At 29.3% G+C, this 57,671-nt stretch carries 43 protein-coding genes and 2 pseudogenes (1 of these 45 running past the window's edge); 32 read left to right on the top strand and 13 right to left on the bottom strand.

Translation table 11 applies throughout. The annotated features are described in order from the left end of the window. The first annotated feature begins 105 nt into the window (after nucleotides 1-105). The 6 genes from whiA (at nucleotide 106) to rlmD (ending at nucleotide 9,816) form a co-directional block, all read left to right on the top strand. On the top strand, nucleotides 106-1,053 hold the full coding sequence (gene whiA, locus L3B98_RS10795; RefSeq protein ID WP_238916612.1) for a DNA-binding protein WhiA: 948 nt from the start codon (nucleotides 106-108) through the stop codon (nucleotides 1,051-1,053). 92 nt (nucleotides 1,054-1,145) lie between these two features. Further along, complete coding sequence (locus L3B98_RS10800; protein WP_238916613.1) at nucleotides 1,146-1,436, top strand: Dabb family protein; 291 nt, start codon at nucleotides 1,146-1,148, stop codon at nucleotides 1,434-1,436. Between the two features lie 165 nt (nucleotides 1,437-1,601). Next, nucleotides 1,602-5,180: a DNA polymerase III subunit alpha gene (locus tag L3B98_RS10805; RefSeq protein WP_238916614.1), complete on the top strand. Its 3,579-nt coding sequence runs from the start codon at nucleotides 1,602-1,604 to the stop codon at nucleotides 5,178-5,180. Nucleotides 5,181-5,549: 369 nt separating this feature from the next. Continuing rightward, complete coding sequence (gene pfkA / locus L3B98_RS10810; RefSeq protein ID WP_015395558.1) at nucleotides 5,550-6,506, top strand: 6-phosphofructokinase; 957 nt, start codon at nucleotides 5,550-5,552, stop codon at nucleotides 6,504-6,506. Between the two features lie 65 nt (nucleotides 6,507-6,571). Then, a complete protein-coding gene (gene pyk / locus L3B98_RS10815) occupies nucleotides 6,572-7,993 on the top strand; it encodes a pyruvate kinase (RefSeq protein ID WP_238916615.1) in 1,422 nt (473 codons plus the stop codon). A 458-nt stretch (nucleotides 7,994-8,451) separates the two neighbouring features. Continuing rightward, a complete protein-coding gene (gene rlmD / locus L3B98_RS10820; protein ID WP_238916616.1) occupies nucleotides 8,452-9,816 on the top strand; it encodes a 23S rRNA (uracil(1939)-C(5))-methyltransferase RlmD in 1,365 nt (454 codons plus the stop codon). 94 nt (nucleotides 9,817-9,910) lie between these two features. On the opposite strand, the pseudogene L3B98_RS10825 reads toward rlmD, so the two are convergent. Continuing rightward, nucleotides 9,911-10,072, bottom strand: a pseudogene (locus L3B98_RS10825) (site-specific integrase); the annotation flags it as partial. Between L3B98_RS10825 and L3B98_RS10830 the strand changes: the two are divergent. The 3 genes and pseudogenes from L3B98_RS10830 to L3B98_RS10840 all read left to right on the top strand — a co-directional run. After that, nucleotides 10,045-10,668, top strand: a pseudogene (locus L3B98_RS10830) (recombinase family protein); the annotation flags it as partial. The pseudogenes L3B98_RS10825 and L3B98_RS10830 overlap by 28 nt on opposite strands. Before the next feature lie 284 nt (nucleotides 10,669-10,952). Continuing rightward, nucleotides 10,953-14,153: a thioester reductase domain-containing protein gene (locus L3B98_RS10835; RefSeq protein WP_238916617.1), complete on the top strand. Its 3,201-nt coding sequence runs from the start codon at nucleotides 10,953-10,955 to the stop codon at nucleotides 14,151-14,153. A 326-nt stretch (nucleotides 14,154-14,479) separates the two neighbouring features. Beyond that, the gene (locus L3B98_RS10840; protein WP_238916618.1) at nucleotides 14,480-14,902 is read left to right on the top strand and encodes a hypothetical protein; all 423 of its coding nucleotides are present in this window, start codon (nucleotides 14,480-14,482) and stop codon (nucleotides 14,900-14,902) included. A gap of 1,172 nt (nucleotides 14,903-16,074) precedes the next feature. Here the strand turns inward: L3B98_RS10840 and L3B98_RS10845 are convergent. Both L3B98_RS10845 and L3B98_RS10850 read right to left on the bottom strand, forming a co-directional pair. Next, a complete protein-coding gene (locus tag L3B98_RS10845; RefSeq protein WP_015395553.1) occupies nucleotides 16,075-18,327 on the bottom strand; it encodes a peptidase domain-containing ABC transporter in 2,253 nt (750 codons plus the stop codon). A 170-nt stretch (nucleotides 18,328-18,497) separates the two neighbouring features. Beyond that, nucleotides 18,498-18,674, bottom strand: a complete 177-nt coding sequence (locus L3B98_RS10850; RefSeq protein WP_015395552.1) for a hypothetical protein — start codon at nucleotides 18,672-18,674, stop codon at nucleotides 18,498-18,500. A 475-nt stretch (nucleotides 18,675-19,149) separates the two neighbouring features. Between L3B98_RS10850 and L3B98_RS10855 the strand changes: the two genes are divergently transcribed. Then, nucleotides 19,150-20,238, top strand: coding sequence for a phage tail tip lysozyme (locus L3B98_RS10855; protein ID WP_238916619.1), 1,089 nt, complete (start codon nucleotides 19,150-19,152; stop codon nucleotides 20,236-20,238). Nucleotides 20,239-20,368: 130 nt separating this feature from the next. Here L3B98_RS10855 and L3B98_RS10860 read toward each other — a convergent pair whose 3' ends face one another. Further along, nucleotides 20,369-21,016, bottom strand: a complete 648-nt coding sequence (locus L3B98_RS10860; protein WP_238916620.1) for a hypothetical protein — start codon at nucleotides 21,014-21,016, stop codon at nucleotides 20,369-20,371. 643 nt (nucleotides 21,017-21,659) lie between these two features. Here L3B98_RS10860 and L3B98_RS10865 point away from each other — a divergent pair. Further along, complete coding sequence (locus tag L3B98_RS10865; RefSeq protein WP_015395549.1) at nucleotides 21,660-22,430, top strand: LytTR family DNA-binding domain-containing protein; 771 nt, start codon at nucleotides 21,660-21,662, stop codon at nucleotides 22,428-22,430. A 587-nt stretch (nucleotides 22,431-23,017) separates the two neighbouring features. Further along, on the top strand, nucleotides 23,018-23,209 hold the full coding sequence (locus tag L3B98_RS10870; RefSeq protein WP_238916621.1) for a hypothetical protein: 192 nt from the start codon (nucleotides 23,018-23,020) through the stop codon (nucleotides 23,207-23,209). 311 nt (nucleotides 23,210-23,520) lie between these two features. Here the strand turns inward: L3B98_RS10870 and L3B98_RS10875 are convergent, their stop codons facing one another. Continuing rightward, on the bottom strand, nucleotides 23,521-24,051 hold the full coding sequence (locus tag L3B98_RS10875) for a sigma-70 family RNA polymerase sigma factor (RefSeq protein ID WP_238916622.1): 531 nt from the start codon (nucleotides 24,049-24,051) through the stop codon (nucleotides 23,521-23,523). A gap of 1,056 nt (nucleotides 24,052-25,107) precedes the next feature. On the opposite strand from L3B98_RS10875, the gene rbr reads away from it, so the two are divergent. Next, entirely contained in the window at nucleotides 25,108-25,641 is a 534-nt protein-coding gene (gene rbr / locus L3B98_RS10880) for a rubrerythrin (RefSeq protein WP_238916623.1), read from the top strand. 118 nt (nucleotides 25,642-25,759) lie between these two features. On the opposite strand, the gene L3B98_RS10885 is transcribed toward rbr, so the two are convergent. Beyond that, a complete protein-coding gene (locus L3B98_RS10885) occupies nucleotides 25,760-25,948 on the bottom strand; it encodes a hypothetical protein (RefSeq protein WP_238916624.1) in 189 nt (62 codons plus the stop codon). Between the two features lie 464 nt (nucleotides 25,949-26,412). Here L3B98_RS10885 and L3B98_RS10890 point away from each other — a divergent pair, with 464 nt between their 5' ends. After that, complete coding sequence (locus L3B98_RS10890; protein WP_238916625.1) at nucleotides 26,413-27,855, top strand: glycoside hydrolase family 1 protein; 1,443 nt, start codon at nucleotides 26,413-26,415, stop codon at nucleotides 27,853-27,855. A gap of 73 nt (nucleotides 27,856-27,928) precedes the next feature. Here the strand turns inward: L3B98_RS10890 and L3B98_RS10895 are convergent, their stop codons facing one another. Then, nucleotides 27,929-28,294: a DUF4363 family protein gene (locus L3B98_RS10895; protein WP_077366502.1), complete on the bottom strand. Its 366-nt coding sequence runs from the start codon at nucleotides 28,292-28,294 to the stop codon at nucleotides 27,929-27,931. 17 nt (nucleotides 28,295-28,311) lie between these two features. Further along, nucleotides 28,312-29,040: a DUF421 domain-containing protein gene (locus L3B98_RS10900; protein WP_077366501.1), complete on the bottom strand. Its 729-nt coding sequence runs from the start codon at nucleotides 29,038-29,040 to the stop codon at nucleotides 28,312-28,314. A gap of 271 nt (nucleotides 29,041-29,311) precedes the next feature. Here L3B98_RS10900 and motA point away from each other — a divergent pair, with 271 nt between their 5' ends. From motA to L3B98_RS10925, 5 genes are all read left to right on the top strand, one after another. Next, on the top strand, nucleotides 29,312-30,097 hold the full coding sequence (motA, locus tag L3B98_RS10905; protein ID WP_015395541.1) for a flagellar motor stator protein MotA: 786 nt from the start codon (nucleotides 29,312-29,314) through the stop codon (nucleotides 30,095-30,097). A gap of 17 nt (nucleotides 30,098-30,114) precedes the next feature. Next, nucleotides 30,115-30,861 (top strand): flagellar motor protein MotB, encoded by a 747-nt coding sequence (locus L3B98_RS10910; RefSeq protein WP_238916626.1) that lies wholly within the window; start codon nucleotides 30,115-30,117, stop codon nucleotides 30,859-30,861. 318 nt (nucleotides 30,862-31,179) lie between these two features. Next, complete coding sequence (locus L3B98_RS10915; protein ID WP_238916627.1) at nucleotides 31,180-32,880, top strand: methyl-accepting chemotaxis protein; 1,701 nt, start codon at nucleotides 31,180-31,182, stop codon at nucleotides 32,878-32,880. 13 nt (nucleotides 32,881-32,893) lie between these two features. Next, nucleotides 32,894-33,712 carry a protein-glutamate O-methyltransferase CheR gene (locus tag L3B98_RS10920; RefSeq protein ID WP_015395538.1) on the top strand — a complete coding sequence of 273 codons (819 nt, stop codon included), beginning with the start codon at nucleotides 32,894-32,896 and terminating at the stop codon, nucleotides 33,710-33,712. Nucleotides 33,713-33,811: 99 nt separating this feature from the next. After that, entirely contained in the window at nucleotides 33,812-34,840 is a 1,029-nt protein-coding gene (locus L3B98_RS10925) for a chemotaxis response regulator protein-glutamate methylesterase (RefSeq protein ID WP_238916628.1), read from the top strand. A 101-nt stretch (nucleotides 34,841-34,941) separates the two neighbouring features. Here the strand turns inward: L3B98_RS10925 and L3B98_RS10930 are convergent, their stop codons facing one another. Next, a complete protein-coding gene (locus L3B98_RS10930) occupies nucleotides 34,942-35,598 on the bottom strand; it encodes a response regulator transcription factor (RefSeq protein WP_015395536.1) in 657 nt (218 codons plus the stop codon). Nucleotides 35,599-35,989: 391 nt separating this feature from the next. On the opposite strand from L3B98_RS10930, the gene L3B98_RS10935 reads away from it, so the two are divergent. From L3B98_RS10935 to L3B98_RS10945, 3 genes are read left to right on the top strand one after another with little or no spacing between them, the layout of a single operon-like run. After that, nucleotides 35,990-38,614 carry a methyl-accepting chemotaxis protein gene (locus L3B98_RS10935; protein WP_238916629.1) on the top strand — a complete coding sequence of 875 codons (2,625 nt, stop codon included), beginning with the start codon at nucleotides 35,990-35,992 and terminating at the stop codon, nucleotides 38,612-38,614. Between the two features lie 39 nt (nucleotides 38,615-38,653). Further along, complete coding sequence (locus L3B98_RS10940) at nucleotides 38,654-39,148, top strand: chemotaxis protein CheW (protein WP_015395534.1); 495 nt, start codon at nucleotides 38,654-38,656, stop codon at nucleotides 39,146-39,148. An 18-nt stretch (nucleotides 39,149-39,166) separates the two neighbouring features. Then, nucleotides 39,167-40,717 carry a methyl-accepting chemotaxis protein gene (locus tag L3B98_RS10945; RefSeq protein ID WP_015395532.1) on the top strand — a complete coding sequence of 517 codons (1,551 nt, stop codon included), beginning with the start codon at nucleotides 39,167-39,169 and terminating at the stop codon, nucleotides 40,715-40,717. On the opposite strand, the gene L3B98_RS10950 is transcribed toward L3B98_RS10945, so the two are convergent. The 3 genes from L3B98_RS10950 to L3B98_RS10960 all read right to left on the bottom strand — a co-directional run bounded on the left by L3B98_RS10950 (nucleotide 40,701) and on the right by L3B98_RS10960 (nucleotide 43,610). Continuing rightward, nucleotides 40,701-41,072 (bottom strand): Hpt domain-containing protein, encoded by a 372-nt coding sequence (locus L3B98_RS10950; RefSeq protein WP_077366494.1) that lies wholly within the window; start codon nucleotides 41,070-41,072, stop codon nucleotides 40,701-40,703. The genes L3B98_RS10945 and L3B98_RS10950 overlap by 17 nt on opposite strands. A gap of 85 nt (nucleotides 41,073-41,157) precedes the next feature. Next, complete coding sequence (locus L3B98_RS10955) at nucleotides 41,158-43,197, bottom strand: ATP-binding protein (RefSeq protein WP_238916630.1); 2,040 nt, start codon at nucleotides 43,195-43,197, stop codon at nucleotides 41,158-41,160. Nucleotides 43,198-43,226: 29 nt separating this feature from the next. Beyond that, nucleotides 43,227-43,610, bottom strand: coding sequence for a response regulator (locus tag L3B98_RS10960; RefSeq protein WP_077366492.1), 384 nt, complete (start codon nucleotides 43,608-43,610; stop codon nucleotides 43,227-43,229). Nucleotides 43,611-44,001: 391 nt separating this feature from the next. On the opposite strand from L3B98_RS10960, the gene L3B98_RS10965 reads away from it, so the two are divergent. The 9 genes from L3B98_RS10965 to L3B98_RS11005 all read left to right on the top strand — a co-directional run bounded on the left by L3B98_RS10965 (nucleotide 44,002) and on the right by L3B98_RS11005 (nucleotide 55,387). Further along, nucleotides 44,002-45,999 (top strand): methyl-accepting chemotaxis protein, encoded by a 1,998-nt coding sequence (locus L3B98_RS10965; RefSeq protein ID WP_077366490.1) that lies wholly within the window; start codon nucleotides 44,002-44,004, stop codon nucleotides 45,997-45,999. Nucleotides 46,000-46,140: 141 nt separating this feature from the next. After that, a complete protein-coding gene (locus L3B98_RS10970; RefSeq protein ID WP_077366489.1) occupies nucleotides 46,141-46,485 on the top strand; it encodes a phenylpyruvate tautomerase MIF-related protein in 345 nt (114 codons plus the stop codon). Nucleotides 46,486-46,514: 29 nt separating this feature from the next. Further along, nucleotides 46,515-47,294 (top strand): nitrilase-related carbon-nitrogen hydrolase, encoded by a 780-nt coding sequence (locus tag L3B98_RS10975; protein ID WP_077366488.1) that lies wholly within the window; start codon nucleotides 46,515-46,517, stop codon nucleotides 47,292-47,294. A gap of 77 nt (nucleotides 47,295-47,371) precedes the next feature. Continuing rightward, complete coding sequence (locus tag L3B98_RS10980) at nucleotides 47,372-48,400, top strand: CPBP family intramembrane glutamic endopeptidase (RefSeq protein WP_238916631.1); 1,029 nt, start codon at nucleotides 47,372-47,374, stop codon at nucleotides 48,398-48,400. A 17-nt stretch (nucleotides 48,401-48,417) separates the two neighbouring features. Continuing rightward, entirely contained in the window at nucleotides 48,418-49,608 is a 1,191-nt protein-coding gene (locus L3B98_RS10985) for an amidohydrolase (protein WP_077366486.1), read from the top strand. Between the two features lie 158 nt (nucleotides 49,609-49,766). Continuing rightward, nucleotides 49,767-51,548, top strand: coding sequence for an HD domain-containing phosphohydrolase (locus tag L3B98_RS10990; RefSeq protein WP_238916632.1), 1,782 nt, complete (start codon nucleotides 49,767-49,769; stop codon nucleotides 51,546-51,548). 511 nt (nucleotides 51,549-52,059) lie between these two features. After that, a complete protein-coding gene (locus tag L3B98_RS10995) occupies nucleotides 52,060-52,326 on the top strand; it encodes a metal-sensing transcriptional repressor (RefSeq protein ID WP_015395523.1) in 267 nt (88 codons plus the stop codon). A gap of 220 nt (nucleotides 52,327-52,546) precedes the next feature. Further along, complete coding sequence (locus L3B98_RS11000) at nucleotides 52,547-54,982, top strand: heavy metal translocating P-type ATPase (RefSeq protein ID WP_238916633.1); 2,436 nt, start codon at nucleotides 52,547-52,549, stop codon at nucleotides 54,980-54,982. A gap of 198 nt (nucleotides 54,983-55,180) precedes the next feature. Further along, nucleotides 55,181-55,387: a heavy-metal-associated domain-containing protein gene (locus tag L3B98_RS11005; RefSeq protein WP_015395521.1), complete on the top strand. Its 207-nt coding sequence runs from the start codon at nucleotides 55,181-55,183 to the stop codon at nucleotides 55,385-55,387. Between the two features lie 512 nt (nucleotides 55,388-55,899). Here L3B98_RS11005 and L3B98_RS11010 read toward each other — a convergent pair. Further along, nucleotides 55,900-57,099 (bottom strand): DHHA1 domain-containing protein, encoded by a 1,200-nt coding sequence (locus L3B98_RS11010; RefSeq protein WP_238916634.1) that lies wholly within the window; start codon nucleotides 57,097-57,099, stop codon nucleotides 55,900-55,902. 362 nt (nucleotides 57,100-57,461) lie between these two features. Between L3B98_RS11010 and L3B98_RS11015 the strand changes: the two genes are divergently transcribed. Further along, nucleotides 57,462-57,671, top strand: partial view of a putative ABC transporter permease gene (locus L3B98_RS11015; protein WP_238916635.1) — the 5' end (the start) only. 324 nt of this gene lie beyond the right edge of the window; only the first 210 of its 534 coding nucleotides appear in the window; it begins with the start codon at nucleotides 57,462-57,464; its stop codon lies off the right edge, out of view.

Genomic DNA, 57,671 nt, shown 5'->3' on the forward strand with positions numbered 1-57,671 from the left:
AATTGATAATTGATAATTGATAATTGATAATTGATAATTGATAATTGATAATTGATAATTGATAATTGATAATTGATAATTTGTATAGATAAGGAAGGAAATAAAATGTCATTTTCATCTAAAGTTAAAGGAGAAATATGCAGATATATAGATATTTCAAGGGAAGAAGCATTGGCAGAAATATCAGCTATAATGAAAGTAAGTGGTACATTAGCTTTTAGTGGAAGTGGACTTAGCTTTAAAATGACCACAGAAAATCCAGCAAGTGCAAGATTAATATTTACACTTTTAAAGGACCACTGTGATATTCATTCAAAATTAATGGTTAAAAAAAGTAATTCTTTAAAAAAGAATAATATCTACATGGTTGTAATATCAGAAGAAATGGGCGTTAGAGGTCTGCTAAATGAAACTGGTATACTTAAAGAAATTGATGGTATAATGAGTTTAGATTACAGAATAGAAGATAATGTTTTTAAGAAAGAAAGTGCTAAAAAGGCATATATAAGAGGCGCTTTTATTGGTGGAGGAAGTATTAGTAATCCAGAAAAAACCTATCACTTGGAATTTGTAACTCATAGTGAGGAATACGCTAAAGATTTATCTAATCTTATTAATACATTTAAGTTGAACTCTAAAGTGATACAAAGAAAAAACAGCTTTATAGTGTATATTAAGGAAGGTGAGCAAATTGTAGATTTGCTTAATATAATTGGAGCTCATTCATCTTTGTTAGAAATTGAAAATATAAGGATAATGAAGGAAATGAGGAATAATGTAAATAGACTTGTTAATTGTGAAACAGCTAATCTTTCAAAAACTGTAAATGCAGCAGTAAGACAAGTTGAAAGCATAAAATTAATTCAATCACAGATTGGACTTCAAAGACTTCCAGAGAACCTAAGAGAAATTGCAGAATTAAGATTAAATTATCCAGATGAATCTTTAAAGGAATTAGGAGAAATGCTTGATCCTCCAGTAGGAAAATCAGGTATTAATCATAGATTAAGAAAAATTGAGAAAATAGCAGAAGAATTAAGAACAAACAACTAGGCAGTGCACAGTTTAGAATTTACAGTTGTAGAATAAGCCAACTGTCAACTGTTTACTTCTAACTGTAAACTGATAACTGAAGGAGTGGTGTTATGTTTACGCATATTGTACTTTTTAAATTAAAGGAACCAACAACAGATAACTTGAAATTTGTAGAAAATACTTTATTATCTATGAATGGGGAAATTAAAGAATTAAAGAAATTAGAAGTTGGAGTAGACACCATTAGAAGTGACAGAAGTTATGATATAGGAATCATAACAAGATTTGATAATGAAGAAGATTATTTGGCTTATGATGTGAATGAGTTCCACGCTGAAAAAGTCAAAAAGGTTATAGGTCCTTATATGGAAGGAAGTAAAACTTTAGATTTTCAATTGTAAAGGATAACCAAAATTTCAATCAATAATGATTTGAATTGAGATTTTGGTTATTTGCGATTTTTGAGATAAAGTTATATAAAAAATAGTCTTAGATTGCTATAATTAAAAAGCAGACAATTTCAAATGACTTATGGATATAATTATCATAAGGAGAGGAGGAGTTACATGGAGAAGGAAAAGCAATTTTGTCATTTACATTTACATACAGAATATAGTTTGTTAGATGGTTCTGGCAAAATAAAAAAGCTTATGAAAGCTGCTAAAGAAAAAGGTATGGACAGCATAGCGATAACAGACCACGGGGTCATGTATGGACTTGTGGATTTTTTTAAGGCTGCTCAAGAAAATGATATAAAAGCAATTTTAGGGTGTGAAATATATGTAGTACCTAAATCAATGCATATTAAGCAGCCTGATAAAGAAAATTCAACTTATCATTTAGTTTTATTAGTAAAAAATGAAATTGGATATCAAAACTTAATGAAGATTGCATCAATAGCTTCGATTGAAGGGTTTTATTATAAGCCTAGAGTTGATTGTGATTATTTACGAGAGCACAGTGAAGGTTTAATTGCTTTAAGTGCGTGTTTAGGTGGAGAAGTTCAGTCAAATTTGCTTAAGGGAAATTATGAAAAGGCTAAAGAAGTCGCATTAAAATATAAAGATATCTTTAACGGAGATTTTTATCTAGAATTACAAGATCATGGTATGGAAGAGCAGAAGAAGGTTAATGAGGATAATATGAAATTATCTAAAGAAACTGGAATACCATTGATTGTTACAAATGATGTTCACTATATAAATAAAGAAGATTCAAAATCCCATGACGTGTTAATGTGTATACAAACAGCTAAAACCATAGATGATCCTAATAGGAGAAGATATCCGTCAGATCAGTTTTATTTGAAATCACCTGAGGAAATGTATGATATGTTTTCATATGTACCAGAGGCCTTAGAAAATACAATGAAAATTGCAGAACAGTGTAATTACGAGTATAAGTTTCATGAATCAAAGCTTCCAAAGTTTCCTTTAGAAGAAGGGCAGGATCCTTATGAGTATTTAAAAGATACTTGCTATAAAGGTTTGATTGAAAGATATGATGTATTTGAAGAATTAAGAAATAAAGAGCTAAATTACACAGAAGTTAATAAAATTGTGGAAAACTCTGAAAAAGCTAAAGAATATGTGGATAGATTAGAATATGAACTTGGAGTAATCAAACAAATGGGATATATAGATTATTTCTTAATTGTTTGGGATTTCATTAAGTTTTCATATGATCATGGAATACCTACAGGTCCAGGAAGAGGATCAGCAGCTGGATCTATTGTTGCATTTACTTTAGGAATTACTAAGATAGATCCTATAAAGTACAGTTTGATCTTTGAACGTTTCCTAAATCCAGAAAGAGTATCCATGCCGGATATAGATAGTGACTTCTGCTACGAAAGACGTCAAGAAGTGATAGATTATGTTGTTGAGAAATATGGTGCAGATAATGTATCTCAAATAATAACTTTTGGTACTATGGCAGCCAGACTGTGTATAAGAGATGTTGGAAGAGCCATGAATTATAGCTATACAGAAGTGGATAAAATTGCGAAGATGATACCAACAATGCTTGGAATTACAATTGAGAAAGCCTTAGATTTGAATCCAGAATTAAAGGCTGCCTATGATAGTGATGAAAGAATAAAAACACTAATTGACGTTTCAATGGATTTAGAAGGCTTACCAAGGCATTCATCAACGCATGCTGCAGGGGTAGTTATAGCATCAAAACCATTGGTTGAATATGTACCACTTCAAAAAAATGATGAAATGATAGTAACACAATTTGGTATGAATACCTTGGAAGAGCTTGGACTTCTAAAAATGGATTTCCTTGGTCTTAGAACTTTAACTGTTATGAGTGATGCAATAAAGATGGTTAAAGAGAATAGAGGAGTCGATATTGATTTAGATAAAATTGATTTTGATGATAAAGAAGTCTATAAAATGATAGGTGAAGGAAACACAGCAGGGGTATTCCAATTAGAATCAGCGGGAATGACTTCCTTCATGAAGGAATTAAAGCCTGATAATTTGGAAGATATCATAGCTGGAATATCGTTATATAGACCAGGTCCAATGGCTGAGATACCAAGGTATATAGAGTGCAAGAAAAATCCAGATAAAGTTCAGTATGAAACACCTGAATTAGAGGGTGTGCTAAATGTTACCTATGGAGTTATGGTTTACCAGGAACAGGTAATGGAGATTGTTAGAAAGTTAGCTGGATATTCTATGGGACGTAGTGATATGGTTAGAAGAGCCATGTCCAAAAAGAAACACAAGGTCATGGAAGAAGAAAGAAAGAACTTCATTCATGGTATTCTTGAAGGGGACGAAGTTATCGTTCCAGGATGTATAAGAAATGGAATAAATGAAGAAGTAGCAAATAAGATATTTGATAACATGATGGATTTTGCTTCATATGCTTTCAATAAATCCCATGCGGCTGCTTATGCAGTTGTAGGTTATCAAACAGCATATCTTATGAAATACTATCCAGTAGAGATGCTTGCTGCTATGCTTAATTCAATTATGGGAATTAATGAAAAAGTAGCTTATTATATTGGGATAGCAGAAGAATTAGGAATTCAAGTTTTGCCTCCTAATATAAATGAAAGTTTCTCAAGGTTTACAGTTAAAGATGATAAAATTAGATTTGGAATGGCTGCTATAAAAAATGTTGGTGGAAATGTTGTTGACAGTATAGTCAAAGCAAGAGAAGAAAAAGGTAAATTTGAGTCTTTAGTAGATTTTATAAACAAAATAGATCCATCAGCTATAAATAAACGTGCAGTTGAATGTTTAATAAAGGCTGGGGCATTAGATGATTTTAAGGTTTTTAGATCGAAAATGATTGCAGTACATGAGAAGTTAATTGAAAATATATCTAGTGATAAAAGAAGAAATATTGATGGACAAATAAGCTTGTTTGGAACAGAAGAATTAAAAAATCCAGAAGTGAGTTATCCAAACATAAAAGAATTTAACAAGAAGAATCTTTTAGCAATGGAAAAGGAAATGACTGGATTATATATTACTGGACATCCTTTGGATGATTACGCAAAAAGTTTAAAAATGCAGACTACAAATGAAATATCAAAGATTTTCTCGGTTCATGAAACTCTTGATGAAACCTTTGAAGAAAATTTAGATGAAATTTCTATGTTTAATAGGGAAGAAACCCTACAAGATAATGACAGGGTAATTCTAGGTGGAATACTAGCTGGAGTTAATCAAAAAGTAACAAGAAATAACTCTATAATGGCATTTTTAAAGCTAGAAGATTTAACTGGGACAATAGAAGTAATAGTTTTTCCTAAGACATTAGATAAAGTGAAAGAGTTATGTGTAACAGATAGCTTAGTAATAGTAAAAGGTAGATTAAGCTTAAAGGAAGATGAGCCACCTAAACTAATATGTGAAAGTATAGAACCTTTGGAACAGGTAAATACAGCTAAGGTATATTTAAGAGTTGACAATACTGAAGCAGCTAGAGATCTTAATAAAAGACTTAAGGATATATTGGCTAAAGAATATCTAGGTGACACACCTATTTATATATTTGAAAGTCAGCAAAAACAAAAATTTAGAGTTCCTAAGGATAGATGGGTATCATTAGATAGTGATGTTATAATAATGTTAAAAGAAACTTTAGGGGAAGAAAATGTAAAAATAATTGAGTTATAATTTGCAAATAGGTAAATGAAAAATATTACAAAAATTAATATTGCAAAAATGAGATCAAATTCTACTATTTTATCGATTATTGGGTATAATATAAGGTGATTGATACCTAATAAAAAGTAACACATATATAGTGAAATTTATGGGTAAGTTGGTTAACAATATAAATTTAATATTTAAAAGTTATTTATAATATAAAAAATTTGATATAATTTAGAAATTTATTTTGAATTATATCAGAAAATGGTTAAATATCATTGATAATTGTTTGAATTTTATGTACAATAATTCTTGGTTAATAAATTATGGTTATATTATGTACATAAGGGTCAAAAAGAGTCCCTTTCGGTATTTAAGGAGGAAATATATATTATGAAAAAAATAGCTGTGTTAACAAGTGGTGGAGATGCACCTGGTATGAATGCTGCAATTAGAGCTGTTGTAAGAACTGCCCTTCATAACGGTATAGAAGTTATGGGAGTTCAAAGAGGATACAGTGGACTAATTAATGGTGAATTATTTAGTATGGATAGAAATTCTGTATCTGATATAATTCAAAGAGGTGGAACAGTACTAAGAACTGCAAGATGTCCAGAATTTAAAAATGAAGAAGTTAGAAAAAAAGCTGCTAAAATATTGCAAGCATATGGTGTTGAAGCGTTGGTAGTTATCGGCGGAGATGGATCATTCATGGGTGCAAAATTATTATCAAAGCTTGGAATTAAAACAATAGGTTTACCAGGAACAATAGATAATGATTTAGCTTACACAGATTTTACTTTAGGGTTTGATACAGCTTTAAATACTGTAGTAGATGCTATAAATAAAATCAGAGACACTTCAACTTCTCATGAAAGAGTTTCTATTGTAGAAGTTATGGGGAGAGACTGTGGAGATTTATCTTTATATGCAGGTATTTGTGGTGGTGCAGAAGCAATCATAATTCCTGAGATAGATTTTGATAAGGATGCACTTTGCAGAACTATCTTAGAAGGAAAAAATAGAGGGAAAATGCATAATTTGGTAATCCTTGCAGAAGGAATTGGTGGAGCATTTGAACTTGCAAAAGAAGTTGAAGAAGTAACAGGAATAGAAACAAGAGCAACAATCTTAGGTCATATTCAAAGAGGAGGAAGTCCTACTGCTACTGATAGAGTCTTAGCTTCAAGAATGGGAGCAAGAGCTATAGAAGTATTATTAGAAGGAAAAACTTCAAGAGTAATCGGAATTAAAGATAATAAAATAATAGACCAAGATATAGATGAAGCTCTAGATATGGAAAGTAAATTTGATAAAGAGCTATATGATATAGCTCAAGTATTATCATAATAATTTGTTTATAGTTTATTAATATAAATTGTATAATTAATCCAAGAAAGAGGAGTGTTAGTTTAATGAGAAAAACTAAAATGATATGTACTATTGGTCCAGCAAGTGAAGATATGGAAATCTTAGAAAAAGTAGTTCTTGCAGGAATGAATGCTTCAAGACATAATTTTTCACATGGAGATCATGAAGAACACGGTGGAAGAATTGCAAAGGTTAAAGAATTATCAAAGAAGTTAAATAGAGAAATTGCAATAATTCTTGATACTAAAGGTCCAGAAATCAGAACTGGTAAATTCGAACCAAAGAAGCTTGAATTAACTAAAGGAACAGAATTTACAGTATATGCTGGAGATATGGATGTAATTGGTGATACAACTAAATGTGCAGTTACATATGCAGGATTAGCTAATGATGTTAAGCCTGGAAACACTATCTTAATAGATGACGGTTTAGTAGGATTAACTGTTAAATCTATCGAAGGAAATGCTATTAAGTGTGAAGTTCAAAACACTGGATTCGTTGGAACTCATAAAGGAGTTAATGTACCAGGAGTATCTATTAAGTTGCCAGCACTTACTGAAAAAGATAAATCAGATTTAATCTTTGGATGTGAAGTTGGAGTTACTATGATAGCTGCTTCATTCATCAGAAAAGCATCTGACGTAAAGACTATCAGAGAAATACTTGATGCAAATGGTGGAGAAAGAATCTTAATTTGTTCTAAGATCGAAAACCAAGAAGGTGTTGATAATATTGATGAAATATTAGAAGTTTCAGACCTTTTAATGGTTGCTAGAGGAGACATGGGAGTTGAAATTCCAATAGAACAAGTACCTGCTGTTCAAAAGATGATGATCAAGAAGTGTAAAGAAGCTGGAAAACCAGTTATCACTGCAACTCAAATGTTAGATTCTATGATGAGAAATCCAAGACCAACAAGAGCAGAAGTTTCAGACGTAGCTAATGCTATCTTAGATGGTACTGATGGAATCATGTTATCAGGAGAAAGTGCTAATGGAGATTATCCAGTAGAAGCTGTAACTACAATGGCTAGAATTGCTGAAGAAACTGAAAAATCTTTAGAATATAAAGTAGCTGTTTCTCAAGCTAAATCACACATTCCAGCTATCGCAGGAGTTATTTCAAGAGCAGCTAGTAATGCAGCTAACGAATTAGAAGCAACTGCAATATTAACTTCAACTCAAACTGGAGCTACTGCAAAGAGAATTTCTCAATGTAGACCAGAATGTCCAATCATAGCTATTACTCCAGATCCAATAGTTGCTAGACAATTAGCATTCTCATGGGGAGTATATGCAGTAGTTGCTAACAAGATGGAATCAACTGACGAGATGTTAGAAAAATCAGTTGAAATAGCTAAAAACAATGGATTTGTTAAAGCAGGAGAAACAGTTGTATTAGCAGCTGGAGTACCTGTAGCTCAAACTGGTGCAACTAACTTATTAAAGATTGATGTTGTTAAATAAGTCTAAACATAATTTTTAGTAATATTTTGAGACCTTGATATACTATATCAAGGTCTCTTATTATATAGAAAAACTATAGGATTTTGTAATTAATTTAAAATTTTAGAACTTGAATAAAAAAGTTAACAAAAAATTAACAATTATACAAGTGAGATTTAATATATAATGTATATTATTGCTTTAAACAAGGAATAATAACTTAATAGTTATGGAATTAAATGGCAACTGATTCTGTATTGGCACCGAAAGGTGCTCTTTTTTTGTATAAGAAAATTTAAAGGTTAAAAAAATAACAATATTTAAAAAGGGTAGATTCCTTTAATGGTATTAAGGAATTTTGAAACTAATAGAGCTTAAAGAAAAATATTAAGGCGAGATTATCTTAAATATGATAAAATGTAGAAAATAATGATAAATATTAAATAAAAAGTTTAGTTATAAATAAAGGACGTGTGCATGTGGTAGAAAAAAATAAGGAATACATTGTGAAGATCATTTCTCAGGGCTATGAAGGTGAAGGCGTTGCAAAGATAGAAGGATATCCAATATTTGTCCCAGGAGCACTCAAGGATGAAACTGTAAAGATAGAGGTAATTAAAAAGAAGAAGAACTATGCTTATGGGAAGCTTATTGAAGTAATAGAAGAATGTTGTATGAGAAAAATTCCGGAGTGTATTAATTATGATAAGTGCGGTGGATGTTCATTGATGCATTCAGATTATGAAGGTCAGCTTGACTTTAAATTTAATAGAGTAAAAGATTGTATTGAGAGAATAGGTGGCTTATCATCAGAAATAGTTAAAGTTCCTATTGGAATGAAAAATCCTTATAAATATAGAAATAAAGGCATTTATTCTGTTGGATTGACTAATGGGGAACTATCAATAGGATTTCTTAGTGAAAAGAGCCATGAGATTCTTGATATAGAGACTTGTCATATTCAAAATGAAGACTCTGATAGAATTATAAAAATTATAAAGAATTGGATGCTAGAATATTCCATAGAACCAGCTAATAGGGATGGGATTTTTTACGAATCAGGTTTAATCAGAAATATAATGGTCAGAAGAGGTTTCAAGATTGATGAAATAATGGTTGTAATAGTAACTACAAATAAAAAAATTCCATATAAGCAGGAACTATTAGATTTGCTAAGCAATGAAAGTAAAAATTTAACCAGTATAATTCAAAACATAAATTCTAAGGATACCAATTTAGCTTTAGGAGATAAATTCATCACTTTATGGGGAAAAGATTTCATATCAGATTATATAGGAAAATACAAATTTAACATATCACCAGTTTCTTTTTTTCAAGTAAATCCAATTCAAACAGAAGTATTATATAATAAAGCTTTAGAATATGCTGAGTTAACTGGAACTGAAGTGGTTTTTGATGCTTATTGTGGTGCAGGAACAATATCATTATTTTTGTCTCAAAAAGCAAGAAAAGTTTATGGTGTTGAAATAGTAGAGCAAGCAATAGATAATGCAATAATAAATGCCAAAAATAATAAAATTACAAACTCTGTATTCTATGTGGGGAAATCAGAAGAAATAATACCTAAATTAATTGAAGATGGAATTAAACCAAATGTTATAGTTATTGATCCACCAAGAAAGGGTTGTGATGTTAAATTATTAGATGCAATTGGAGAGGCCAAACCCAAAAGAGTAGTTTATGTATCTTGCGATCCAAGCACTTTGGCAAGGGATTTAAAGTACTTAGAGCAGTTAGAGTATGAGACAGTGGAAGTTCAGCCTGTCGATATGTTCCCAATGACGAAGCATATAGAAACAGTAGTTAAATTAATTAAGAAATAGCTCTATTTTACAGCGATTATAAACTTAAGATTGGAAGCAATTCAACCCATTTGCCACCGTAAATAAGTACACGGTGGCAAATGAAATGATATTATTAAACCTCATTATCCTGTTTTAGCATATTTTCAAATATATCCACAGTATTGTCGCTCATTTGCTTAGTAATATGTGAATATATATCCATAGTTGTGGACAATCTAGAATGTCCTAGACGGTGTTGTATGTCCTTTATATTTGCATTTGATTCTAAAAGCATTGGAACAAAATTTAGATAGACAGATAAATAGTATTAGTGATTATCGCAAGAAATATAATATTTCAATAGATGTTAATAGAGATATAATAAAAGAACATATATCAGGAAAAGATTTTAAGAGAGAAAGATATCTTACATTAAAAGAGGAATTACTAAGATTAGGGGATACTTTGATAATTAAAGAGCTTGATAGGCTCGGAAGAAATATGGAAATGATAAAAGAGGAATGGCGTGATTTAGAAAAGACAGGTATAAATATAATAGTTATTGATACTGAAATTCTAAATACTGTTGGGAAATCAGATTTAGAGAAGAAATTAATATCAAATATAGTATTTGAACTTTTATCATATATGGCTGAAAAAGAAAGAGTAAAGATTAAACAAAGACAAGCTGAGGGAATTGCGGTAGCTAAGGCGAGAGGAAGAAAACTAGGTAGACCAGGTGTTGAATATCCTGGTAACTGGAAAGAAATTTATGATAAGTGGAAAGCCAGAGAAATTACTGCAGTAAAAGCAATGGAGCTTACTCAATTAAAGAAAAATAGTTTTTATAATTTAGTAAAAAGATATAAAGATGAAAAAGAGCATTGTTAGAAAATATTAAAAATTATATAAATATTGAAAGCACTTATTTTTAGAGTAGGTGTTTTTATTATGTTTAATTTTAAAGGTGTACAGTCAACATTTCCGACAAAAACCACTCTAAGACAAAAATTAGATATAAATTAAGATTTTTACACGGATATGTTAGTTGTACTCGAATTTAGTATAAAAATTATGTATAAAATACATCTATAAGTTTTGATACTAAGTAAAAACAGTAGTATAATATTTACATAATATGGAATTTTTAAAATTATATAGGGAGATGAAATATAATGAAATATTATATTAAAGGATATCAAGATAATTTTTGGAAGGTGTTAAATGAAAATGCGAGGGAAAATGAGAATGACATTTGTTTTAGTTTTTATGAATATTCTGGAGAAGAAAAACAAGTAATTACATTAACAAGAGCTAATTTAGTTGAAAAATCATTATCTATAGCATCTATGTTAAAAAGAAGAAAGGCACAAAAAGGAGACAAAGTAGTTATTTTTTCTACACAAACAGCTGATAATGTATTATCAGTTTTAGGATCAGTATTAGCAGGAACAATATTTACAATAATTCCACCACCAACGGATTCCAATAAGATGATGAGATTTTTATCAGTTGTGGAGTCTTGTAATCCTAAATTTATATTATGTGGCGATTCGATTGAAGATGAGATTCATTCAGTTTTAGAAAAAGTAAAAAAGGATGAAAAATATAATTCATTATTGGAGAATTTACAAGTAATTAATGTAGAGAAGTGCACTGAAGATAAAGATTTCATACCAGAAGAAGTATCGTTAGATGATATTATATATATTCAATATTCTTCGGGGTCAACTAGTGAGCCAAAAGGGGTAATGGTATCTTATGGAAATGTTGTGAGCCTTGTTAATTTAAGCAAGGAATCTATGCAAAATAAAAGGTTATTTGGTTGGGTTCCTTTCTTTCACAACCTAGGTCTTGTGTATTTAATGTTTTCACCTATATTAGATAAAGAACTTTCCGTAGGAATTATGTCACCAAATGCATTTCTTGAAAAACCTTTAAGATGGTTTGAAGGAATGAGTGATTTTAAAGCAGACGTTACCATTGCACCAAACTCAGTTTATGAATCTTATCCAAAGTTAGTGCCTTCTGGTAAACTAAAAGGTATTGACTTATCAAATGTAAAGACATTATTAAATGGTTCTGAGTTAGTTAACCATTCAACTATGAAACAGTTTGCTGATGCATATAAAGAATTCGGAATTACTGTGAATAAATTCATAGTAGGATATGGTCTGGCAGAAGCTACATGTGGAATAACAACAAATACTTATTATTCAGAGGATGAGAGAATAGAAATTGATTTTGACGAGTATCAAGCTGGAAAATGGGTTTTAGCTAGTGAAAATACTGCAAATAAAATTCAATTTGTAAGTAATGGAGAAGCTATTAATTATATAGTCATAAAGGTTGTAAATCCAACTACTCTTGAAGAATGTGCCGAAGATGAATTCGGAGAATTATGGGCACAAGGACCTTCTATAGCCCAAGGTTATTATAAAAACGAAATTGCGACAAATGAAACCTTTAATGCAAAATTAAAGGGGTATAATGGAAATTTCCTTCGTACAGGAGATTTAGGTATTATAAAAAATAAAAAAATATACGTTACAGGACGTATAAAAGAACTTATCATTATTAATGGAGTAAATATATTACCAAATGATATTGCAATAAAATTAAAGGAAGAAATATCTGAATTAAAAGATTCAGATATTATTGCATTTCCTGTAGTAAATGAATACAAGGAAAGATTAATTATTATTCCTGAAATACCAGAAAAGATAGTAAAGGTGGGGAATTTAAATGAAGTAGCTGGTAGAATAAGTTCCTGTGTATCAAAATATTTTCAAGTATCACCGTATCATGTTGGATTTATAAGAGAGGGGACACTTCCAAGGTCTGATAATGGAAAAATATCAATAATGAAATCTGCTAGTTTATATAAAGAAGAAAAATTGAATTTAATAAATTTAAGTGAAGAAGATAATTCTCTAAAAAGCAGTGAACCTATAGAATATAGTACAGAAACAGAAAAGACATTAGGTGATATTATTGATAAGGAATTTTCACATAAAACTAGAAGTAATGATAATTTACTAAATTTAGGAATGGATTCCTTAGAAGTACTAGGTCTTACAGCCAATATAGAAGATATATTTTCTATAAATGTTCCAATATCATTTATATACGATAATCCTACAATAGAAAAAATAGGAGAATATATTGATAAAACTCTAAGTGGAGAAGACGTAAGTCTATTGGAGAAGGATAAAAGCTATTTATATGATGAAGTTAAGTTAGATGAAAGCATTTATGCTAAAGAGTATGAAACTGAAAATCCTCCCATGAAAAATATTTTTATAACTGGAACTACTGGATTTGTTGGCGCATATTTGATTAACACATTAATAGCTGAAACTAAAGCAAAACTTTATTGCCATGTAAGAGCGAAGGATGACGAAGATGGTTTTAGAAGATTAAAAGAAAATATGGAATATTATAAATTGTGGAAAGATGAATATAAGGAAAATATTATTCCAGTGATAGGCTCTCTTGATAAATCATTATTAGGAATAGAAGAAGAAAAGTACAAGCAGCTTACTGAAGTTGTAGATACTGTATATCATAATGGGGCAATACTTAATTTTGTATACCCATATGAGAGATTAAAAGATACTAATGTATCAGGAACAGTGAGAACTATTGAATTTGCTTGTGAAGGAAAACAAAAGTACTATAACTATATATCTTCATATAGCGTTTTTGATAATCCAAGTTATTTTGATAAAACAGTATCAGAAGATGACCCACTTTCAAGTTGCACAGGATACTATTTATCATATAGTGAAAGTAAATGGGTATCAGAAAATATAATTCATATTGCAAGAGAAAGGGGATTAAGAGCAGCAATATATCGCCCAGGAGAAATAACTGGAGATAATAAAAATGGTATATGGAAGTATAGTGATTCAGTTAGTAGAACAATTAAATCTATGATTCAAACAAAGACATATCCAGATATAAATATGAAAATACACATGACTCAGGTAGATTATATAGCTGAAGCTATAATATATATTTCAAAACAAGGCAAATCATATGGAAAAGCATATAACTTATTAAATAGTGTTCATATATCTGTTCGCGAATTAGGACGATTAGTTAATGAGTGTGGATATGAAACTAAAGATATCGATTATGCTACTTGGAAAGAAAATCTATATAAATCAGGTAGTGAACATCCTTTGAAATTATTAGAATCTCTATTCCAAATAGTCAAAAGTAATCCATGCGAAAACTTTGAAATTAGAACTGGTGAAATGGCTCCAATTCTAGAAACCAAAAATACTGATAATGCTTTGAGAGGAACAAATATTAAATGTGAACCTATGAATGCTGAGTTGATAAGTAAATATTTAAAGAACTTTGTTTGAATATAAGTTGAGTAGGAGGTAGACAATTATTTTATCTACTGACCTCTCCCATCAAATGTAATCATCTTAAGAAATTTATGGGGTGTATCCGACAAATCCCCCATTAATTCATTGGTGGTTGTTTTTATATAAAAATAAGCACAGCAAACAAACCTACGAAATGTAAGTTTAAAAAATAATATTTAATTGCTAAACTGTTATTTTAATAAATTATAAGGACACATATGAGAAAGCACAGGAGATTTAATCGACGTAACGTGAACCGTACTAAGGTAGACACTCACGGTCGCAGGGAGGCTTATAATAAAAAGTACACATTTAGCTGTATGCTAAAGTGTGGTTTCTGTGGCAGTAACCTTTCTCGCTGTAATTGGCACAGCGGAACACCTCATCAAAAGAGAGTAACTGGCAATGTTGTTGTAGGTACTAAAAAAGGTAAGAAATACTGTCCTGAAAGCAAAGGTATTGATGAAGCTATCATTGAAGGTGCATTTGTACAGAGCTATCGACTTATGTGTGGGGATAACAAAGAGGTTTTGTCGGAGTTTTTAAACAGAATGGAAGCAAGCCTACAGAATAATAGCTCTGAAAAGCAGTTGAATAAGATAAACAAAAACATAAATTCACTTGAAGTTAAGAATAAAAAGTTACTTGATAATCTTTTAGATGGTACTATTGATAAATCAACCTATACAGAAAAGAAAGCAGAACTGGATGCTGAATTACAAGAGCTAAAAGAGCAAAGATAAGGATTGCAAGACAATACAACCAATGAGAAACAAGTACGCCAAAGACTTGAAGGTTATAAACGTGCATTAGAGGCAAACGAAACACTAACGGAGTTTGATAAGAGTGTATTTGAGTCCATTGTAGACCGTGTTATAATAGGTTCAAGGAATGAAGATGGTACTGCTGACCCACATAGTATTACGTTCGTATATAAGACAGGTCTGGAAGATAAGATTGATGGTAAAAAAGCGTATTCCTATACACATAACCACACATGTGGAAACTGTAACGCTACTAATTAAGAAATAGAGCCGTTTTAAATGGTTTATAAAGTCAAAATATAAGCAATTGCCACCGAAATGCCACCATAAATTATGGCGTGGTGGCAATGCTTTCAAATATATCAACTGATTCATCTTTCATAGATTCTGTATTGTGAATAGTAGATGTTTCAATAAACAGAGCTTTTTTTGTTTTCCCAGAATGCTGAGCGCTTTTTTTTATATTTCTAAAGCATCCTGGAGAATCACGTAGTCCTTACGTAGCCTTGCATTTTCTTTTGCTTTATCACTTTGATAATTACCAGATTTTCTTGTCGGAACCTCTCCATTATTGTTTTTAGATTTTTTGATCCAATCAAACAGTACAGTTCTACTTGCTCCTAGATTCTTTTGAACATACTTTTATACCAAAGTCTTTAAGTTCTTCATAATACCTTACTGCATATTCTTTAAATTCTTTTGTGAACTGTCTACTCATGTAAAAAAACTCTTTCTTTAATATAAACTAAATTTCAGATTTTTTCACTTTCAACTTGTACTATTTATACTAGCATCATGTATTTGCCGAAAGTATACTTCTTGCTAGGGCACTTAATATAGATAAATTACATAGTAAAATTAAAACGGACTGTACTGGTAAGCATTTATTTGAATTAAAGAAAACAGCATAAATATATTTTTTAAAAAGTCTTATAGCGAAGCTTATTAAAGTACTCTTATTTTTAAAGAAATTTAAATTGGTAAAATAATCCGTTTAGAAAATATTTTATACAAGCTTAAAAAGGAGCCATCGCTAACAGATTTTAATCCGCTAATGCGACAACTCTATACAACATAGCAAATATTTGATTTACACAAGTTATTCTATATTTTCATATATGTGATCTTTTATAACATTCTGATAAAGTAGTTTATATGCTTAATGAGTTTTTTGAATTAAAATTTGTATCATTTCTATTAATATTATTAATAGAAGATGGTAGGCTTTTATTTAATTTTTCAATACTTTGTTCACCCCATAACCTATAATAATAGCCTCTTTTTTTCAATAACTCTTTATGAGTGCCTTCTTCTACTATTTCGCCACTATCAATAACATATATTTTGTCACATTTCATAATCGTACTCAATCTATGAGCAATTATTATCGAGGTTACATTTCCCGAGCATTCTTCCAATGTCTTTTGTATTGCTTTTTCAGTTATAGAATCTAAGTTAGATGTTGCTTCATCCATTATTAATACATCTGGATTTTTTAATAAAGCCCTAGCTATTGATAATCTTTGTCTTTGTCCTCCTGAAAGATTACTTCCCCGTTCTACTAAAGGAGTTTCATACTTTAATGGTAATCTATTTATATAATCATGTATTTCTACATTTTTACAAATAGATATTATATCTTCATCAGTTAAATTTTTTCTTGCAAATTGTAAATTTTCTTTTATTGTCCCTGAAAATAAAAATGACTCTTGAGATACGTAACTAATCTTATCTCTTAACACTTCCTTATTTATATCTTTTATATTATAACCATTTAATATAATTTCACCTTTTTCTATTTTATAAAATCCCATTAAGAGTTTTGCAATTGTAGTCTTGCCAGATCCGCTTTCTCCAACTAAAGCTATTTTCTCTCCTGGTTTTATACTTATATTTATATTTTTTAAAACTAATTCCCTTAATCCATATCTGAAATTAATATCTTTTAAAACTATATCTCCCGATAATGATTTAGGATTTATTTTTTTAGCTTCATCTTGTGACTTTTCTAACTCTAAATCCAATATATCACCCAATCTATCACTTGCAACTACTGCACTTTGTAATTGTGGCTGTAAATTTATCAACCTTTCTATTGGTCCAATGTAGTATACAAGTAATGCATTAAAGCTTATTAATTCGCCTATTGTTATTTGCCTATTTAAAACAAAAATACCTCCAATCCACAAAATACATACACCAAAAATTCCTTTAACAGCATTCATCAATGTATCTTGAAGATTATATATGTAAGCATGCTTAAATAAACTTTTTATAAATTTCATAAATTTGGCTTCTGTCTCTATCTTTACTTTTTTTTCGCCATTAAAGGCTTTTACTGTTTCTATCCCTTCTATCGATTCAACTAAATAAGATGTTAATGCTGCATCATCTTCCATAACATTTCTATTTACCTTTTCTAAGTTATTTTTAAATCCAAATACTAAAATTAAATATAAACATATTGGTACTGAGCAAATAAAAAATAACTTTGAACTTTGAATATATAAAATAATACCTCCTACAATTGCCATCAAAACATCAATCATTAAAGTTAATGTTGCTGATGAAATTGCATCTCTTATTTTACATCCATCATTAAATCTAGAAATAATCTCCCCAACTTTTCTTGTGCTAAAAAATTTCATAGGTAAATTAATTACATGATTATAATAGCCTAGCAATAATGGAATATCTATATTTTGTGCCATGTGTATAAGTAGTATCCTTCTAAAAAATTCAGTTAAAATCTTAAAGATAGCAAGCACAAGCATTGCCATAGATATTGATAATAGTTTCTGACTTAAGTTATTAGGTAGTATATCATCTATTAAAAATTGGAAATAAAATGATCCACCTATTCCAAAGAGAGTTATTATTATGGATGATATAAATATTTCTGCTAATAGGATTTTTTGAATTTTAATTAGTCCCCAGAATCTTTCAAAAAGACCTTTAGTCTCATCCCCTTTTTTAAAATCAGCTGTTGGAACCATAAAAACTAATACGCCAGTCCATATGTCGAAAAATTCTTTTGGAGTGTATTTAACAATTCCTTTAGCTGGATCTGCAATCAAAATACTTTCCTTAGTAATTTTATGTATTACTACATAATGCAGCAATATACTATCGACAACTACATGTGCAATTAAAGGAGTTTTTAAATCATCAAATATTTCTTCGTTACTAGATACCTTTACTGCTTTAGCAGAAAAGCCTAAACTTTTAGCAGCTTCCATAATTCCATAAACAGATGTTCCTTCTGAATCTGTTCCAGAGATTTCTCTTAGTTTAGAAAGTGAAAGTTTCAATCCATATTTCATTGCAATAGTACCTATACAAGCTGGACCACAGTCTGTTATATCCTGTTGTTTAATACAACAATATTTTCTTCTTATAGTCATATTTACTCCTTATATTTAATATTTTATACTAATTGCTTTTAGATTTTATATATATAATACTACAAGATTTGCATAATGTAGTAGAAGTTTATTAAGCTTAAAATAATATTAGAAAAAGCCGACTCATATGAGACAGCTTTTTCTAATATTGCTATAATTAAATATTAATATTAGTTATAGCTTGTAATAGAACTTACTTTATGACCTTGTGATCTAAGATCTAACCTTATGCTGTTTGCTTTATCTCTATTGTCATAGACATAAATATAACCTGTAGTTAAATCTGTAAATTGGTAATGTGTTCCACCACATATACTTTTTTGCTCTTCAATTTTTAGTTCTCTCATATTTTTTCCTCCATTCAATTTTTAATTATTTAAAATTAGTAATTACCTTTTATATTTTTAGATCAAATAGATATCAGTAATTATTTAGAAATATATATTTTTCATAAAAATGTATATTTATTATTTCTAAAATATTAAACGGTGATTAATAACTTTCAGGTAGATATTCTCATAATTATAAAAAATTTTAAATGCTTATTTCTTAAAACGTATAAAATTAAGTGTAAAAAGCCATAAAATCATTTTATATGTTAAATTTCTATTTTGTGCAATAAAATATACGATTTATAGCAAAAGTATTGATTTTTTGGTAATGTTTGATTTCAATACATAAAATATGGCAGGATAATGATAATTAAATTTGAGGTTTACAAAATTAAACAAAAGTTTCTTTTAATTAGTGTAAAGTAAATGAGTTAGCTAACCAAATATTTTAATAAAATTTGTTTATAAATTGAAAGGAAGTAGTATACAAATGTTAGAATGGAAACAAATAAATGGATCATGGTATTGTTATAAAGATGGAACTATTGTAAAAGGATGGATACAAGATGAAAATAAAAGATGGTATTATTTAAATCCTGCTAATGGAATGATGGCTACTGGATGGACTCAAATAGATTCTAGATGGTACTATTCATATACAGAGAAAACAGAAAAAGATGGTGATACACATTATGTAGGAGAAATGGCTACTGGATGGACTCAAATAGATTCTAGATGGTACTATTTATATACAGAGAAAACAGAAAAAGATGGTGATACACATTATGTAGGAGAAATGGCTACTGGATGGATTCAATTGGATTCTAGATGGTATTACTTATATACTAAGAAAACAGAAAAAGATAGTGATACACATTATGTAGGAGAAATGGCTACTGGATGGACTCAAATAGATGCTAGATGGTATTACCTATATATTGAGACAAGAGAAAAAGATAGTAATACACATTATAGAGGAGAAATGGCTACTGGATGGATCCAATTGGATTCTATATGGTATTACTTATATACTGAGACAGCTGATTCTCATTATAAGGGAGAAATGGCTGTTAATACAACAATAGATGGTTGGATAATAGATTCAAGTGGTGTAGCAACTTTAAATTCTCAGCCAGGTAATATCACAGATACTGCAAGGTGTATCTATTCATTTTTTGTAAAAAAAGGATGGACTAGCAATTCTATTTGTGCAATGCTAGGAAATATGCAAGGAGAATCAGGGATTGTTGCAGATATGAATGAAGTAGGTGGAGGTGGAGGATATGGTTTAGTACAATGGACTCCTAAATCTATTATTACTAATTGGGCAAATCAAAATGGGCTAGATTACCGAACTGTTGACACACAATGCAAAAGAATACAATGGGAACTTGAAAATGGTCAGCAATTTTTTGCAACTAGGGCCTACCCTATGAATTTTAGGCAATTTACTCAGAGTACAGCAGATCCTACTTATTTAGCAAAAGTATTTATAAATAATTATGAACGACCTTATAATCCCAACCAACCTCAAAGAGGTGTTTGGGCTGAAAATTGGTATAATACTCTTGCAGATTAAATAACTTTAATCTAATTGTGTAAATAAACTATAGTCGTCAGTAATAGTTGCTGTTATTACTGACGATATATTTCGTAATAGTTTTTTTGTTTAATGTAGAATATTTTTGCTCATTATGCATAAAATCAAACTATCCGTGAAAATATCCTGTTTTTGATGAAACCACAACGTAAGGTACTTGCAAACCATCTTTTTCAATATATGCTTGATATAAATCATTTTCTAAATGTTTTATTTTAACAACATTTTCTCCATAGGTGTCATATAAATCTTTCTTGAATAGATCTTGCCAATTACTTAGTACAGGTGCATTTTTCGTTATATAAGTTGCAAAGCCCTCTATGTCATCTGCGTTACCTTTGTTTTCAGTATATTGCTTAAATAAAGAATCGATATCAATTTTATTTAAAAATGTCTTACTCCACTTCAATTTTTGTGATTCAGATTTATTCTCTTGACCATTGATAATATAATCTATAACATTTTCTTTTATCGTACTATCTGAATTTGAAGTTTTAGATTCAGAAGTCTTAGTAGAATCATCTGTTAAGTTAATTTTGTTTTTATCTATATTATTTTGTGTTTGTAATGTATCGTTTTGTTTAGTAGAATTGTCATTTTTTGTATCATTATTAGTGTTTACTTTATCATTAGCATTAGATTCAATAGCATCAATACTGTTTGTCTGGCTGTCATTAGTTTGTGTTTTTTGATTTCCACAGCCATTTAATATTACTAGAATTAGTACTATTGATAAAATAGTTCTTATATGCTTCAATTAAATTCTCCTTTTTTATTAATAATATTTATTCATTATTTTAACATATAATATATTTTAGTGTTTATAAAATATTTTTTAATGAACGAACTTAAAAAAATGTTGTGGACTAATTGTGATATACTCCCCTTATTGTGGATGTATAGAACAATAAATATACATTTTTTTCAATTTGGATACATCTAGCTTTTTTAAAAAATTATTTAGAATATCAAGGTGTAGAATTTCTTCTAATGATTTAGCTATATTGTTAATTACCAATTTATTATTAAAATATTATACTTATAAAGGAATACTGGTGAAAAAAGTAAAGTATGATGAGGGTTTGGTACATATAATACACTATGTTAGTAAAAATAAAAGATGATTATGTTCAAATGCAGTGCAGTTATATCAATCGTGTAGAGTATTGAACTATGGAGTTTGAAATTAAAATAAATTAATATACAAAATAATATATTATATGAAAATTTGTGTAATTATTAAAAATATTGTATTATATAAATGGAGAAGTATGTAATAAAAAATAAGTCTAAATACTGTCTGTATAGGAAACTTGTTTGTATTTGGGTATTATTGTTGCAATATAAACTTCGAAGAAAAATGTAATATTAAAGGGTATATAACATGGGGGGATTATATTTTGTATTCTATTATGTTGGCAGAGGATGATCATATACAAAGAGAAATTCTAAAAATAATGATTCATTCCATTGATAATTCTATAGAAATTTATGAAGCTGATAGTGAAAGTTCAGCTTTAGGGATAATTGAAAATCAAGATATTAATATGTTTTTAATAGACATTGGTTTAAAGGAGTCATCGGGGTTAGATCTTGCAATGGATATTAGGAATACACCTAAATATGAATTTAGTCAAATTGTTTTTTTAACGACACATTTGGATTATATATTGCAAGCATTTAAGCAGATTCACTGTTATGATTATATATTAAAGCCTTATAATAAAAATGATGTACAAGCTGTGCTGAAAAAGCTCATTAGTAATGAAATTAACTGTCTTGGTAATGGAAAGGATGATTCAGATAAACATGAGGACAAGGAACTTGTTATAAAAATAAGGAGTAGTATATATGTGGTGGTAAAGATAGAAGAAATTATATTTATAGAAGTTAAAGGAAGAGATTGTGAAGTAAATACTATTAGTGGAGTTTATGCGTATAATAATATAAGTTTAAAAAAAATACTAGAGTTAATTGATTGCAAAGATATAGTTCAAAGTCATAAGGCTTTTGCTATAAATAAAAATTACATATTTAAGATAGACAAGTTAGACATTAGGTTATTCAATGTATATTTTAAAAATTATTCTAAAAATGCTTTAATAGGATATAAATTTAAAAATAATATTATATCAGAGTTTGAAAATGTAGGTAATTATTATGTTAAATGATTTTACTATTAATAGCTTAGATATACTTAATATAATTTATCTATGGGCAGTAGTAAGTAAAAAAATAGTTATTAATAATGAGTAATATTTAGTACAATCATTGCATCTGTCTCAATTACAAGTATCAATTATTTTCAACTAAACTCTAATTTTTTATAATATAGCGACTATTATGATTATTAAAATCGTATATCAAAGAAGAATTAGAAGATGTGATTTTATTAAAAAAACAGTCTGTAAAAAAACTGATATTTGTTTTAATATTTAGGAAAATATAAATTGTTGTATGGTTAATTATATTTGCGTTACTATCATCTGCAGTTGTCAGCTGTAGCTTAGAAAATAATTCTAAAACAAATACAGCAGATATAACTAAAAATGATAATTTAGATGCATATAAAAATTATGAAAATAATAAGGAAAGTTTTAATGAAAATGATACTACTAAAATAGCTAATAGATATAGAAATGTTGATAAAACAAAATTGGATTATAATAATGGTTAGTCATCTAACACCTACTATGAAACAAAAGATAGCTTTGTTGGAAGTAGAGCCTGTACTCCTAAAATTAATAATGAAAAATATATGGAAATCCTAAACGATTATACCTATGATTATGATCGTTCTGATGAATTAGGTTTTAATCTAGATTCTGATAATGAAATTATTGTTGGGATAGATTATTTTAAAGAAATACTGAATAACTATAGTAATGTGATATATTTATATGGCTCATTAAACCTACTTTTAAATTCACATTCAAACAATTTAAAATAAAGAAAATAACGGATCCAATATAATATTGGATCCATTATTTTTAAATGTGCTTCATTAAATTTTATTAATTCCAGTTACCATAAACAGGTGTATTACCAGAATCATATCTTATTTGACAATCTATAAACATGCCATAAGTATCATCAGCAATTTGATTTTGTCTACGATCATATAAATTTCTTATTCTAAGGAAATCTGCATGTTTAGTACTATTTTATGATTAAGTATATAGTTCTACTAATGTACCTGTTGGATATGTTTTACAGTTACTAAAAGAAGTTTCGTGTACATTTTGTAAATTTAAAATTTATCTACATTAATAATTTATCCTTTAAATTTTTTAAAGCCCTTTTTTGGGTTTTATTTACAGTTTGTCTTGATATTTTCAGAATTTTTCCAATCTCTATATCTGATAACTGCATATAAAATTTATAAAACATAATTTCCTTTTGTCTTTTATTAAGCGATGAAATTAAATCATTAAATCTAATATCTGAATATTCATCTTTCATTTCTACATAATTAAATACATCTAATATTTCTGCTTCTGACGTAAAACATAAATACTGTTTGTCTTTATTTTGTTTGTTAGATAAGTATATTGACTTATTTTTAAGACATTTGTTAATATACATAATTAACTCTTCATCTTCTATAAATTTGTTTTTATTTAATTTACCTATAAGCTCATAAAAATAAATAATAAGATCTGTTTCTGCTTCAGGATATTTTAATTTATAGCTTAAATATTTTATTTTTGAATTAAAATGAGCTAATATACAGATAAAGTTCTCACTATTATTATTAAAGTTTTTAATTTTAAATAATAAATTTACCGACATTCAATCCCTCCTTAAGGCGCCTTCTAAAGCTATATTTTTGAATAAAAAAAGAACCCTATTTCTAGAGTTCCTTTAAACTTTTATTTTCCGTTGGCTCATAAAAAAATATACCATATGAATTTTGAAAATTTTTAAAAGATGATATTTTATCTTTCACCCCCACTTACTATTATAAAGATTTATATTATCTATTTCTTATAGTATTTCTATAGAATTGCTATAAATTTAATAAAATAATTCTATGAAAAAAAATTATTATAATTGAACCTAATTTGTTAAGATGCATCAAACATTATCAGATGCCCACATAAATTCTTTATAATTTTAAGTGTATGCGTAAATAGTAAACTACAATTTTAAAATTCTAATGTTTACATATTGTTTAATCAGTTTCTTATAAATTATGAAAATATAAATAAGGGATTGATTCACTTGGATCAAATGGTATTGAAAGCTTAACAATGATTAAACAAAACGTATAAAGGTAAGACAGGATATCCCGAAATATCTGAAGATGGAAGTACCAGCTAGGGTACTATAAATGCTCTTACAAGAGCATTACAAATAAAACTTAGTATATCTACTACAAATGGTAGTTTGGGACCTACTACAGCTGATGCATTTGCAGCTTTATCAATTGGTTCTTCAAAAACAATTTAAGTATATATATTGCAAGGAGCATTATTTTGTAAGGGATATAGTCTGGATGATTTTATATAAAAATGTAAGTTGAGTCATTGAAAGGTAAAATGGTAATAAAAAATTCATGTTTAACTTGTACTTTTTCTTGACATAGTACTAGTATGTATAATTACTAAAATAAATAGATTTAATTTCTATTTTGATGAAAATAATCAAAAATTAATAGATTTTTATTTGAAACTCAGTGAGAATATATAACAGCTTTCTTTAAAAAAAGCAGCAAAGTTTAGACTAAATTAAATAGTCAAATACTTTGTTGTTTTTTTATTGACACTAATGTAATTAATAGTTATAATTAAACAATAGTAGTTATTAATTCAGAAAAATTTTGCAATTTAAGAAGGAGATGTTACAATGAATTTGAAAGGGTCGAAAACAGAAAAAAATTTAATGGAAGCCTTTGCTGGTGAATCTCAAGCAAGAAATAAGTATACTTACTTTGCAGGAGTAGCAAAAAAAGAAGGGTATGAACAAATTGCGGCTATTTTTGAATCTACAGCAAACAATGAAAAAGAACATGCAAAATTATGGTTCAAAGCTTTAGGAGAACTTGGAGATACTGCAGCAAATCTGCTTCATGCAGCAGAAGGCGAAAATTATGAGTGGACTGAAATGTATGATACTTTTGCAAAAGAGGCTGAAGAAGAAGGTTTTACAGCGCTTGCAGCACAGTTTAGAATGGTTGCTAAAATTGAAAAATCTCATGAAGAAAGATATCGTGCACTTTTAAATAATGTGGAAATGAAAGCTGTATTTGAAAAGTCTGAAGAAACAATGTGGGAATGTCGTAATTGTGGGCATCTTGTAATTGGCAAAAAGGCACCAGAAGTATGTCCTGTGTGTGCACATCCTCAAAGTTTCTTTGAAGTTAGAAAAGAAAACTATTAAATCATGTTTACATAAAAGAAAAAAGGTTTTACAGTTTCTAATTATTAAAAACTATAAAGCCTTCTTTTTGTGGATTAATTTGTTATCCATATTTGTCGCTCTCCAAAAAATATAAAATTTATGCTACTTTTTTTGAGTTTGAATCTTTAGTGATGCTTTTATTGATACTTTTAGCATCCATACTTTTAAGAACACTACTTAAATTTTTTAGTTGAGATGCAGTAATATTTGGATTAGTAAATGATCCGTATATCATAGCTCTCTTTAAATTTTCAGAACTAAAAATTTCTTTAATTAATTTTATCATAATTTATTTCCTCCTTAAATTCTTTTTATATTGTTATAATATTCTATTTTAGGGAGAAAAGCAATTGATGAATGTGACCGAAATCGTTGTAAATTATGAATAATGTGTTAATAAATAATTAATAAAGTGTAAAAAATATATGAAAACAGTTGCACTTAATTATGAAAACGTATATAATAATATCTTTTTGAAAAGTGATTTATTTTATAATGGTAAAAATTTTAATCTTCTATTAAAAAGAAATAAGACTATAGATAGTTTATAGATAAAGCTATTTATAGTCTATAATTTTAATTTTAAAAAGGATATAACATTAGATGTGTATAGATATAATTTTAATAGACAAATAGAAGGTTGTATGATACTCTATAGTTATAGTAATTGTTAATAGTAGGGTGTTGTTTTATAACTGATTTTATGGAAAATCAGGCAAAAGTGAAATCATACTATAAGGAGGAAAATAGATGTATTTTGAGAAGAAACATGGATTTCAAGAAGACTTTCTATGGGGAAGTGCCTCAGCTGCTTATCAAGTTGAAGGTGCCGCAGAAGAGGAAGGTAAAGGAAGAAGTAACTGGGATGAATTTGTAAGGATTCCAGGGAAAACTTTTAAAGGAACAACTGGAGATGTTGCAGTTGACCATTACCATCGTTATAAAGAGGACATAGCTTTAATGGCAGAGATGGGGTTAAAAACTTATAGATTTTCAATTTCATGGCCAAGAATTTTCCCTAATGGAAGAGGAGAGGTTAATGAAAAAGGGTTACAGTTTTATGATAATGTAATCGATGAATGTTTAAAACATGGAATTGAACCTATGGTTACAATTTATCACTGGGATTTACCACAAGCATTAGTTGAGGAATATAATGGGTGGGAAAGTAGAAAAATCATTGATGATTATGAAAATTATGCGATAACTTTGTTTAAGCGTTATAAGGACAGAGTAAAGTTCTGGATAACCTTGAATGAACAAAATATATTTACAGCACATGGCTGGATAATGGCTACTCACCCACCAGGCAAGAAAAATGATTTAAAAATGTTTTATCAAGTAAATCACCATGCGAACTTGGCTCATGCTAAAGCAGTACTAGCTTTTAGAAAAATTGTTCCAAACGGTAAAATTGGTGCAAGTTTTGCATTTGGACCAAGCTATGCATTAGATTGTAGTCCAATAAATAACATAGCTAAAGCAGATTATGATGATTTACAAACATTCTGGTGGATGGACGTTTATGCCTTTGGACGTTATCCAAAGACTGCTCTAAAGTATTTACAGGGGCAAGGAGTTGCGCCTGTATTTGAAGATGGTGACGCTGAACTTATGAAAGCAGCAGCACAAGTAGATTTCATGGGAGTTAATTATTATCAAACAACCGTAGTTGAATATAATCCAATAGATGGTGTTGGAATGGCTGAAATGAATACTACAGGTAAAAAAGGTACATCACAAATTAGTGGAACACCAGGTTTATATAAAAACCCACCAAACCCATATTTAAAAACTACAGATTGGGATTGGACTATAGATCCTATGGGTATAAGAATGTGTTGTAGAATTATTACAAGTAGATATGATTTACCAATAGTTATTTCTGAAAATGGGTTAGGTGCATTTGATAAGAAGACTGAAGATAATAAAATTCATGATGATTATCGTATTGCCTATTTAAAAGCTCATATAGAAGAATTAAAAGAAGCTGTTAATGAGGGGTGTGAAGTAATCGCATATTGCACTTGGTCGATAACAGATTTATTAAGCTGGTTAAATGGATATCAAAAAAGATATGGCTTTATTTATGTAGATCGTGAAGAAGAGGAAGGTGCTTCTTTAAATAGATATAAGAAAGACAGTTTCTATTGGTATCAAAATGTAATAAAGACTAATGGTGAAGAACTTTAATATTTGTTAAAGATGAATTATTAATGGTGAGTATAAAATTACTCACCATTAATAATTTATCGTTTATTATTAATTATCTTCCAACACCATCCCAATGTTCATAAGCTTCATTTAAAGCTATAAGAGAAGCAGATTTATCTTGTGCTGCAATGGCACCTTTGAGATGAGCAATACTTGTATTAAAAGAATTAATTTCATCTCGTTCAGAGCTATATTGAATTCTTTTTACTACCTTATCCCAAGTATTTGATAGATTTTCACTTTTTTCATTGGCAGCATTCCAATTTTCTGATTTTATATCATCAACAGCCAGTTGAATAGTTTCTGGAATATTCATACCATTAACTGAAGTTTTTTTTAAAATACTGCCACTTAGCATTATTAATGAAAAAAGAATTAATGATAATGTGGGAATTGCTATTACTAAAAATTTTCTCATAAAGTCTACCTCCTTAATTAGTATGGACCCTTATAATCACCAATATCGGTAACTTTAGTAATGTGATCCTTATATTTGTCAATATATAAAGAACCAGATGGAGTTAGGGTTGCTAGAAATACATCTGAGACATCTTTTATTCCTTGTGAGCGCAACTCACTCATAAGCCATTGATTACTTTTGTTAAGTTGTCTTAAATTTTGACTAATAAGAATTCCATCATAAATTAGTTCTGTACTTATACCAGTTGATTTTTTTTGTATATTCATGTCTTTCGGTGTCAACGGTTCATATTCTGGCTTTCTTAATACAGACAATTGTCCATTTGGTTCAATGATTGCAAAATCAACTTGGGATAAATCAAAGACATCTTTATTTCGTAATAGTCCCATTATATCAGCTGCGGTATATTTCATTTTTCTTAACACATCTTCCATTATTTTTCCATTCATAATTATGATTGTAGGTTCTCCTTCGATATATTTTGCAGCATATCTCCATTTTTCAGTTATATATTCCATTAAATAGCCAAGGGCGGACCAAGTTAAAAGTCCAACAAAATGAGGCCAAGCCCTGCTAGATAGGTCTGTAGTAAGAGTTGCAGCAATTGATCCGATAGTTATTCCAAGAGCATAATCGAAAAATGTTAATTGACTAATTTGTTGTTTCCCAAGTATTTTTGCAAAAATAAGTAAAGAAAAAAATGCTATGACTGAACGTACTAGAACCACTAATCCTTCATTCAATTTAAATGCCTCCTTGTTAAAATAATATAAAATTATTTTAAACACCATATAATTTTTTATACTATTATGTTTAGATTTAATAATTTAAAATTTAATTTATGTCGAAAGATATGCCAAAATGTAGTTTTCCAACGGCTTGTATTATGGTATTATATTAATATGGACATGTATAGTACAAAAAACTAAAGATTTTATGAGAGAGAAATCTAAATTGTAACACTAAAAGGTTTTATATCTAAATTAGTGAAAAAAAGTATTAAGGGGGAGAAAAATGGATATATTTTTGATTATTGGTATGGTTGCTGGTTTAATTATCGTTGTTGCGGCCATGTTAGAAAAAGGAGCAAGTCTTGCTGTACTTTTAAGTGCAGAAGCATTTTTGGTAATTATTGGTGGTACTGTTGTTGCTTTATTGAATTCATTTCCAAAGGGTGAATTTGTTAAGCTTCCTAAGATTTTTGGAGTTCTTTTTAGTGCTAAGGGGAGTGAGGATCCTGCAGAAATTATAGTGCAGCTTGTAGAAATGTCTCAAACGACTAGAAGAGATGGTTTGCTATCTCTTGAAAGTACTATACAAGGACTTGAGAATAAGTTTATGAAAAAAGGTCTAGAAATGGTTGTAGATGGATTAGAACCAGATCTTATAAAAGAAGTATTAGAAATAGAAATAGAAAGTATGGAAGAGAGACATCGTCTTGGTGCAACAGCATTTTCGACAGCAGGTGGTACTGCGCCAACTCTTGGAGTTTTAGGAGCAGTTATAGGTTTAATAGGAGCACTTGGAAATCTTGACAACATTACAGTACTTGGAGAAAGTATAAAATCTGCCTTTGTTGCTACTGTTTTTGGTATTTTTACTGGATATTTAATTTGGCATCCATTTTCAAATAGATTAAAAAGAAAATCTTTAGAAGAAGTAAGAAATATGAATATTATGCTTGAAGGAATTTTAGCTATTCAAGCAGGAAACAATCCAAAGAGTATTGAAAGAAAGCTAGTAGGTATGTTAGAACCAAAACAAAGAGTTAGATTTGAAGAAAATAATAATGAGAACTAATTTGGAGGAGATAAGTGATGAGTAAGAAAAAGCAACATCATGAAGAGCATGTTGATGAAGCATGGCTTCTTCCATATTCAGATATGTTAACACTCCTATTAGCATTATTTATTGTTATGTTTGCCATGGGAAAAACAGATAGTGCAAAACTTAAAGCTATGAGCAAGTCATTTAATATAATTTTTGCAGGTGGTCAAGGTGTTATGCAAAGTGATGGAAATTCAATGATTCCTATGGAAAATACATCTGAAGGCTCAGGTAAAAGTGATGCAGAAGTAGAACAAGATAAGATGACAGAAATTAAGAAAATGATAGAACAAGAAATTGGTAAAGAAGGCTATGCAGATAAAATTAAGGTGGAACTTAATGGTGATGGTTTAGATATAACTATTCAAGATGTAGTACTTTTTAATTCAGGTCAAGCTGATGTACATCAAAATGTTGCACCATTAATGTCTAAAATTTCTAGCATGTTACATGGTCTAGATAATCAGATTAAAGTAGTAGGACACACTGATAATGTTCCAATTAGCAATTCGAGATATCGCTCAAATTGGGAGTTAAGTGCAGAACGTGCTGTAAATGTTAGGGAATTAATGGTATCTGGTTCATATGGGCTTAATCCTCAGAAAGTATCTATCCAGGCTTGGGCAGACTTAAAACCAAAAGTAGCTAATGATACAGAAGATGGAAGAGCTCAAAATAGAAGGGTAGAGATTTTGGTAGCACGTCAATACACAACTACGGATAATAAATCTGATTAATACATATAATTTTTAATTATCAATGTTTATTTATAAATTGTAAATTTGTAAAAAAGGTATTTTGTTGTTTATGAATTTATAATTTGTACATTAGTATCAATAAAAAATTTAAATAATGAATAAATATAAGAAAGCATCTTAGAAGGATGCTTTTTTTATTTATATTATAAAATATGCAATTTGCATAAAAAATAATGTAGTAGTGCAAATTGCATTTAAATCAATGACTTAAGACACTTAAAAGCTTTTGCCAAAAAAACTAATATAAAATTATGAGAATTATATTTATAAAATTTTGTATGGATGGGGGGAGTTTTAATGAGATGGTTAAATAACGTGAAGATTAGCACAAAATTAATAGTTGGGTTTATTTTTATTGCGCTAATTAGTGGTATAGTTGGAGGCGTCGGAATAACGAAAATAAAAAAGATAGATACTAATTATTCCGACTTATATGTGAATTTTGGAGTATCTATTGGCGATATTGCAGAAGTATCTATTTCATATCAAAGGCTTAGAATAAATTTATATAAAATGGTACTTGATAAAAATGTCTCAAATGTAACTCAATATAAAAATAAGATAGATGGTTACAATAAAGATATCCAAGAAAATATGGGCCAATTTGAGAAATCTGTGCAAACTGATGAAGTAAGAGCAAAAGTAACAGAACTAAAAAGTTTATTTGATAAATATAATAAATTTGAAAATGATGTTATAAGCTTAATTCTTGCTCAAAAATATGATGAAGCCTTTCAAATGCTTAGCTCAGGAGATGGGCAAACTATGTCAGATAAAATAAGTGATACAATAGACAGTTTATTTAATTTAAAAATTTCATTAGGAACTCAAAGATCTAATGAATATTCAGCAGAAACTAATACTGCCGTTGTTACAATGTTTATAGTTATTGCAATAGGAATTGTTTGTGCTGTAACCTTTGGAATTTTAATTTCTAGGGCTATAAATAAGTCTATTTACCAACTTATGTATGTGACAGATGAAATAAGCAGCGGAAATTTGAATGTAGAAATTACAAATAATTCAAAAGACGAAATCGGAATACTTTCACAGTCTATGAATAAAATGCAAAATAAGTTACATGAAGTCATTGGAAATATTAGTTTTGCCTCACAGCAAGTTAATATTGGATCTAAACAAATAGCAGATTCAACTATATCTTTATCACAAGGTGCTACAGAACAAGCAAGTGCAGTTGAAGAATTAACAGCATCAATTGAAGAGATTTCTGCTCAAATTAAGGTAAATGCTGAAAATGCTAAAAAAGCTAATACAATAGCAGATGCTACAAAGGATAACGCAGTTAAGAGAAATAGTGATATGAAATTGATGCTTAAAGCAATGGAGGAGATTAATAAATCATCTAATAATATTGCAAAGATAATTAAAGTAATTGATGAAATAGCATTCCAAACTAATATACTTGCTTTAAATGCAGCAGTGGAAGCAGCAAGGGCAGGTCAATATGGAAAGGGATTCACGGTTGTAGCTGAAGAAGTTAGAAATTTAGCAGCAAGATCAGCTAATGCAGCTAAAGAAACAACAGAAATTATAGAAGAATCTCTTGTTAAAATCAAAGATGGAACAGATATTGCAAATCAAACTGCAGAAGCACTTGATGGTATTGTTGTAGATATTCAAGATGTTGCAGCAATAATAGATGGTATTTCAGGAGCCTCAACTGAACAAGCAACAGGTATGACTCAGATATCTCAAGGTGTAGTGCAAATATCTCAAGTTGTTCAAAGCAATTCAGCGACAGCTGAAGAATGTGCTGCTGCAAGTGAGGAGCTAGCAGGTCAAGCTGAAGTTTTAAAAGAGCAAGTAGAAACCTTTAGATTGGGAAGTATGGATGAACAAAGACCAAAGTATAATTCAGACAGAGTAGGTAAACAGAAAAAGAATAAAAATGAAATTAATTCATTAAAGGATAGAAATATAAAAAATGAAAATTCAAAAAAAATAATACTTAGTGATACTGAGTTTGGAAAGTATTAAATATAGGTGAATTATGGTTACAATTACAGAAAAAGAATTTAAGCAATTAGCTAAATATATTAAAGATAATTATGGAATAAACCTTAAGGAAGAAAAGAAAATGCTGGTTATTGGAAGATTACATAATGTACTTGCTGAAAATAATTTTGAAAGTTTTTCTGAGTATTATGATCATATAATTTCTGATAAAACGGGGAAAGCCGTTATTACATTAATTAATAAAATAACTACTAATCATACTTATTTTATGAGGGAAAAAGATCATTTTGATTATTTAAAAGAAAAGGTTTTACCATACATGGTTAATACAATAAGAGACAAGGATTTGCGAATTTGGTCCGCAGGGTGCTCATCGGGAGAAGAGGCGTATACACTTGCAATGATATTGGACGAGTTTTTTAAAGAAAATCAGCTATGGTGGGATAAAAAACTGCTTGCGACCGATATATCAGAAAAAGTTTTGAAAATGGCAAAAGAAGGGATATATCATAAGGATCAAATTTCATCTTTACCTCCAGCATGGAAAATGGAATACCTTAAGAAATATGATGGGGAAAATTTTATCTTTACTGATAAGATAAAAAATGAAATTATCTATCGGAAATTTAATTTAATGGATAATGTATTTCCATTTAAAAAGAAATTTCAAGTTATATTTTGCAGGAATGTAATGATATATTTTGATAATGAAACAAAAAATGATGTGGTGCGTAAGTTTTATAATAACTTGGAGTATGGCGGATATTTATTTATAGGTCATTCAGAATCTTTAAGTGGCGATACTATGGGATTTAAATATATAATGCCATCTGTATATAGAAAAGAATTATAGCCATTATAAATGTCTAAAGATTAATATTCAATTTTCGAAAATAAATTAACATTGACAATTGTCTATTGATATCACTTGAAGTAAAAGAAGGGAAAATTTATGAAAGTAATTAAAGTATTAGTAGTCGATGATAGTATGGTGTTTAGGGAAGCAATATCACGAGGAATATCAAAGGATCCTTATATAGAGGTAGTTGGAAAAGCAGTAGATCCGTATGATGCAAGAGATAAATTGCTTGAACTGAATCCTGATGTAATGATTTGTGATGTGCAAATGCCAAAATTAAATGGAGTAGAATTTGTTAAAAGGCTGCTCCCACAATATAAAATTCCAATAATAGTTATAAGCTCCTTAAGCGATGTTGTATTCGATGCTATGGATGCAGGAGCAGTAGACTTTTTAAGTAAGCCTGATGCTAGAACGCCTAATGGTCTACAAATATTTATAAATGAATTGATACTAAAGGTAAAAGGAGCAACAAGTGCTAATCTATCTGCTAACTTGAATAAGTTGCCAAAAGTAAATGTTGTGAACAGAACCTTAACTGGAAGCATTAATACAAGCAATAAAATAATTGCAATAGGTGCTTCTACGGGAGGAACAGAAGCAATTTATTCTGTATTAAAGGCTTTGCCTAAAGAATTACCTGGAATAGTAATTGTTCAGCATATACCACCAATGTTTTCTAAGATGTTTGCTGATAGGCTAAATTTACAAACACATTTTAATGTTAAAGAAGCACAAACTGGTGATAGCATTGAAGCAGGGACTGTTTTAATTGCACCAGGAGATAAACATATGAAAATTAAGAAGGCTGCAGATAAATATATTGTAGAAACTGTACAAGGGGAGAAGGTAAATGGACATTGTCCTTCAGTAGATGTACTATTTGAATCAGTTGCAAAGATAGCAGGAAAAAATGCAATTGGAGTTATATTGACAGGAATGGGACAAGATGGAGCGATAGGATTAATGTCTATGAGAAGAGCTGGTGCCAGAACAATAGGACAAGACCAACAATCATCAGTTGTATATGGAATGCCTAAGGTAGCTTTTGAGATAGGAGCGGTTGAAAAGCAAGTTAATTTATTGCGTATACCACAACTTATTTGTGATATGTTACGTTAAAATAAAAAGATAATGATGAATGATTAAAGTTGAAGTCCTTATAGGATTTTAACAGCAATCATTCACCATTAGATATTGATTAATTAATGATGCAAATGGGGTTATACTAACTGATTTTTAACAGCATATACAGCTAGTTGAGTTCTATCTTTTAATTGGAGTTTTGATATTATTTCAGTAATTATATTTTTTACAGTTCCTTCAGCAATAAATAAGGCAGCTCCAATTTCCTTGTTATCTTTTCCGTCAACAATCATAGAGATTATAGTTAGTTCTCTTTCAGTTAATGATATATTTATTCCATGGATAGCAATTGTATTTTTTTTTGATTTTTTGCTTTCCTTTCGAAGGTTTGTTACTATAGGATTTAAAATATCTCTAGTAACTATTCCGAGGCCTAGAGATATACTTTTTATTGATAATATTAATTCTTCAGTACCTATATTTTTTAAAATATATCCATCTGCCCCATTACTTATTGCTACAGCAACATCATTTCTATCATTAGATGCAGTAAGGATTAAAACCTTAATTGATGGAAAATCAGATTTGATTAATTTTGTAGCTTCTGTCCCGTCACAAATTGGCATTGATAAATCCATTAAAACTACATCAGGATTATACTGTTTGCAGAAATCATAAGCTTCATTGCCATTAGTAGCACAAGCAACAACTTTTATATCACTATTATTTTCAATTATAGTTTTAAAGCTTTCTCGTAAGAGCTTTTGATCTTCAGCAATAATAATTCTTGTCATATAAAATACCCCTCTTCACTTAATCCAATCTTATGTTGTGATTTTTGCATAGAAACAGAAAAGCAAACTTAAATAATGTCCCCAAATGATTATTATTTCTATTTTTTAGAAAAATTAATTTATGTTATATAGATTATAACATTTTGATAAAAGTAGGACAATGAAAAGTAATGCAAATTGCATTATTATATAAATTTATTGTGCATTCTGCATGTTACGACATGACTTAAGGGACTACAAACAGAAAAGGAAAGACATTAAAATTAAATTATTAAGAGAAATTGGATGAATTAAGAGCTTTTGAAGGCAAATTTTGAATTTAAAATGTCTTAGTATTAACACGTGGATATTTGAAAAAACATATTAGAGGAAATTTATAGGGGGAAATGGGATGTTTGATATTAACAATTTAAAAATGAAAAAGAAACTTGGGCTAGTATTTATTTTAATAGTTCTAATGGAAGCTATAGTATTAGCCATGAGTTATAAGGGATTAGAAAGTGGGAGTTCTATACAAGGGTATCTAAATAATATATTGCTAATTTCAATAGTATTCATAGTGATTACAATGATATTAGGGGTATTTCTCACAAATTCAATTGAAAAACAAATGAGAAAGCTTAATAGTGTTGCTAGAAATATTGCAAATGGTAATTTAAATGAAAATATTAATATAGAAGAAACTGATGAAATAGGTGAAGTAGCAAGATCTTTAAAAATAATATCAGAAAACATAAGAAAATTAGTTGATGAATCAACTTATATTAATGAAAATATTAATAAAGGTAATTTTAAAATACAGGTAAATAGTTCAGAATACCCTGGTGCCTGGAGGACTATATGCGACAATCATTTATCAACCACAAATATATTTATAAAAAATATTAGAACAACTTCAAATTACATAGAAAAGATAAGTGAAGGCGAAATTAGAATTAAATATAGTGAGGATGAAGAAGGCGAATTTAATATTGCAAAGAAGAATATTAATAAGCTTATTGATAGTTTAAATACTTTTAGTAAAGATGTACATTGGTTAAAAGAAACCTTTAAATTAGGGAATACAAGAGATAAAATAGATGCCTCAAAATTTGAAGGGGTTTATAGAGAAATGACTGAGAATATAAATGATACCATTTGGATATCTATAGAAGTGTTCATAAAATTATTTGAGGTTCTAAAAGCATATTCCAAAGGAGACTTGTCAGTTCAGTTTGAAAAGCAGCCAGGAAGATATGGATTGGTAAACGAACATGTGGATGAGTTAAGGGGGAATTTATTAAATATATCAAAAGAACAAATAAGTGTAGCAAATGAAATTAAGCAAGGAAATTTATCTAAGAGAATAGATTCAACACAATTTAGTGGATCATGGGCGGAAATGGCTGAGGGAATTAATGAAATAATTAAAGCTTTCATTGACCCTATTAGTTTAACAGCTAATTATGTAAAGAGAATAAGTAATGGGGATATACCAAAAAAGATAGAAACTACGTATCAAGGTGAATTTAACAATATTATAAGTAATTTAAATATGTTAATAGATAACTTGAATAGGTTTATTGAAGAAGTCAAATGGATGAATGATACTTTTAAATTAGGAAATACAAGGGATAAAATAGATGTTGCTAAATTCGATGGTGTTTATAGGGAAATGGCACAAAGTGTCAACGACGGTATGTGGATTTCTGTGGAAGTTTTAATAAAACTTTTTGCTGTATTAAAATCTTATTCTGAAGGTGATTTTACAGTTCAACTTGAAAAATTACCAGGAAGATATGGATTAGCAAATGAAAGTTTAGATGGACTAAGAAATAATATTCTTAAAGTTGTAGATGAAGAAGTTCGAGTTCTTTCAGCTGCAGCAGCTGGAGATTTAGAGATCAGAGGGGAAAGTGAGAAATATAGTGGGAGCTTTAAAGAACTAATAAGCATTATAAATAATGCTATGGATGCTTTTTCTAAACCAATTAGTGAGATTAATAAAGCTTTGTCAGAAATGGCTAGGGGTAATTTAGATATAATTATCGACAATTCGTATAGCGGAGATTATGGAAAAATAGTTAATGCATTAACTGCATCAATTAAAGCGATCAATCAAGTATTAACAGATATTAATATATCAGCAAATGAAGTTGCATCTGCATCAATTCAAGTTTCAAATGCAAGCCAAAGTTTATCTCAAGCATCAGCTGAACAAGCAAGCGCTGTTGAGGAGGTAACAGCTTCAATTTCAGAAATTGGTGAACAAACTAAGATTAATGCAACAAGCGCTAATGAAGCTAATGAGTTAGCAGTAAAGGCTACAGAAAATGCTGTTAATGGAAATGCAGAAATGAGTAACATGTTAAAGGCTATGAATGAAATAAATGAGGCTTCTGAAAATATTTCAAAAATAATTAAAGTTATAGATGAAATTGCCTTCCAAACAAATATATTAGCTCTTAATGCAGCAGTAGAAGCTGCAAGAGCAGGCCAACATGGAAAAGGCTTTGCAGTCGTTGCAGAAGAAGTTAGAAATCTTGCAGGCAGAAGTGCAAATGCAGCTAAAGAAACAACAGAACTAATAGAGGGGTCTATAAAGAAAGTAAATGCAGGAACACAAATAGCTAACAATACAGCAGAATCGTTAAATGCTATTGTTTTTGATATTAGGAATACGTCTGAAATAGTTAGTAAAATAGCAACGTCTTGTGATGAACAGGCATCTGCTGTATCACAAATAAAAGATGCTGTTATGCAGATATCTAGAGTTACTCAAATGAATTCAGCTACTTCTGAGGAAACAGCATCTTCAAGTGAAGAGATGTCTAGCCAAGCAGAAATACTAAAAGATAGAGTAGCTAAGTTCAAATTAAAAAGAGACAACTACAACAACATTTTTCTAGATCATATTGAAGAAAAAAAGATGTTTAATTCAAAAAATAACATAGATGACAATGGTTCTAATATACCAGTTAATGTTAATACAAAGTCCCATATTAATTTAGGGGATATTGAATTTGGTAAATATTAATTTTAGATTGATAATACTGCAAGCAAAGGGAGTGTTTGGATGAATAAAAATATAGTTAATGATACATTGAATTTAGAAGAAGATACTCAAAAGGAAAAGTACCTTATATTTGTACTTGATAATGAATCATATGGTATTAGTATAAATAATATTATAGAAATAATAGGAATACAGCCAATAACTTTAGTTCCAGAGCTTCCTGATTATATTAAAGGAATAATAAATTTAAGAGGGAAGATAATTCCTGTAATGGATGTTAGGTTAAGATTTAAGAAAGAATTCAGGGAATACAATGATAGGACATGTATAATAGTTATCGATATAGAAGGATTAGGAATAGGCCTTATTGTCGATCGTGTATCAGAGGTATTAGTAATTCAGGAACAAGATATAGTACCACCACCAAATTTGAATAAGATTACTAATAGATTTATTAGAGGGATAGGAAAAACGGGTAAAGAAGTAAAGTTAATCTTGGATTGCGATAAATTAATAAATGATGAGGATAATACTATATTGACTAGCGTTGAATAAACTGAGAGGTGGATAAGAATGAATTGGTTTAATAATATGAAGGTAAAGGTAAAAATTATTTTTGGGTTTCTTATAGTCACTTTGATTGCTGCCTTTATTGGGATTCAAGGAATTGCTAATATTAATAAAATCAGTGACCTTGACACTAAATTATATGAAAAAATGACAGCACCATTAGGAGATACCATTGATCTTTCAAATTCTTTTAATGATATGAGAGGCTATATACGAGATGTTTTGCTAACAGATGATATTTCAGAAATACAACAATTTGATAGTAAAATAAAGGATGCAAGCAGTAAATTTGATTCTGCACTTGATAAATTAACTTCAACAACTCTTACAACTCAAGGACAGCAATATATGAAAGATTTAAAAACATATAAAGCTAATTATATAGATATAATAAACAATATAATTAAATTCAAAAATAATGGTAAAGATAGTGAGGCCCTTAATTTACTTTATAGTCAAGGTAAACCAGCATTAGAAAAGTTACAAACAACTCTTGATAGTTATATTGACTTAAAATTGCAAATTGCAAAAGAAACTTCTGATGGTAATACTAAAACTGCAGCACAAACAACAGTTTTAACTATAATAATTTTGGTTATTGGCGTTGTGATAGCTATGTTAATAGGAATGTTAATTTCTTCATCAATAAGCAAGCCGGTTAATAAAATAATAAAAATTGCAAATAAAGTAGCAGATGGAGATTTTGAAGTAAATATAAATATAAGTGGAAGAGATGAAATTGGATTATTAGCAGATGCTTTTAGAAAAATGACTGATAAGTTAAGTGATGCTATGTTTAATATTAATTCTGCAGCGGAGCAGGTATCAGCTGGTTCGAATCAAGTATCAGATTCAAGTGTTGCTCTTTCACAAGGTGCAATGGAACAAGCAAGTTCTGTGGAAGAATTAACGGCATCCATTGAAGAAATAACTTCTCAGACTACAATGAATGCAGAAAATGCTTCTAATGCAAATGAGATAGCAATGAGTGCTAAAGTAAATGCAGAAGAAGGCTACGAAAAGATGAAAGAAATGCAGAAAGCTATGGCAGAAATAAATAATGCATCTTCAAATATATATAAGATTATAAAAGTAATAGATGAAATTGCATTTCAAACTAATATTCTTGCATTAAACGCAGCAGTTGAAGCAGCTAGAGCAGGGCAACATGGAAAAGGTTTCGCTGTAGTGGCTGAAGAAGTAAGGAATTTAGCTGCAAGATCAGCAAATGCAGCCAAAGAGACTACAGAAATGATTGAAGGCTGCATTGGCAAGGCGGAAATGGGAACAAGTATTGCAGATGAGACTGCTGAGTCATTAAATAAAATAGTGGAAGATACTATACAGGTTGCTGATTTTATAAATCAAATATCAGTAGCCACAAATGAACAGGCACAAGGAATTGCTCAAATTAATCAAGGTATTATGCAGGTATCTAATGTAGTACAAACTAATTCTGCAACTGCAGAAGAAAGTGCATCTGCTAGTGAAGAATTAGCATCTCAAGCTGAAATGTTAAAAGAACAGGTAAATAGGTTTAAATTAAAAGTTTAATTTTTAATGCTTGTTCAAAAAAGAATCGTATTTCATTTTGGGCATCAATGCAAATAGCAAACAAGTTAGTTAAATCTTTTTTTAGAGTAGAATAGTCATTAGAACTTAGAAGATCATTAATCCTAGTAGTTTCATTATAAATATCATTTATTCTGTAATTACCAGAAACACCTTTAATGTTATGAATTATCTTTTGTATTTTTGTATAATCTTGTCCATCTACAAGAGTTTTTAATTCCAGTAGAGCTAAATTTAGTTCATTAATTAATTCATAATAAAGTTCGGAAATTTCTTTTATGCTAAGACCTAAATCAGTAGAAAAACCGATTATGTCATATTTACAATTGAAATTCATAATTCGTAAGTCTCCTTTGCATATTTATTTCTAATGATTAATTGTCAATGTTCAATTGTGAAAAATTGAACATTGACGGATGTCATTAAGTCTTTGTTTTATTTAAAATAGTTGATATTTTTTCAAGAAAAATTGAAATGTTAATAGGTTTAGTTATATAGTCTGAAAAACCAATAGAAAGACCAGCTTGAATATCTTTTGGCATTGCATGAGCACTAATTGCAACAACAGGTATATTTTTAGTTTCTTCATGTAGCCTTAATATTTTGAAAACTTCATAACCATCTATTCCAGGGAGGTTGATATCTAGCAATATGAGATCTGGTTTATGAGATATAGCTAAATCAATACACAATTCCCCAGAAGTTGCAGAAACCATTTTTAAATTATTTATTTGACATAAGATACGTTTAACAAGTCTTAAATTTGCAGGATTATCTTCTGCATATAATACAGTATAATTTTTATTATTAAAATTTGTTTTTTTACTATCAATTGATAAAGTATTTTTTGGAATTTCTATACTACTAGCTTCAATAAGAGAAAACTCTACCCAGAAATGACTGCCAATACCTTTTTCACTAGTTACATGTATTTCACCATTCATTAATTCTACAAGTTGTTTTGCTACAGTCAGACCTATACCAGTACCTTCAATTGAATTATTAATAGTATTTAAACGATGAAAAGGCTTGAAAATCAAATTGATTTCAGATTCAGATAATCCTATACCAGTATCAATTACGTGGAACCTAAATTTATTATCTATTTTATCATGATAAAAAGTTACTTCTCCACTTGGTTTGTTATATTTAATTGCATTGGTCAATAAATTAAGTAATATTTGCTTTAAGCGCATGTGATCTGCATAAACAAATTCTTCTGAATTTTTAGTTTGTGAGAAATTTATTTTTATACCATTTTTATCAGCAAAAGGACGTATTAAGGTTAGAGTTTCTTCAAGTATTGATTTAATAGAAACTGTCTCCATAGAAATACTTAATTTACCAGATTCAATTTTTGCTAAATCTAGAACTTCATTTATTAATTCAAGTAAGTGATTTCCAGCTTTAATTATTTCCTTAACACTTTGATTTTGAGAATTTGTTAAGGGTGATTCAGGATCTAACTCTAAAATTTGAGAAAAACCTAGTATTGCATTAAGTGGAGTTCTGAGTTCATGGCTCATGCTTGATAAAAATTCGGATTTTGCTTTGCTGGCTTTTTCTGCTTCTTCTTTTGCAATGATAATAGATTCAGAAAGCTTTTTCTGTTCGGTTATGTCACGAGCAGAAACAACAACCCTATTTTCACTATTCAATCTTGGAGAAATAGACGCCTCAAACCACTTTATATTAGAATTTGATTCTACACAAAAATCCATATTAAGTGTATGTTTTGTTTGGAGGACATACGAAATTTTTTCTTTAGCTATTTTAGTAGTTTCATTGTCTAAAATAAAAGAAATAGAGGTCAATTTATTGTGCATATATTGTTTGTATAAGTCATAGTGAGATCTGGACCAAAAGTTTGTTATATCACCAGCAGAATTTACTTCCATGATTATGTCGTTAATTGAATTTACTAAAGCTTTTAAATCAGTTTCCTTTTTCCTAAGTTCATATTGGGTAAGTAATAAATTTTTATTTGTTTCGCCTAAATGTTGACCCATTCTAGTTAAATTAATTGATAAATCATTTAGTTCTTCAATATCAAATTCAGGTGCTTTAGGACTATAGTATCCATTCCCGATTTGGTCCATAAGTTCTTTGATTTTCAAGAAAGAATTAGAGATTAAATAACTTGTCTTTTTAGCACTTTTTGTAATGAAGGACAAGAATAATAAGCAAGTCAAAATTGATTGTATGATAATAGAAGCAAAGCCTAATTTAATTAAAGTGTGGTTTAAAGCATTAACAGTAGAATAAATATCTTCTTTTGGCGTAGCTACTAGTAGCTTCCAATCCATATCTGATATTGTTGTCCAACATAAAACTATTGAAATAAAATATACACATATGGAAATAACTTGTACAATTATTAATGGTATGAAGGCATTGCGAATATAAGACTGCCAAGTTAGTTTGTGCAAAGAAATATGATCTTTAGTTTTTAAATTATCCATAGAAGCACCTCATAAATTGTCTTTAGCAGTTAAGCAAATTGTAATACATTATCTATTTTCAAAATAATATCGCTATAATTAAATGGCTTGGTGATAAAATCCATAGCACCTTTAGTTAGAGCTTCTTCGTAATACTCTTTATCATTTTCAGCAGAAATCATTATTATAGGTAGTATACAGTAATTTTGTGATGAATATAATTGATCCATAACTTCTAGACCATCCATAAATGGCATTCTAAAATCTAATAATACTAAGTCTGGTTGGAAAGTTGAAAATAATTCCAAAGTAAGTCTAGCATCTGTCGAAGATTTGATGTTTTTGTAACCAGATATAGTCAACATTTTTTCTAACAACAAAATATTTGCAAGATTATCATCTACAATTAAAATTTTACTTGTTAATTTATTCATATAAACACCCCTCCCATAATGAAACCTCAATACCTAGATACCATTTTTACCAAAATTTATACCCATATATTAATAATATAACATATTTCAATAAAATTTTTAACTTAACATTGAAATTTTTTTATACAATTTAATTATTTTATAGATAGGCTTTCAAAATATGACATAACTATGTTAAGTTAGATGAGATATATTAGAATTGTAAATTAATTATTGGTATTTATATTCAAAAAACTTCATTGCATATTAAAAAGAAACAGTTCAAGAAGTTATTAGCAAATATATATGAAAACAGATGTAAGTTTAAAGAGGAAATTGTAAATTAATATCGAATAAAAGTCTATAGGAATAGCGATTTTAAACACAAGTTAAAGTGCTGGGAGGTATAGATATGAAATTAAATTCGTTAAAATTTAAATTACTTATATTTATTTTTGCAATTATAATTTTATTAGCAGGTTCTGTTTTAACTATTAATGCAATAAAGTTTGATTCTTATTCAAGTAGTAATAATAAAAATGAAGTGCTAAGAGCAAATTATTTGCTAAGTGATAAGATAAATGAATTAAAAAATGAATCTATGAATATAGGAACTCAACTATCATTTAATTCAACAGTTATAAAGCTAGTTGAAGAAAAAAATAGTGATGAACTCTTGAATGAATTAAAAATTATTTTAAAAAATTCAAATGTTGAATTTGTTACAGTTACAGATGAGAAAGGTAATGTGATTGTTAGAACTCATGAACCCGATAAAAAGGGGGATAGTGTTATAAATCAGGCAAACGTTAAAAATGCTATCCTAGGAAAAGCAAATTCACAAGTTGAAGGTGGAACTCAAGTAAAACTTGCAGCAAGATCAGGAATTCCAGTAAAAGATGAAAAGGGCAATATAATTGGCGTTATATCTGTAGGATATAGATTAGATTCTGATAATGTGGTAGATTACATAAAGGAAAAATATGATTGTGATGCAACTATTTTTCTTGATGATATTAGAATTTCAACTACTTTAATAAAGGATGGAAATAGAGCTGTTGGTACGAAGTTAGATGAGAAAATTTCAAAAGTAGTTTTTGATAATAATTCTTATTCAGGCGAGGCTGATATACTTGGGAGTAAGTATGATACAATGTACACTCCTATTCTTGGAGATAATAATAAGGTAATTGGTATATTATTTACGGGGAGAAGCAAAGTGGAAGGTCAAATGGTTTTAAGGAGTTTTATTACAAGTACTATTGTATCATCATTAATAATATTATTATTGTTTGGGATAGTGGTATATTTATATATTAGTAATACTATTTCTAAACCATTATTAAGAGCAGTAGGGCATTTTGGATTGTTGGCAGAAGGTAATTTTACTATTGAACTTTCGGAAAAAAGTTTAAAGCGTAAAGATGAAATAGGAGATTTAGCTAAAGGAATAGAAAGGATGCGAAAAGAGTTAACTATTTTAATAAAAAAAATAATGGAGAACTCTCAAGATATGAGTGCTTCTAGTGAAGAATTATTTGCAACCATGGAAGAATTTACTGCAATGGAGCATAATATTGATAATGGCATTAAAAATATCAATTTTGGGATTCAAGAAACTAGTGCTGCGTCAGAAGAAATCTGTGCTTCAATAGAAGAAGTGGATTCAAGTATAAATGTATTAACCAACAAAGCAGTTGAAGGCAGTAATAATGCGAATGTAACAAAAATTAGAATAGAAGAAATGCAGGATAAATCTTTGGAATCCCTTAAAGAAATAGAAACATTATTCAGTGAAAAAGAAGAAAAAATCATGAAAGCCATAAAAGAAGGTGAAGTAGTAGAAAATATAAGAGTTATGGCAGATACCATTGCAGATATATCAGAGCAGACAAATTTACTAGCACTAAATGCAGCTATAGAAGCTGCAAGGGCTGGAGAACAAGGTAAAGGATTCTCTGTAGTTGCTGAAGAAGTGAGGCAACTTGCAGAACAATCTTCAGAAGCTGTAGAATCAATAAAAAATACAATTTTACAAGTTCAAACTGCATTTAATAATCTTTCAAATAATAGTAATGAAGTATTGCTATTTATAAAAGAACGACTAAATCCTAAGTTTGAAGAAATGATACAAGTTGGTAAGGAAAATTATATGGATGTGGAATTTGTAAGCAAAATGTCATATGAGATAGCAGAAATGTCAAAAGAGATTTTAGCTACAATGGATCAAGTAAGCAGAGCAGTTGAAAGCATGGCTAATACAGCACAAAAGTCTTCACAAGAAACTGATGGAATAATGAATAATATAACTGAAACATCTAAAGCCATAGATGAAATAACATTAACAGCTCAAAGTCAATCACAGCTTTCTCAAGATCTAAATGAAATGATACAAAAATTTAAAATCTAAGTGTATTGAAATGTAAATTAATATGGGAATATAATTAAATAAAATACTAAGTATAATTGAGAATATTAGGTTAGCAGTAAAAATAATGTTAGTTTGTTATTTTCATTTATAAATTTATTTATTGGAAGGAGATTGTACACAATGCCATTTATAGGATCAAAAGTTAGTGTTAAAATTTCAAAGGAAAAAGAGGAAATAATTAAAACAAAGTTAGGAAAAGCAATTGAATTAATTCCTGGAAAGAGTGAAACCTTTTTAATGGTTGGCTTTGAAGATGGATATTCATTATATTTTGCAGGAGAAAAATTAGAAAAAGGTGCATTTATTGAAGTTAAAATATTTGGAAAAGCGAGCAAAGATGCTTATGCAAATTTAACAGCTGAAATTTGCAAAATATATGAAGAAGAATTAGAAATACCTCAAAATAAAATATATGTGAAATATGAAGAAGTAAGTGATTGGGGTTGGAACGGAAAAAACTTTTAATCTGTCAGTGATTATGAGGGGGAGAAGAATTGATTATAGGAATTGCTCAAATAGATATAGCTTGGGAGAAGGTTAATCAAAATATTATCAAGATTGAAGAGTATATTAAAAAGGCAGCAAAAGATAATGTGGAGTTAATATTATTTCCAGAAATGGCTTTGACAGGGTTTACTATGAACATTAATAATCTCACATTGTCAGAAGAAAAAATCATTAAGTGGGCTAAGAAATTAGCCCAAAATTATAATATAAATATAGGGCTTGGTTTTGCAATAAAAGTTGATGAAAAAGGTAAAAATATATATACAATTGTTTCAAATAAAGGAGAGATTTTAGCTAAATATTCTAAAATACATCCTTTTTCCTATGGAGGAGAAAAGGAAAAGTTTGACTCCGGAGATGAAATAAATATTTGTAGGATAAATGAATTTAATTTAAGTCCATTTATTTGTTATGATTTACGATTCCCAGAAATTTTTCAAATAGCATCTAAAGAAGCACAGATAATAACTGTGGCTGCAAGCTGGCCAGATGCTAGGGAAGAGCATTGGATAACATTATTAAAAGCAAGGGCAATTGAAAACCAGTGCTATATTATAGGAATAAATAGAATTGGTTTTGGTGGTGGATTACACTATAATGGAGCATCAATTTTTGTTGATCCAAATGGAAAAATATTAAATGATATTAATGATAAAGAAGGCTTAATAATAAAAGAATTAAAAATGGAAAAGGTTATGGAACTAAAAAGCATATTTAATATAAAATTTGATAGAAGAGAAAAATTATATGTGCACTTAAATAATTAATAAATTGTCAATTGTCAATGCTCAAGGATTAATTAAAATTGACAATTGATCATTGTTTTTGGAATGGCGGTAAAATGATGATAAATGATTTTGAACAGGAAATGGAAGTAAAAGAATTAGAGTTAAAAGCAGACATAAAGAAGACAGGTGGTAAATGTTCTAAGATACTATTAATTTTGGCAATATCAACATATGCTATAGGATATGGAATTATATTTATAGTTAAATTTATTAACTATATTTCTAAAAAATATTATCATAATAACTTTTCAATAACTTTTTCAAATGATGTACGAAGTTTACTTGTAGGATATCTTCCATGTGTATTAGGGGATATTCTGGCAATTATAGTTGCAATATTAATTACAAAAATAAAATTAAAAGAAGATTTATTTACTAAGAATAAAGCATCTAAAAGCTTTATATTGCTTGGAGCTGTTTCGTGTATAGGAACAGGAATGATTTCCAGCATAATTTATTCAATATATTATACTATTCTTAAAACTAAGGGTATAATTATCCCCCAACCAAATTTTAGTTTCCCAAATGAAAAACTATATCTAATATTGTTTTTGTTATATGTATGTTTGGTGGGACCTATTTTAGAGGAAATAATTTTTAGAGGATTCATTCTTAAAAGTATGAGGAAGTATGGTAATTTAACTGCCATTATTGTATCCTCAATTTTGTTTTCTATGTTCCATTTGAATTTAGTTCAATTTATTAATCCTATTTTAGTAGGAATACTATTAGCATTTATAGCAATAAAATCAGACTCTATTTTTCCATCGATAATAGCCCATATGTTTAATAACACCATAACATTCATATTATCAGCGATTACATTGCTAAAGATACCAGGATTGCAAATGGCATTTTCTTTTCTATATGTGATTATTGGAATTACTGCCTTAGCTTTATTTATTATTAAATATGGGAAAGACTTCATGAAAATAATAAAAGAGGATACAACTATACTTGAAATCCATGAAAAGATTAGGGCTTCTTTTAGTGGTGGATGGTCAATAGCTTATATAGTTTTTTATATTGTATTTATTATAGGTACTATGTTAGCAATAAATGTAATGAAAGTATTAAATAATTAGCATAAAGGGGTAGAGATATGGTCAATAAGATACTATCATCAATAATAGAAAACTTAAATGATGAACTTATTAATTTATTTCATAAGTTACATGAGAATCCTGAACTACCGAATCAAGAATTTGAAACAACAAAGTTAATAAAAAAATTACTAAAAAAAGCAGATATAGAGGTTCTTGATTTGCCATTAGAAACAGGTTTGGTAGCACAAATAAAAGGAAATCCTAATGGACCGATCATTGCAATAAGATGTGATATTGATGCATTGCCAATTCATGAAGAAACCTGTTTACCTTATAAATCTAAAATTAAGGGAAAAATGCATGCCTGTGGGCATGATTTTCATATAGCTGCAATTTTAGGAGCGGCATATTTAGTTAAAAGGCACCAAAAATCTTTAATAGGAACAGTCAAATTTATATTTCAGCCAGGAGAAGAAAGTGCTGATGGAGCAATAAAAATTATTGAAACTGGTGTATTGAATGATGTTGATGCAATTTTTGGAGTACATAATATATCAGATGAAGACGTTGGAGTCATGGGAATAAGAAGTGGTGCTATGACTGCATCTGTTGATAGGTTCGAAATTAAAATTACTGGAGTAGGCAGCCATGCTGCAAAGCCACAAAAAAGCATAGATCCTATTATAATTGCAAGCAACATAGTGACATCGCTTCAAACAATTATTAGTCGAAATGTAGGTCCAACTGAAAGTGCACTTTTAAGTATTACTCATATGGAAGCAGGAAATACTTGGAATGTAATTCCGGATTATGCATATCTTGAAGGTACAGTTAGGACTTTAGATGAGAATATACGTGAATTTATTTATGTAAGAATGAAGGAAATAATCACAGGGGGAGCTAAAATCCTAGGTGGAAATGGAGAACTTATATGGCATCCAAGTTCTCCTGCAACGAATAATTCAGAAGAATGGGTTGAGTATTGTACTAAACTTGGAAGAAGAATTGGATATGATGTCAAGCAAATTTCTATGGGATTAGAAGGAGAAGACTTTGGATATTATCAAAAGAAAATTCCAGGAGCGTTTATTATTGTTGGAACGGGAAAATCATATGCTCATCATCATCCAGAATATCAAGTGGATGAAACAGCTATTTTAAATTGCTCAAAATATTTTGCTAAGTTAGCAGAAGGTGTTTTAAAGGAAATAGTGGACAAGAACTATAAGCAAGAGGTACATAAATAATATATTAAAGTAGTAACAGTTAGCAATTAATTAGCCATAAAAGGCATTAATTGCTAGCTGTTAACTTTATTGTATAGTATATTTATGGTAAAATGTAAGTGATTTTTATGGAGAAAACATAGATTATAGAATATCAATTAAGAGAGGATTACTATAATATGGACTATAAGCTATTCAAGTTATTAGTTGATAATATGCCGTATGCGATATGGATAAAGGATCTAGATTTAAAATATGTATATGTTAATAATGAATATGCAAAGCTGTTTGAAAAAGAGAATATTGAATTTATTGGACTAAGTCATGAAGAAATCTTCGGTGAAACAGATGAGAAGGATAATGCTGATAAGTACAATCTTGTAATTAAGGATTTAAAGCCTCAAAATGGAGAATGTCGCATTAATAAAACCAAGATGATGTATAACTTATTTCCACTAATTGCTGAAGAAGATAAAGTGATGGCTATAGCTGGAGTTTATTGTAATCTAACTGCGGAGAATCAAAAGGATAAGATTATTGAACAGCAGGAAAATATATTGAAAGTTGTTATGGATACTTTACCAGGAATGGTTTTTTATAAAGATAAAGCAGGAAAATATATTTATACAAATAGAGAATTTGATAAATTTTATGGTAAAGATAAAATGAAAAAGTTAGCTGGAAAAACTAATAGTGAAGTACATGGAGATAAAGAATTAGCTGAAAAATATACAATAGAAGATAATGAAGTGTTACAGAAAAAGGAAAGCATAAATTATCAAACAGTTCTTGATTCTGGTGAAGAAAAAAATATTTATACAGAAGCAAGAAAGGTGCCTGTAATCGATAAATATGGAGAAGCAGTTGGCGTAGTTGGACTAATTTTGGATATTACAGAGAAAAAAGAAACAGAGGAAAAGTTAAAACATTTAAGTTTTACAGATGTTTTAACAGGCCTGTATAATAGAACATTTTTTGAAGAGAAAGTGAAAGAATTATCTTGTGAAAAATATCTGCCTATTGGAGTTATTATGGGAGATGCAAATGGATTAAAGTTAGTGAATGATACATTTGGCCATTATAAGGGAGATGAATTAATAAAGAAAATAGCTAATGTTCTCAGAGCTGTATGTACAGATGAACAATTTATTTTCAGAACAGGAGGAGATGAATTTGTGATTTTAATTCCAAATTCAACTGATTATGAATGTGAGGAGATTATTAGAAAAATATTTGACAAGTGTAAGGCCTATGAACACAATTTAATTGATATAAGTATATCTTTAGGTTCAGCAATAACAAATAGTTTAAATAAAAGTATATATGAGGCATTGAAAGAAGCAGATGATAAGGTATATAGACAGAAATTATTGAATAAAAATAGCCTTAATAGTGCTGTTATGAATTCTTTGCAAGTAAGTTTACAAACTAAAAATTTGGAAACAGAAGAACATACAGAGAGAGTCTTGAATTATTCTTTAATCATGGGAAAAAAATTGTCATTACCGATGTCAATTATAGATGAATTAAAAATAGTTGCTAAGCTTCATGATATAGGGAAAATAGGAATTAGTGAGCGAATATTACTCAAAACAGGCATTTTGACTGCTGATGAGTTTGAAATAGTTAAGACTCATACTGAAAAGGGATATAGAATTATAAAAGCAACTAATCAATTAGGTAATGTTGCACAAGGAGTACTATCTCATCACGAAAGATGGGATGGAAACGGATATCCGTTAAAGTTAAAGGGAGAGTCTATTCCATTAATATCTAGAATAGTCAGTATTGCAGATTCATATGATTCAATGACAAGTAATGATCTTTATAGAAAACCTTTGAGTAGAAATGAAGCTATTAATGAATTAAAAAGGTGTGCAGGAACTCAATTTGATCCAGATATAGTTCGAGTTTTTGTAGATTATTTAGAAAACACAAAGACTAGAAATAAATATAATTAGTAATTCAAGTAAAAACTTAGAGTTATTTAAAGATATCCAAAGCGAGAATTATACTTATGCAACAATTACCGAAATCAAATACATTTATCTTCCACAGGACTAGTGAAATTTTCGCTGGAAGGTTCTAAATGGCAGCTTGTCGTCATTTCAGCGTGTTCCAGATGTGAAATCTTGACAAGCTGTAAATGAAACAAGCTCCCATTAAGAACCATCATCAGCTCAATTTCACATGCCTGCTTCCAGAAAAATGTATCTAATTTCTAGTGTAGTGTTACGATTATAATTTCTCGATAATGCATACATATTCCATTTATAAGTTTGAGTACTAATTTGGATATCTATATTAAAAAATATATATAAAGCTGTTTTAAATAAATGTTGTTAATAGTAATTTTGACTTTAACACTTAATTTAAACTTTTTTATATGTATTTTTTTTATTTTATTGACAAAGGTATTAAGTGAAGTATAATAATATTATAAACACCCCCTAGGGGGGAGGAGGAAGTAAGATGAGTGAAGAAAGAAAAAAAGCATTACAATCATTAAAAACTGCAAAAGGTCAAATTGAAGGAATAATTAAGATGATTGAAGATGATAGATATTGTATAGATATAGCCAATCAACTAATGGCAGTTCAATCATTAATAAAAAAAGCTGATTTAACTATACTTCAGGGGCATTTGCGTCATTGTGTAAAAGAAGCTTGTATGAATAATAATCCAGATGAAAAAATAGAAGAACTTAGCAAAGTTCTAGAAAAATTACTTTCAAAATAAGGACGAAAGCAATTAAGGGTTTCTGTACTATTGATAATTATTAATAGAATTCCAATAATTGAGCATAGAAAATTGATAATTAAAAATTAAAATAAACAAAAAATATATAACAAGAATAATGATTGAGCACCTACAATTGAAAATTGATCAATGATCATTGAAAATTAGAATAGGTGGTTAATTTATAAATGAGTGTGTAATAAAGGAGGAGGGTGAAAGAATGAAAAAAAAGTTACTAAAGATAGAAGGAATGACATGTTCAGCATGTGCAAATAGAGTTGAGAGAGTTGTAAATAAATTAGAAGGAATAAGTAATGCAAATGTAAATTTTGCAACAGAAACATTAAATGTGGAATATGATGAAGGCATTTCAAATCAAAGTAACATTGAAGCTGCAATAGTAAAAGCGGGATATGGAGTTAAGAAAAACATTAAAACCTATAATTTCAAGGTTGAAGGAATGACATGCGCAGCTTGTTCAAATAGAGTAGAAAGAGTTACTAAAAAACTTAATGGAGTTGAAAACTCAGTAGTTAATCTTGCCACAGAAAAACTAACTATAACTTTCGATGAAGATGAAATAGGGTATGCTAATATTAAAGCAGCAGTAGACAAAGCAGGGTATAAATTGGTTAAAGAAGATGAAGAAATTCAAGAAAAGAAAAAACTAGAACCAAGTCAGTTGCTGCTTAGAAGATTTATTGCATCATTAATTTTTACATTACCTCTTTTAGTAATAACCATGGGAGAAATGTTGGGAATGCCTCTTCCAGAAGTACTTCATCCTATGATGCATCCCTTTAATTTTGCTATTATTCAGGTGATATTAACATTGCCAGTAATGATAGCTGGTTATAAATTCTATAAAGTTGGAATAAAGAATTTGGTTCAATTAAGCCCTAATATGGATTCATTAATTGCAATAAGTACTTTAGTAGCGTTTTTATATGGAATATTTGCGATTTATAAAATATTATCGGGTGAAACAGATTATGTTATGCATTTATATTTTGAATCAGCGGCAGTTATTTTGACTTTAATAACTTTAGGAAAGTATCTAGAAGCAGTTTCAAAAGGAAGGACTTCACAGGCAATTAAGGCATTAATGGGGTTAGCACCAAAAACTGCAACGGTAATAAGAAACAATAATGAAGTTATAATTCCTATAGAGGAAGTAGTAGCTGGAGATATCGTAATAGTAAAACCTGGGGAAAAGCTTCCTGTGGATGGTGAAATAATTGAGGGTAGCACATCTATAGATGAATCAATGCTTACAGGAGAAAGCATCCCTGTTGAAAAAATTATAGGTAGCAGTGTAATTGGGGCAAGTATTAATAAAACAGGATTTATAAAATACAAGGCAACAAAAGTAGGAAAAGATACAGCACTTTCTCAAATAGTAAAATTGGTTGAAGAGGCTCAAGGGTCAAAAGCACCAATAGCAAAACTTGCAGATGTTATATCAGCCTATTTTGTTCCAACAGTAATAATACTAGCAATAATAGCTGCAGTAGCATGGCTTATAGCAGGAGAAAGTAAAATATTCGCATTAACAATATTTATTGCAGTTCTTGTAATAGCATGCCCATGTGCATTAGGCCTTGCAACACCAACAGCAATAATGGTTGGAACAGGAAAAGGTGCAGAAAATGGTGTGTTGATAAAAGGTGGAGAAGCCTTAGAAACAACTCACTTAATAAAAACCATTGTATTTGATAAAACTGGGACTATAACAGAAGGAAAGCCAGTAGTAACAGATATAATAACAAATGGAATTTCAGAAGAAGAAGTACTGATTTTAGCTGCAAGCAGTGAAAAAGGGTCAGAGCATCCATTAGGTGAAGCAATAGTTAAAGAAGCAGAAAATAGAAATTTAGCTTTAAAAGAAATTCAAGAATTCAATGCAATTCCAGGTCATGGAATAGAAGTTAAGATAGATAATAAAAGTATTTTACTTGGAAATAAGAAATTAATGATAGAACAAAACATAAGTATCGAGGCTTTAGCAAAAGATAGTGATAGATTAGCAGATGAAGGGAAAACACCTATGTATGTGACCATTAATGGTTCATTAAAAGGAATAGTGGCAGTTGCAGATACTGTTAAAACAAACAGTAAAGCTGCAATAGAAGCCCTTCATAATATGGGTATAAAAGTAGCTATGATAACAGGTGATAATAAGAAAACAGCAGATGCAATAGCTAAACAAGTTGGAATTGATATTGTTTTGGCAGAAGTGTTACCAGAAGACAAAGCAAATGAAGTTAAAAAGCTTCAAATAGGTGAAAATAAAGTTGCTATGGTTGGTGATGGAATAAATGATGCGCCAGCACTTGCACAAGCGGATGTTGGAATTGCAATAGGTTCAGGGACTGATGTAGCAATAGAATCAGCTGATATAGTACTTATGAAAAGCGATTTAATGGATGTTATTACTGCAATTAAATTAAGTAAAGCCACCATTAGAAATATAAAACAAAATCTGTTTTGGGCATTTGGTTACAATGTATTAGGTATTCCAGTAGCAATGGGAATTCTCCATATATTTGGAGGACCACTATTAAATCCAATGATAGCAGCTGCAGCAATGAGTTTAAGTTCAGTATCGGTACTTACAAATGCACTAAGACTTAGACGTTTTACAGTTTACAGGTAACAATTCACAGTTCGAAGTTGAAGGTGGAAATTCCTAACGGAATTTCTGAATATATATTCAGAAAAGCCTCTGGCTTTTCTTCCTAAACTGTAAACTGAAATTATGTCCTAACTTTAAACTATGTGCCATCAGCAGGAATTGTGACCTAACTGTAAATTGTAAACTGTGCACTGTAAACTGAATAAAGGGGGTGATTAAATGAAGAAGAAAATACTAATCGAAGGAATGAGCTGTGGACATTGTGTAGCTCATGTTAAGGAAGCATTAGAAAATTTAGATAAGGTAACTTCTGTGGAAGTAAGCCTTGAAAATAAGTGTGCAATAGTAGAAACATCAAATAGTAATGAAGAAATAAAGGCAGCTATTGAAGAAGAAGGATATGATGTAGTTAGTATAGAAGAATAAATCATTGATTTAATGCTTTAAAGTTTATTTTATAAAAAAATGTTGGTAGATTTAATACCAACATTTTTTTATGCATTTAATATATAGATATCTATTTAAGAGTTTAACTTATAGATGGAATATGTATACACTCTTGAGAAATTAAAACTTTACACTAGAAATATGACACATTTTTTCTGGAGCAGGCATGTGAAATTGAGCTGCTGAAGGTTGTTAATGGGGGCTTGTTTCATTTACAGCTTGTCTAAAAGTGAATGTCCAAAAAGTAAGTGTCCAAATTTTATATTTGGAAACACGAACTTTCTCTCTGGAGCTTTTATATTTGGAAACATGAACTTTCTCCTTGGGGATTTTATATCTGGAACACGCTGTAAATGACGACAAGCCCCCATTTAGAACCTTCCAGCAAAAATTTCACTAGTCCTGCGGAAGATAACTGTATCATATTTCGGTGATTGTTGCATAAGTCTATTTCTTGATTTGGATATCTATATAAATTAAAGTCTATGGATTTATATAGATTGAGTTATTTTATTGAAGGCATAGTCTAATGTACTTTCAAGGTTTGCATTGTTTTTACCTGCACCTTGAGCTTGGAAGGGGCTTCCACCACCTTTACCGTCAATAAGAGATATTGCATCTTTTAGTAAATCGTTCATTTTAACTTCTTTAATATCTTTTGAGCAGGCAAAGATAAGATTAACTTTTTCTTCTGATTGTACGGCCATTAAAGCAATTGTACGTTCATTTTCAATTAGCTTTGAAGTGAGATTGCTTACATATTTTAAGTTCTCGCCGACAAAGATTTTTTTTATGACTCTAATATCATTTAGTTTAGCCGCATCCTCAAGCATTTCTTTTTCTTGATATTTAGCTAACAAAATATTAAGACTTTTATTCATTTCATTAGTAGTACGAAGACTTTCATTTAAATTTTTAATACCATTTATAGCCTCACTTTCATTACAGCTTAAATATCTGCAGATGGAATTTTGAAATTCATCTTTTTTGAAGGAATCAGAAACAGCACGTTCACCAGCTAAAAATTCTATTCTTGTTCCATCTTTATGTTTTTCAAATCTTTTAATCTTAATTAGCCTTAAGTCAAGAGTTGATGCAGGATGAAGTCCACAACATGCATTTATATCAAAATCTCCTATTTTTACAACTCTAATATCTTCTTGCGTGTTAGGAAGAGCACGTCTAAGTGTTAATTTTTTTAATTCAGCTTTAGTTGGAACAAAAGATTCTACAGGTATAGCATCACCAATAATTTTATTTGCAAGCTTTTCTGCTTCTCGTACTTGTTCCTCGGATAAAATGCCGTAAATATCAACGGTGCTTATATCAGAACCTAAATGGATTGCAAAAGTATTGGAGTTAAAAAGATTAAAGAAGGCACCTGATAAAACATGTTGCCCTAAATGCTGATGCATACCATCAGTTCTTCTATTCCAATCAATCATACATTTCACTTTATGGATTTTAATAGGCTTCTTTTCAAGAACGTGGTATACTATGTCGTCTTTTTCATATACATCAATAATTTTTTCATTCTCTAAAGATCCAAGATCACAATTCTGCCCTCCTCCACCTGGGAAAAATGCTGTTTTATCTAATATAACGTGAAATTTGTTATCAATTTCTTTTATATCAACGATTTCAGCAGTAAATTTCTTAAGATATTGGTTATCATAATAAATTTTTTCCATATGTAAGTTACCCTCCTAAGATACTCTTATATCTAAAATTCAGTTATCAAATTTATAATAATACAAATTTTCAGATGAATTTAGAAATTAAATAATATTATTATAACATATAGATATCAAATTTAAGAGTTTAACTTATAAATTGAATATACACGTATCTAATTTCGGTAATTGTTGCATAAATATAATTCTTACGTTGTGTATCTATATATTCTAATTGATAATTTACATTGCTAACAATTGGATTTTTATAAGAAAAAAAACACCTTTTATAAAAATAATAATTTAAATATATATCTAAGGATAAAAAAAATTACATCTACAAATACTATTTTTAAATTACAGGAAAAGGTGGTTAATTGATGGATGTAATGTTTTATTTAACATTCAATTTTATATTATATTCTTTTTTAGGATGGTCAATAGAAGAAGTATATAGTTTTGCAATTGCAAAAACTTTCAAGAAGGAAGGTTTTTTAATAGGTCCATTTAAGCCTATGTATGGTATAGCATTTACAAGTTTAGTTATATGTAATGAAATACTTGAAATTCAAGGTGTATCTTTGATATTA

The organism is Clostridium sp. YIM B02555 (genome assembly GCF_022320955.1).
GTDB classification, from domain to species: domain Bacteria; phylum Bacillota; class Clostridia; order Clostridiales; family Clostridiaceae; genus Clostridium; species Clostridium saccharoperbutylacetonicum.

Coding starts and splice junctions, on each gene's coding strand:
- L3B98_RS10985 (WP_077366486.1), top strand. CDS start 48,418: ATGGTCAATAAGATACTATCATCAATAATAGAAAACTTAAATGATGAA.
- L3B98_RS10950 (WP_077366494.1), bottom strand. CDS start 41,072: ATGAATTTCAATTGTAAATATGACATAATCGGTTTTTCTACTGATTTA.
- L3B98_RS10910 (WP_238916626.1), top strand. CDS start 30,115: ATGAGTAAGAAAAAGCAACATCATGAAGAGCATGTTGATGAAGCATGG.
- L3B98_RS10805 (WP_238916614.1), top strand. CDS start 1,602: ATGGAGAAGGAAAAGCAATTTTGTCATTTACATTTACATACAGAATAT.
- L3B98_RS10930 (WP_015395536.1), bottom strand. CDS start 35,598: ATGACAAGAATTATTATTGCTGAAGATCAAAAGCTCTTACGAGAAAGC.
- L3B98_RS10965 (WP_077366490.1), top strand. CDS start 44,002: ATGAAATTAAATTCGTTAAAATTTAAATTACTTATATTTATTTTTGCA.
- L3B98_RS10835 (WP_238916617.1), top strand. CDS start 10,953: ATGAAATATTATATTAAAGGATATCAAGATAATTTTTGGAAGGTGTTA.
- L3B98_RS10875 (WP_238916622.1), bottom strand. CDS start 24,051: ATGTCGGTAAATTTATTATTTAAAATTAAAAACTTTAATAATAATAGT.
- rbr (WP_238916623.1), top strand. CDS start 25,108: ATGAATTTGAAAGGGTCGAAAACAGAAAAAAATTTAATGGAAGCCTTT.
- L3B98_RS11010 (WP_238916634.1), bottom strand. CDS start 57,099: ATGGAAAAAATTTATTATGATAACCAATATCTTAAGAAATTTACTGCT.
- L3B98_RS10855 (WP_238916619.1), top strand. CDS start 19,150: ATGTTAGAATGGAAACAAATAAATGGATCATGGTATTGTTATAAAGAT.
- L3B98_RS10890 (WP_238916625.1), top strand. CDS start 26,413: ATGTATTTTGAGAAGAAACATGGATTTCAAGAAGACTTTCTATGGGGA.
- L3B98_RS10915 (WP_238916627.1), top strand. CDS start 31,180: ATGAGATGGTTAAATAACGTGAAGATTAGCACAAAATTAATAGTTGGG.
- L3B98_RS10955 (WP_238916630.1), bottom strand. CDS start 43,197: ATGGATAATTTAAAAACTAAAGATCATATTTCTTTGCACAAACTAACT.
- L3B98_RS10885 (WP_238916624.1), bottom strand. CDS start 25,948: ATGATAAAATTAATTAAAGAAATTTTTAGTTCTGAAAATTTAAAGAGA.
- L3B98_RS10995 (WP_015395523.1), top strand. CDS start 52,060: ATGAGTGAAGAAAGAAAAAAAGCATTACAATCATTAAAAACTGCAAAA.
- L3B98_RS11000 (WP_238916633.1), top strand. CDS start 52,547: ATGAAAAAAAAGTTACTAAAGATAGAAGGAATGACATGTTCAGCATGT.
- L3B98_RS10870 (WP_238916621.1), top strand. CDS start 23,018: ATGGAAATCCTAAACGATTATACCTATGATTATGATCGTTCTGATGAA.
- L3B98_RS10970 (WP_077366489.1), top strand. CDS start 46,141: ATGCCATTTATAGGATCAAAAGTTAGTGTTAAAATTTCAAAGGAAAAA.
- L3B98_RS10980 (WP_238916631.1), top strand. CDS start 47,372: ATGATAAATGATTTTGAACAGGAAATGGAAGTAAAAGAATTAGAGTTA.
- L3B98_RS11005 (WP_015395521.1), top strand. CDS start 55,181: ATGAAGAAGAAAATACTAATCGAAGGAATGAGCTGTGGACATTGTGTA.
- pyk (WP_238916615.1), top strand. CDS start 6,572: ATGAGAAAAACTAAAATGATATGTACTATTGGTCCAGCAAGTGAAGAT.
- L3B98_RS10840 (WP_238916618.1), top strand. CDS start 14,480: ATGCTAAAGTGTGGTTTCTGTGGCAGTAACCTTTCTCGCTGTAATTGG.
- L3B98_RS10945 (WP_015395532.1), top strand. CDS start 39,167: ATGAATTGGTTTAATAATATGAAGGTAAAGGTAAAAATTATTTTTGGG.
- L3B98_RS10920 (WP_015395538.1), top strand. CDS start 32,894: ATGGTTACAATTACAGAAAAAGAATTTAAGCAATTAGCTAAATATATT.
- L3B98_RS10990 (WP_238916632.1), top strand. CDS start 49,767: ATGGACTATAAGCTATTCAAGTTATTAGTTGATAATATGCCGTATGCG.
- L3B98_RS10935 (WP_238916629.1), top strand. CDS start 35,990: ATGTTTGATATTAACAATTTAAAAATGAAAAAGAAACTTGGGCTAGTA.
- L3B98_RS10895 (WP_077366502.1), bottom strand. CDS start 28,294: ATGAGAAAATTTTTAGTAATAGCAATTCCCACATTATCATTAATTCTT.
- L3B98_RS10925 (WP_238916628.1), top strand. CDS start 33,812: ATGAAAGTAATTAAAGTATTAGTAGTCGATGATAGTATGGTGTTTAGG.
- L3B98_RS10960 (WP_077366492.1), bottom strand. CDS start 43,610: ATGAATAAATTAACAAGTAAAATTTTAATTGTAGATGATAATCTTGCA.
- pfkA (WP_015395558.1), top strand. CDS start 5,550: ATGAAAAAAATAGCTGTGTTAACAAGTGGTGGAGATGCACCTGGTATG.
- L3B98_RS10800 (WP_238916613.1), top strand. CDS start 1,146: ATGTTTACGCATATTGTACTTTTTAAATTAAAGGAACCAACAACAGAT.
- L3B98_RS10940 (WP_015395534.1), top strand. CDS start 38,654: ATGAATAAAAATATAGTTAATGATACATTGAATTTAGAAGAAGATACT.
- L3B98_RS10845 (WP_015395553.1), bottom strand. CDS start 18,327: ATGACTATAAGAAGAAAATATTGTTGTATTAAACAACAGGATATAACA.
- motA (WP_015395541.1), top strand. CDS start 29,312: ATGGATATATTTTTGATTATTGGTATGGTTGCTGGTTTAATTATCGTT.
- whiA (WP_238916612.1), top strand. CDS start 106: ATGTCATTTTCATCTAAAGTTAAAGGAGAAATATGCAGATATATAGAT.
- L3B98_RS10850 (WP_015395552.1), bottom strand. CDS start 18,674: ATGAGAGAACTAAAAATTGAAGAGCAAAAAAGTATATGTGGTGGAACA.